This is a genomic window from Mycobacterium sp. WUMAC-067, assembly GCF_020217485.1.
Taxonomy (GTDB): domain Bacteria; phylum Actinomycetota; class Actinomycetes; order Mycobacteriales; family Mycobacteriaceae; genus Mycobacterium.
In genome coordinates this window covers 1-56,664 of the sequence record NZ_JAEKMI010000017.1, presented here as the reverse complement: position 1 = coordinate 56,664, position 56,664 = coordinate 1, and the positions used below count along the sequence as shown (strand labels likewise).

General features: G+C 68.9%; 52 protein-coding genes, 1 pseudogene and 2 riboswitches (1 of these 55 only partly in view). Of the genes and pseudogenes, 29 read left to right on the top strand and 24 right to left on the bottom strand.

Going from position 1 to position 56,664, the window contains the following annotated elements:
- Window positions 1-954, bottom strand: the 5' portion of a protein-coding gene (locus tag JF781_RS14230) for a cupin (protein WP_225329328.1). 66 nt of this gene lie to the left of the window's left edge; the window shows 954 of its 1,020 coding nt (coding positions 1-954); the start codon lies at window positions 952-954; its stop codon lies beyond the left edge, outside the window.
- A gap of 145 nt (window positions 955-1,099) precedes the next feature.
- Between JF781_RS14230 and JF781_RS14225 the strand changes: the two genes are divergently transcribed.
- Together JF781_RS14225 and JF781_RS14220 are read left to right on the top strand one after the other, a co-directional pair.
- The gene (locus JF781_RS14225) at window positions 1,100-1,810 is read left to right on the top strand and encodes a GntR family transcriptional regulator (protein WP_225329327.1); all 711 of its coding nucleotides are present in this window, start codon (window positions 1,100-1,102) and stop codon (window positions 1,808-1,810) included.
- An 84-nt stretch (window positions 1,811-1,894) separates the two neighbouring features.
- Window positions 1,895-2,335, top strand: coding sequence for a hypothetical protein (locus tag JF781_RS14220; protein ID WP_225329326.1), 441 nt, complete (start codon window positions 1,895-1,897; stop codon window positions 2,333-2,335).
- Between the two features lie 18 nt (window positions 2,336-2,353).
- Here JF781_RS14220 and JF781_RS14215 read toward each other — a convergent pair whose 3' ends face one another.
- From JF781_RS14215 to JF781_RS14205, 3 genes are read right to left on the bottom strand one after another with little or no spacing between them, the layout of a single operon-like run.
- Window positions 2,354-3,442 carry an adenosine deaminase gene (locus JF781_RS14215; RefSeq protein WP_225329325.1) on the bottom strand — a complete coding sequence of 363 codons (1,089 nt, stop codon included), beginning with the start codon at window positions 3,440-3,442 and terminating at the stop codon, window positions 2,354-2,356.
- Window positions 3,439-4,722, bottom strand: coding sequence for a thymidine phosphorylase (locus JF781_RS14210; protein ID WP_374109703.1), 1,284 nt, complete (start codon window positions 4,720-4,722; stop codon window positions 3,439-3,441). The genes JF781_RS14215 and JF781_RS14210 overlap by 4 nt, the downstream gene beginning before the upstream one ends.
- On the bottom strand, window positions 4,722-5,123 hold the full coding sequence (locus JF781_RS14205) for a cytidine deaminase (protein ID WP_225329341.1): 402 nt from the start codon (window positions 5,121-5,123) through the stop codon (window positions 4,722-4,724). The genes JF781_RS14210 and JF781_RS14205 overlap by 1 nt, the downstream gene beginning before the upstream one ends.
- A 283-nt stretch (window positions 5,124-5,406) precedes the next feature.
- Here JF781_RS14205 and sdhC point away from each other — a divergent pair, with 283 nt between their 5' ends.
- The 5 genes and pseudogenes from sdhC to JF781_RS14180 form a co-directional block, all read left to right on the top strand.
- Window positions 5,407-5,745, top strand: a complete 339-nt coding sequence (sdhC, locus tag JF781_RS14200; protein ID WP_008260009.1) for a succinate dehydrogenase, cytochrome b556 subunit — start codon at window positions 5,407-5,409, stop codon at window positions 5,743-5,745.
- Window positions 5,742-6,212 (top strand): succinate dehydrogenase hydrophobic membrane anchor subunit, encoded by a 471-nt coding sequence (locus JF781_RS14195; protein WP_225329324.1) that lies wholly within the window; start codon window positions 5,742-5,744, stop codon window positions 6,210-6,212. Before sdhC ends, JF781_RS14195 begins: the two co-directional genes overlap by 4 nt.
- A gap of 3 nt (window positions 6,213-6,215) precedes the next feature.
- On the top strand, window positions 6,216-7,970 hold the full coding sequence (sdhA, locus tag JF781_RS14190) for a succinate dehydrogenase flavoprotein subunit (protein ID WP_225329323.1): 1,755 nt from the start codon (window positions 6,216-6,218) through the stop codon (window positions 7,968-7,970).
- Window positions 7,970-8,767 (top strand): succinate dehydrogenase iron-sulfur subunit, encoded by a 798-nt coding sequence (locus JF781_RS14185; RefSeq protein WP_225329322.1) that lies wholly within the window; start codon window positions 7,970-7,972, stop codon window positions 8,765-8,767. The genes sdhA and JF781_RS14185 overlap by 1 nt, the downstream gene beginning before the upstream one ends.
- A 50-nt stretch (window positions 8,768-8,817) precedes the next feature.
- A pseudogene (locus tag JF781_RS14180) lies at window positions 8,818-9,492 on the top strand (carboxymuconolactone decarboxylase family protein); the annotation flags it as partial.
- 20 nt (window positions 9,493-9,512) lie between these two features.
- On the opposite strand, the gene JF781_RS14175 reads toward JF781_RS14180, so the two are convergent.
- Window positions 9,513-10,007 carry a PPOX class F420-dependent oxidoreductase gene (locus JF781_RS14175; RefSeq protein ID WP_225329321.1) on the bottom strand — a complete coding sequence of 165 codons (495 nt, stop codon included), beginning with the start codon at window positions 10,005-10,007 and terminating at the stop codon, window positions 9,513-9,515.
- Between the two features lie 34 nt (window positions 10,008-10,041).
- Window positions 10,042-10,974, bottom strand: a complete 933-nt coding sequence (locus tag JF781_RS14170) for a sigma-70 family RNA polymerase sigma factor (protein ID WP_225329320.1) — start codon at window positions 10,972-10,974, stop codon at window positions 10,042-10,044.
- A gap of 42 nt (window positions 10,975-11,016) precedes the next feature.
- Between JF781_RS14170 and JF781_RS14165 the strand changes: the two genes are divergently transcribed.
- A complete protein-coding gene (locus JF781_RS14165; RefSeq protein ID WP_225329319.1) occupies window positions 11,017-12,348 on the top strand; it encodes an aspartate aminotransferase family protein in 1,332 nt (443 codons plus the stop codon).
- Between the two features lie 68 nt (window positions 12,349-12,416).
- Here JF781_RS14165 and JF781_RS14160 read toward each other — a convergent pair whose 3' ends face one another.
- Window positions 12,417-12,716 (bottom strand): hypothetical protein, encoded by a 300-nt coding sequence (locus JF781_RS14160; protein ID WP_225329318.1) that lies wholly within the window; start codon window positions 12,714-12,716, stop codon window positions 12,417-12,419.
- A 147-nt stretch (window positions 12,717-12,863) separates the two neighbouring features.
- Here JF781_RS14160 and JF781_RS14155 point away from each other — a divergent pair, with 147 nt between their 5' ends.
- The 4 genes from JF781_RS14155 (at window position 12,864) to JF781_RS14140 (ending at window position 16,969) form a co-directional block, all read left to right on the top strand.
- Window positions 12,864-14,105, top strand: coding sequence for a D-alanyl-D-alanine carboxypeptidase family protein (locus JF781_RS14155; protein ID WP_225329317.1), 1,242 nt, complete (start codon window positions 12,864-12,866; stop codon window positions 14,103-14,105).
- A gap of 6 nt (window positions 14,106-14,111) precedes the next feature.
- The gene (locus JF781_RS14150) at window positions 14,112-15,464 is read left to right on the top strand and encodes a sugar porter family MFS transporter (RefSeq protein WP_225329316.1); all 1,353 of its coding nucleotides are present in this window, start codon (window positions 14,112-14,114) and stop codon (window positions 15,462-15,464) included.
- Window positions 15,455-16,567 carry an N-acetylglucosamine-6-phosphate deacetylase gene (gene nagA, locus JF781_RS14145; protein ID WP_225329315.1) on the top strand — a complete coding sequence of 371 codons (1,113 nt, stop codon included), beginning with the start codon at window positions 15,455-15,457 and terminating at the stop codon, window positions 16,565-16,567. The genes JF781_RS14150 and nagA overlap by 10 nt, the downstream gene beginning before the upstream one ends.
- 12 nt (window positions 16,568-16,579) lie before the next feature.
- A riboswitch (guanidine-III (ykkC-III) riboswitch) is annotated at window positions 16,580-16,643 on the top strand.
- 11 nt (window positions 16,644-16,654) lie between these two features.
- Window positions 16,655-16,969: a multidrug efflux SMR transporter gene (locus JF781_RS14140; protein ID WP_225329314.1), complete on the top strand. Its 315-nt coding sequence runs from the start codon at window positions 16,655-16,657 to the stop codon at window positions 16,967-16,969.
- On the opposite strand, the gene yhjD is transcribed toward JF781_RS14140, so the two are convergent.
- Window positions 16,966-18,003 (bottom strand): inner membrane protein YhjD, encoded by a 1,038-nt coding sequence (gene yhjD / locus JF781_RS14135; RefSeq protein ID WP_225329313.1) that lies wholly within the window; start codon window positions 18,001-18,003, stop codon window positions 16,966-16,968. The genes JF781_RS14140 and yhjD overlap by 4 nt on opposite strands.
- A gap of 11 nt (window positions 18,004-18,014) precedes the next feature.
- Window positions 18,015-19,034 carry a tryptophan--tRNA ligase gene (trpS, locus tag JF781_RS14130; protein ID WP_225329312.1) on the bottom strand — a complete coding sequence of 340 codons (1,020 nt, stop codon included), beginning with the start codon at window positions 19,032-19,034 and terminating at the stop codon, window positions 18,015-18,017.
- 197 nt (window positions 19,035-19,231) lie between these two features.
- Between trpS and JF781_RS14125 the strand changes: the two genes are divergently transcribed.
- Window positions 19,232-20,041 (top strand): alpha/beta fold hydrolase, encoded by an 810-nt coding sequence (locus JF781_RS14125; RefSeq protein WP_225329340.1) that lies wholly within the window; start codon window positions 19,232-19,234, stop codon window positions 20,039-20,041.
- Here the strand turns inward: JF781_RS14125 and JF781_RS14120 are convergent.
- Window positions 20,034-21,275 (bottom strand): NADP-dependent isocitrate dehydrogenase, encoded by a 1,242-nt coding sequence (locus JF781_RS14120; protein WP_225329311.1) that lies wholly within the window; start codon window positions 21,273-21,275, stop codon window positions 20,034-20,036. The two genes, JF781_RS14125 and JF781_RS14120, sit on opposite strands and share 8 nt — an antisense overlap.
- 18 nt (window positions 21,276-21,293) lie before the next feature.
- Window positions 21,294-23,531: an NADP-dependent isocitrate dehydrogenase gene (locus tag JF781_RS14115; protein WP_225329310.1), complete on the bottom strand. Its 2,238-nt coding sequence runs from the start codon at window positions 23,529-23,531 to the stop codon at window positions 21,294-21,296.
- Window positions 23,532-23,690: 159 nt separating this feature from the next.
- A riboswitch (SAM riboswitch) is annotated at window positions 23,691-23,808 on the top strand.
- A 175-nt stretch (window positions 23,809-23,983) separates the two neighbouring features.
- Between JF781_RS14115 and JF781_RS14110 the strand changes: the two genes are divergently transcribed.
- Genes JF781_RS14110 through JF781_RS14095 form a run of 4 tightly spaced genes read left to right on the top strand, consistent with a single transcriptional unit; the run spans window position 23,984 to window position 27,711 of the window.
- Window positions 23,984-25,360, top strand: coding sequence for a bifunctional o-acetylhomoserine/o-acetylserine sulfhydrylase (locus JF781_RS14110; protein WP_225329309.1), 1,377 nt, complete (start codon window positions 23,984-23,986; stop codon window positions 25,358-25,360).
- Between the two features lie 13 nt (window positions 25,361-25,373).
- Window positions 25,374-26,522 carry a homoserine O-acetyltransferase gene (locus JF781_RS14105; protein ID WP_225329308.1) on the top strand — a complete coding sequence of 383 codons (1,149 nt, stop codon included), beginning with the start codon at window positions 25,374-25,376 and terminating at the stop codon, window positions 26,520-26,522.
- Window positions 26,519-27,253: a class I SAM-dependent methyltransferase gene (locus tag JF781_RS14100; RefSeq protein ID WP_225329307.1), complete on the top strand. Its 735-nt coding sequence runs from the start codon at window positions 26,519-26,521 to the stop codon at window positions 27,251-27,253. The genes JF781_RS14105 and JF781_RS14100 overlap by 4 nt, the downstream gene beginning before the upstream one ends.
- A gap of 23 nt (window positions 27,254-27,276) precedes the next feature.
- A complete protein-coding gene (locus JF781_RS14095) occupies window positions 27,277-27,711 on the top strand; it encodes a VOC family protein (RefSeq protein ID WP_225329306.1) in 435 nt (144 codons plus the stop codon).
- A gap of 28 nt (window positions 27,712-27,739) precedes the next feature.
- Here the strand turns inward: JF781_RS14095 and JF781_RS14090 are convergent, their stop codons facing one another.
- Window positions 27,740-29,104: an HNH endonuclease signature motif containing protein gene (locus JF781_RS14090; protein ID WP_225341272.1), complete on the bottom strand. Its 1,365-nt coding sequence runs from the start codon at window positions 29,102-29,104 to the stop codon at window positions 27,740-27,742.
- Window positions 29,105-29,506: 402 nt separating this feature from the next.
- Between JF781_RS14090 and JF781_RS14085 the strand changes: the two genes are divergently transcribed.
- Both JF781_RS14085 and JF781_RS14080 read left to right on the top strand, forming a co-directional pair.
- Window positions 29,507-29,947, top strand: a complete 441-nt coding sequence (locus JF781_RS14085; RefSeq protein WP_225329304.1) for a hypothetical protein — start codon at window positions 29,507-29,509, stop codon at window positions 29,945-29,947.
- Window positions 29,948-30,355: 408 nt separating this feature from the next.
- On the top strand, window positions 30,356-30,934 hold the full coding sequence (locus JF781_RS14080) for a DUF732 domain-containing protein (RefSeq protein WP_225329303.1): 579 nt from the start codon (window positions 30,356-30,358) through the stop codon (window positions 30,932-30,934).
- Here JF781_RS14080 and JF781_RS14075 read toward each other — a convergent pair.
- Window positions 30,931-31,212 (bottom strand): DUF3017 domain-containing protein, encoded by a 282-nt coding sequence (locus tag JF781_RS14075; protein WP_225329302.1) that lies wholly within the window; start codon window positions 31,210-31,212, stop codon window positions 30,931-30,933. The genes JF781_RS14080 and JF781_RS14075 overlap by 4 nt on opposite strands.
- Window positions 31,209-32,054, bottom strand: a complete 846-nt coding sequence (locus tag JF781_RS14070) for a bifunctional methylenetetrahydrofolate dehydrogenase/methenyltetrahydrofolate cyclohydrolase (RefSeq protein WP_225329301.1) — start codon at window positions 32,052-32,054, stop codon at window positions 31,209-31,211. The genes JF781_RS14075 and JF781_RS14070 overlap by 4 nt, the downstream gene beginning before the upstream one ends.
- A gap of 82 nt (window positions 32,055-32,136) precedes the next feature.
- Here JF781_RS14070 and JF781_RS14065 point away from each other — a divergent pair, with 82 nt between their 5' ends.
- From JF781_RS14065 to JF781_RS14055, 3 genes are read left to right on the top strand one after another with little or no spacing between them, the layout of a single operon-like run.
- Window positions 32,137-33,351 (top strand): NADH:flavin oxidoreductase, encoded by a 1,215-nt coding sequence (locus JF781_RS14065; protein WP_225329300.1) that lies wholly within the window; start codon window positions 32,137-32,139, stop codon window positions 33,349-33,351.
- Between the two features lie 30 nt (window positions 33,352-33,381).
- Entirely contained in the window at window positions 33,382-36,048 is a 2,667-nt protein-coding gene (locus JF781_RS14060) for an FHA domain-containing protein (protein ID WP_225341271.1), read from the top strand.
- A gap of 36 nt (window positions 36,049-36,084) precedes the next feature.
- On the top strand, window positions 36,085-38,439 hold the full coding sequence (locus tag JF781_RS14055; protein ID WP_225330585.1) for an ATP-binding cassette domain-containing protein: 2,355 nt from the start codon (window positions 36,085-36,087) through the stop codon (window positions 38,437-38,439).
- Between the two features lie 19 nt (window positions 38,440-38,458).
- Here the strand turns inward: JF781_RS14055 and JF781_RS14050 are convergent, their stop codons facing one another.
- From JF781_RS14050 to JF781_RS14025, 6 genes are all read right to left on the bottom strand, one after another.
- Window positions 38,459-39,010 carry a pentapeptide repeat-containing protein gene (locus JF781_RS14050; RefSeq protein WP_225330586.1) on the bottom strand — a complete coding sequence of 184 codons (552 nt, stop codon included), beginning with the start codon at window positions 39,008-39,010 and terminating at the stop codon, window positions 38,459-38,461.
- The gene (locus JF781_RS14045; protein ID WP_374109702.1) at window positions 39,007-39,594 is read right to left on the bottom strand and encodes an ATP/GTP-binding protein; all 588 of its coding nucleotides are present in this window, start codon (window positions 39,592-39,594) and stop codon (window positions 39,007-39,009) included. The genes JF781_RS14050 and JF781_RS14045 overlap by 4 nt, the downstream gene beginning before the upstream one ends.
- Entirely contained in the window at window positions 39,575-39,958 is a 384-nt protein-coding gene (locus tag JF781_RS14040) for a DUF742 domain-containing protein (RefSeq protein ID WP_225330587.1), read from the bottom strand. Before JF781_RS14040 ends, JF781_RS14045 begins: the two co-directional genes overlap by 20 nt.
- 6 nt (window positions 39,959-39,964) lie before the next feature.
- Complete coding sequence (locus JF781_RS14035; RefSeq protein ID WP_225330588.1) at window positions 39,965-40,366, bottom strand: serine protease inhibitor; 402 nt, start codon at window positions 40,364-40,366, stop codon at window positions 39,965-39,967.
- Window positions 40,363-43,152, bottom strand: a complete 2,790-nt coding sequence (locus JF781_RS14030; RefSeq protein ID WP_225341274.1) for an ATP-binding protein — start codon at window positions 43,150-43,152, stop codon at window positions 40,363-40,365. The genes JF781_RS14035 and JF781_RS14030 overlap by 4 nt, the downstream gene beginning before the upstream one ends.
- Window positions 43,153-43,401: 249 nt before the next feature.
- Window positions 43,402-44,007, bottom strand: a complete 606-nt coding sequence (locus JF781_RS14025) for a bifunctional 2-polyprenyl-6-hydroxyphenol methylase/3-demethylubiquinol 3-O-methyltransferase UbiG (RefSeq protein WP_225330118.1) — start codon at window positions 44,005-44,007, stop codon at window positions 43,402-43,404.
- Window positions 44,008-44,024: 17 nt separating this feature from the next.
- On the opposite strand from JF781_RS14025, the gene JF781_RS14020 reads away from it, so the two are divergent.
- Window positions 44,025-44,486 (top strand): tRNA (cytidine(34)-2'-O)-methyltransferase, encoded by a 462-nt coding sequence (locus JF781_RS14020; protein WP_225330119.1) that lies wholly within the window; start codon window positions 44,025-44,027, stop codon window positions 44,484-44,486.
- Window positions 44,487-44,489: 3 nt separating this feature from the next.
- Here JF781_RS14020 and JF781_RS14015 read toward each other — a convergent pair whose 3' ends face one another.
- Both JF781_RS14015 and JF781_RS14010 read right to left on the bottom strand, forming a co-directional pair.
- Window positions 44,490-45,134, bottom strand: a complete 645-nt coding sequence (locus tag JF781_RS14015; protein WP_225330120.1) for a nitroreductase family protein — start codon at window positions 45,132-45,134, stop codon at window positions 44,490-44,492.
- A gap of 89 nt (window positions 45,135-45,223) precedes the next feature.
- Window positions 45,224-48,511: an error-prone DNA polymerase gene (locus JF781_RS14010; RefSeq protein WP_225330121.1), complete on the bottom strand. Its 3,288-nt coding sequence runs from the start codon at window positions 48,509-48,511 to the stop codon at window positions 45,224-45,226.
- 55 nt (window positions 48,512-48,566) lie between these two features.
- On the opposite strand from JF781_RS14010, the gene otsB reads away from it, so the two are divergent.
- The gene (gene otsB, locus JF781_RS14005; RefSeq protein WP_225341270.1) at window positions 48,567-49,715 is read left to right on the top strand and encodes a trehalose-phosphatase; all 1,149 of its coding nucleotides are present in this window, start codon (window positions 48,567-48,569) and stop codon (window positions 49,713-49,715) included.
- Here otsB and JF781_RS14000 read toward each other — a convergent pair whose 3' ends face one another.
- Entirely contained in the window at window positions 49,716-50,582 is an 867-nt protein-coding gene (locus JF781_RS14000; protein ID WP_225330122.1) for a MaoC family dehydratase, read from the bottom strand.
- A gap of 83 nt (window positions 50,583-50,665) precedes the next feature.
- On the opposite strand from JF781_RS14000, the gene JF781_RS13995 reads away from it, so the two are divergent.
- Both JF781_RS13995 and JF781_RS13990 read left to right on the top strand, forming a co-directional pair.
- Window positions 50,666-51,382, top strand: a complete 717-nt coding sequence (locus JF781_RS13995) for a histidine phosphatase family protein (RefSeq protein WP_225330123.1) — start codon at window positions 50,666-50,668, stop codon at window positions 51,380-51,382.
- A gap of 65 nt (window positions 51,383-51,447) precedes the next feature.
- On the top strand, window positions 51,448-53,466 hold the full coding sequence (locus tag JF781_RS13990; RefSeq protein ID WP_225330124.1) for an SDR family oxidoreductase: 2,019 nt from the start codon (window positions 51,448-51,450) through the stop codon (window positions 53,464-53,466).
- Here JF781_RS13990 and cmaA1 read toward each other — a convergent pair whose 3' ends face one another.
- Complete coding sequence (gene cmaA1 / locus JF781_RS13985; RefSeq protein ID WP_225330125.1) at window positions 53,467-54,354, bottom strand: cyclopropane mycolic acid synthase CmaA1; 888 nt, start codon at window positions 54,352-54,354, stop codon at window positions 53,467-53,469.
- Window positions 54,355-54,393: 39 nt separating this feature from the next.
- Here cmaA1 and JF781_RS13980 point away from each other — a divergent pair, with 39 nt between their 5' ends.
- From JF781_RS13980 to JF781_RS13970, 3 genes are all read left to right on the top strand, one after another.
- Complete coding sequence (locus tag JF781_RS13980) at window positions 54,394-55,419, top strand: nucleoside hydrolase (protein ID WP_225330126.1); 1,026 nt, start codon at window positions 54,394-54,396, stop codon at window positions 55,417-55,419.
- 5 nt (window positions 55,420-55,424) lie between these two features.
- Entirely contained in the window at window positions 55,425-55,892 is a 468-nt protein-coding gene (locus JF781_RS13975; protein WP_225330127.1) for a hypothetical protein, read from the top strand.
- A gap of 103 nt (window positions 55,893-55,995) precedes the next feature.
- A partial coding sequence (locus JF781_RS13970) for a beta-ketoacyl synthase N-terminal-like domain-containing protein (protein WP_304621379.1) occupies window positions 55,996-56,664 on the top strand: 669 nt, incomplete at its 3' end.

The following is a 56,664-nucleotide window of genomic DNA, read 5'->3' as shown; positions in this document are numbered from 1 at the left end:
CCCGGCGTCCTGGACGGGGATCAGGTGGGCGGGCTCGTCGGTCTCGTTGTAGTGGGCGTGCCACATGCCGGGCGGGGTGGTGAAGGCGCAGCCGGCCTGCCAGTCCACCCGGATGGGATCGACGATGTCGCCGCGCTCGTCGAGACGCGTGCCCAGCATCGTGTAGCAGCCGGCCGGGGGCGCATCCAGGATGAGGTCCAGCGCGACCGACTGGTGCCGGTGCGGGCGCTGCACCTGGTGGGGCGGAAGCACGCCGAACATGGCCCACAACACGTGCGTGATGGTCAGGGTCTGCTCCTGCTCGGCGTTGGCCAGTAGGACGCTGACGCGGCTCTTCTCGTTGGCGCCGGGGCGCGACGCGATCTCGGTCAGCTTGGCCACGGCGTCGGCGCGGCGGAACTTGGTCGCGCGGAACCGGGGCCGGGTCGCGTCGGCGCCGAGGTAGCGCATCAGGGGCTCGTCGTGCACCCAGTAGATGGCCGTGTCGGTGCCGGCGTAGAACACCGAGCGCGCGCCGGCGGGCAGCGTCACGAAGTCGCCCTTCTCCCACTCGATCAGGCGGCCGTTGACCGCCGCGAAGCCCCGCCCGTAGAGCACGTAATACAGCTGCGAGGTGGCGTTGGGGTGGGTGTCGATCTGTTCGTTCGCGCGGATGCGCACGAAGTTGGCCAGCAGCGCGGGGCTGGTCGCCGCGCCGGCCGGGCCGCCCAGCTCGGCGGACAGGTCCAGCGGGATCACGCCGGTCGGCGCGTCGAGGTAGAGCTCGGGACCGAAGCGCCTGATCGGCACCCGCGGGGTCAACCCCGAGCCGATCGGGTTGGCGGCCCGGGAGTACTCGAAGTATTCGGCCTGCTCGGCCCACTTTTCGAACCGGCCTTCGAACCCGTACTCGGCGACGTTGACCATCGGCGCGGGCACCGTCGGGTCCAGGTTGGGCGTCGCCAGCTGTTGCATGTCCGTCTCCCTTGGTGCTCAACTACGTCTGGTATCGGAATAGTATTTATCTTGTATCTAAGCGTCAAACACAGCAGGTAGACGCCTTGGGTGTACGGTCATGCGGACGGTTGAGACACGACTTAGCTACCAAAGGGGCGACGGCGTGGCAGCAAGGAACAAGCGGACGGGGACGGCCAAGGACCGCGCGCTGGACTACGTCAAGACGCGGGTGCTCACCGGCGAGTACCCCGGCGGCGAGCTGATCAGCGAGGGCGACGTGGCCACCGCGCTGGGAATGTCGCGCACCCCCGTGCGCGAGGCCTTTTTGCGGCTGGAGGCCGAGGGGTTGCTGCGCCTGTATCCCCAGCGGGGGGCCCTGGTGGTTCCGGTGTCGCCCGACGAGGTGCGCGCCGTGATGGAGGCGCGGCTGGTGCTGGAGCGGTTCGCCGCCGCCAAGGTGATCGGGCGCGGCGCCGCCGCGTGCGCCTCCATGTTCGGGCGCCTGTCCGGCGAGCTCGCCCGGCAACGCGACGCGGCCGCCGCCGCGGACTGGCGGGAGTTTGTGGAGGCCGACCGCGCCTTCCACGCCATCACGCTGCAGGAGTCGGGCAACGCCATCGTCTCCGGCTTCTACGCGTCCCTGCGCGACCGCCAGATGCGGATGATCGGCGAATCGACGCTGCGCGACCCCGATCGGGTGGCCACGATCCTGCAAGAACACCGGGGTATCGCCGAAGCCCTGCGCGACGGCGATCTGGCCCGAGCGGCGCGGGCGGTCCAGACCCACCTGGCCGGCACCGTGCGTGCCATCGGCCTGTCCGTCGAGCCGGATCCCTTATGGGCTACCGGATTTGGCCGCGGTGGAGCAGACTGATCGAACAACTCGGGGACCGTCCCGGGTCCGCAAATATCGGGGGGAACGATGACCTGGTTGACGGCTTCGAGGTTTCGCGGCGCAATGACGAAAACGCTTGTGGCCGTGGCGGTTATGGGAACGGCCGCGACGGGCGCGACCATCCCGGCGAACGCGGCGCCCGGCTTCGCGCGCACGCCCGCCGCGCCGCTCGACGATCCCGATCCCGGCTTTCCCACCAATCCGTCGGACCCCCGGTGTGCGGGGATGCCGGGGCTGGCGCAGTGCCAGGGCGGCCCCTACGCCATGGGCGGCGCTCCCACCGGCCCCGCGGACTTGAGCTGCATCAGCATGCCCAGCGACCCGGTGTGCGCGGGCGGCCCGTACGCCCCGCCGCCCCCGGCGCCGCCCATCGCCCCGCCGCCCCCGGAGCCCATGGCCGCGGCGCCGATAGAACCGCCGCCCATGGCCCCGCCGCCGATGGTGGAGCCACCGCCGATGGCGCCGGCGGCCGACCCGTCGATGGGGATGCCCGGGCACATCTGAGAACGCCGCGCCGGCGGCTCAGCCGATCAACACCGCGTACCGCGGCTTGATCACCTCGTCGATGATCGCCAGCCGCTCGTCGAACGGGATGAACGCGGACTTCATCGCGTTGATGGTGAACCGCTCGAGGTCGCTCCAGCCGTAGCCGAACGCCTCCACGAGGCGCAGCATCTCCCGACTCATGAAGGTGTCGCTCATCAACCGGTTGTCGGTGTTGACGGTCACCCGGAACCGGGCGCGGGCCAGCAGATCGAACGGATGCTCGGCGATGCTCTTGACGGCGCCAGTCTGCACGTTCGAGCTCGGACACAGTTCCAGCGGAATTCGCTTGTCCCGCAGGATCGCCGCCTGCTGACCCAACCGGACCTGCCCGTCGGGCAGCACGTCGATGTCGTCGACGATCCGCACCCCGTGGCCCAGCCGGTCGGCGCCGCAGAACGCGATCGCCTCGTGGATGGACGGCAGTCCGAAGGCCTCGCCGGCGTGAATGGTGAAGCGCGCGTTGTGGTCTCGCATGTACTCGAAGGCATCCAGGTGGCGCGTCGGCGGGTTGCCGGCCTCGGCGCCGGCGATGTCGAAGCCGACAACGCCCTTGTCCCGGAACCGGATTGCCAGCTCGGCGATCTCGCGGGACACCGCCGCGTGCCGCATGGCGGTGACCAGCAGGCGCACCACGATCGGACGGCCGGCGCCGGCACAGGCCTTCTCGCCGTCGGCGAATCCGGCCAGCACGGCGTCGACGATCGCGTCGAAGGACATCCCGCGGTCGATGTGCAGCTCGGGCGCGAACCGGACCTCGGCGTAGACCACCGAGTCGGCGGCCAGGTCTTCGACGCATTCGTAGGCGACGCGATGCAGCGCCTCGGGTGTCTGCATCACCGCGACGGTGTGTGAGAACGGCTCCAGATAGCGCTCCAGCGAGCCGCTGTGCGAACGCGTGCGAAACCACGTCGCCAGCTCGTCGACATCGGTGGCGGGCAGCTCGTCGTAGCCGATCTGCCCGGCGATCTCGAGCACGGTCGACGGGCGCAGCCCGCCGTCGAGGTGATCGTGCAGCAGGGCCTTGGGTGCCTTGCGGATCTGCTCCAGGCCCAGCGGCGCGGTCATGCGACAACCCGATCGATGATCAGCGGCCGGGGAGCCGGGGCCGTGTCGCCGACGCTGAAGCCGCCGTCCAGCTCGGCGAGCGCCGCGCCGAAGCGCTCCGGGGTGTCGGTGTAGAGGGTGAACAGCGGCTCGCCGGCCGTGACCGGTTCGCCGGGGCGGCGGTGCACCCGGATCCCGGCGCCCAACTGCACGTGCTCGCCCGGACGGGATCTGCCCGCACCGAGCCGCCAAGCCGCCAGCCCCACTGCCATCGCGTCGATATCACCCATTGTGCCGCCCCGGGCGGCGGTCACGGTCTCGGCATGCCGACCGACCGGCAGCGGCACCGACAAATCACCGCCCTGGGCGGCGATGAGCCGGCGAAACCGGTCCATCGCGGTGCCGTCGCGCAGCGTCTCGGCGGGATCGCGGCCGTCGATCCCGGCCAGCTCGAGCATCTCGCAGGCCAGCCGCACCGTCAGCTCGACCACGTCGGGCGGGCCGCCCCCGGCCAGCACCTCGAGCGCCTCGGCGACCTCGAGGGCGTTGCCGACGGTCGCGCCCAGCGGGCGGTTCATGTCCGTCAGCAGCGCGCGGGTGGGCACCCCGTGCGCGGCGCCCAGCTCGACCATGGTGCGCGCCAGCTCGCGGGACTGCGCCTCCGAGTCGGTGAACGCCCCCGAACCGACCTTCACGTCGAGCACCAGCGCGCCGGCGCCCTCGGCCAGCTTCTTGCTCATCACCGAGCTGGCGATCAGCGGCAGCGACTCGACGGTGGCGGTGATGTCGCGCAGCGCGTACAGCTTGGCGTCGGCCGGGGCGAGGTCACCGGCGGCGAAGATGGCCGCGCCGACGACGCGCAGTTGGTCGCGCACCTGCCGGTTGGACAGCGCGGCGGTGAACCCGGCGATGGATTCCAGCTTGTCCAGGGTGCCGCCGGTGTGGCCGAGGCCGCGGCCCGACGCCTGCGGCACCGCCGCGCCGCACGCGGCGACGACGGGCACCAGGGGCAGGGTGATCTTGTCCCCCACCCCGCCGGTCGAGTGCTTGTCGACAGTGGGCACGCCGAGGTCGCTGAAGTCGAGCCGCTCACCCGAGGCCAGCATCGCCGACGTCCACCGGGCCGTCTCGCCGCGATCCATGCCCCGCAACAGGATCGCCATCAGCAGGGCCGCCATCTGTTCCTCGGCCACCCGGCCGGCGGTGTAGGCGTCGACGACCCAGTCGATGGCGGTGTCGGACAACCGGCCGCCGTCGCGCTTGGTCCTGATCACCGTGGGCGCGTCGAAGGCGGGCGGCATCAGCCGCGCCCCGCGGCCAGGTCGTCAGGGCCGAAGGCGTCGGGCAGCAGGTCGCCTAGGCGGCGCGGTCCGCCCGGATGGTCGATCAGCAACTCGGGGCCCCCGTGTTCCAGCAGCACCTGGCGGCATCTCCCACACGGCATGAGCGCCGATCCCCGCTGATCCACGCACGCCAGCGCGACCAGCCGGCCGCCGCCGGTCGAATGCAGGGCGCACACCACGGCGCACTCGGCACAGAGACCAAGGCCATATGAGATGTTCTCCACATTGCACCCGGTGACCACCCGGTGATCGTCGACCAGCGCGGCCGCACCGACCCGGAACCGCGAGTACGGTGCGTAGGCCCCCGCGGATACCTGGATCGCCTTGTCCCGCAGCGTATTCCAGTCGATCTCCGGCATCGCGCAACCCCGCTCATCCATGGCCGTTTCCGACAGTCACCCTAGCCGCAAAACGGCATTTCGCTTGACGGACATTGGCGCAACCCACACCGTGTGCGAGCTAAGCTCAAGTGCCCGGCGTGACTGTCGCGCTATGCCGCAAGAGGGTCGCATGAAAGTCGCAAGAAGGCTGGTGAGGACTGGGGTGACTACACAACCGACAACCGCGGATCCGGCGGCGCCCGTACCGGCTACCTCGCGCAAACGCAGGCCGCCGCGGACCCTGTACCGGGGCGATCCCGGCATGTGGTCGTGGGTTTTGCATCGCATCAGCGGCGCGACGATCTTCTTTTTCCTGTTCGTGCACGTCCTGGACGCCGCGATGCTGCGGGTGAGCCCGCAGACCTACAACGCGGTGATCCACGACTATCAGATGCCGATCGTCGGCCTGATGGAATACGGCCTGATCGCCGCCGTGCTCTTCCACGGCCTGAACGGCATCCGGGTGATCCTGATCGACTTCTGGTCCGAGGGGCCGCGTTACCAGCGGCTGATGTTCTGGATCGTCGGCGTCGTGTTCCTGCTGCTGATGGTCCCGGCCGGCGTCGTGACCGTCATCCACATGATGGAGCACTTCCGATGAGCAGCCCCGACCTTCAGCTGACGCGCGGCCAGACCGCGCCCGTCAAACAGCGCTTCTACGACCGACCCGCCAGCTTGGACAATCCCCGCTCGCCGCGGCGCCGGGCCGGCATCCCCAACTTCGAGAAGTTCGCCTGGCTGTTCATGCGGTTCTCGGGCATCGCGCTGTTCGTGCTGGCGATCGGCCACCTGTTCATCATGCTGATGTGGGACAACGGCGTGTACCGCATCGACTTCAACTACGTGGCGCAGCGCTGGGCGTCGCCGTTCTGGCAGTTCTGGGACCTGGCGCTGCTGTGGCTGGCGCAGCTGCACGGCGGCAACGGCCTGCGCACCATCATCGACGACTACAGCCGCAAGGACAGCACCCGGTTCTGGCTCAACAGCCTGCTGTTGCTGTCGATGGGGTTCACGCTGGTGCTGGGCACCTACGTGCTGCTGACATTCGACCCGAATATCGGAGGCTGACCGATGATCCAGCAACACCGATACGACGTGGTGATCGTCGGTGCGGGGGGTGCGGGCATGCGCGCCGCGGTCGAGGCGGGTCCGCGGGTGCGCACCGCGGTGCTGACCAAGCTCTACCCGACCCGCAGCCACACCGGCGCCGCCCAGGGCGGCATGTGCGCGGCGCTGGCCAACGTCGAAGAGGACAACTGGGAATGGCACACCTTCGACACCGTCAAGGGCGGCGACTACCTGGCCGACCAGGACGCGGTGGAGATCATGTGCAAGGAAGCCATCGACGCGGTGCTCGACCTGGAAAAGATGGGGATGCCGTTCAACCGCACCCCCGAGGGCCGCATCGACCAGCGGCGCTTCGGCGGGCACACCCGCGACCACGGCAAGGCCCCGGTGCGCCGGTCCTGTTACGCCGCCGACCGCACCGGCCACATGATCCTGCAGACGCTGTATCAGAACTGCGTCCGCCACGACGTGCAGTTCTTCAACGAGTTCTACGCGCTGGACCTGGTGCTCACCCAAACGCCGAGCGGGCCGGTGGCCACCGGTGTGGTCGCCTACGAGCTTGCCACCGGCGAGATCCACGTCTTCCACGCCAAGGCGATCGTCCTCGCGACCGGCGGGTCGGGCCGGATGTACAAGACCACCTCCAACGCGCACACCCTGACCGGTGACGGCATCGGCATCGTCTTCCGCAAGGGGCTTCCGTTGGAGGACATGGAGTTTCACCAGTTCCATCCGACCGGATTGGCCGGTTTGGGCATCCTGATCTCCGAGGCCGTGCGCGGCGAGGGTGGCCGGCTGCTCAACGGCGAGGGTGAGCGGTTCATGGAACGCTACGCCCCGACGATCGTCGACCTGGCACCGCGCGACATCGTCGCCCGCTCAATGGTTTTGGAGGTCCTGGAGGGCCGCGGCGCCGGCCCGCACAAGGACTACGTCTACATCGACGTCCGCCACCTCGGTGAGGATGTGCTCGCGGCGAAGCTGCCCGACATCACCGAGTTCGCCCGCACCTATCTGGGTGTGGACCCGGTGCACGAGCTGGTCCCGGTGTACCCGACGTGTCACTACGTGATGGGCGGCATCCCCACCACCGTCACCGGACAGGTGTTGCGGGACAACACCTCCACAGTCCCGGGGCTGTACGCGGCGGGCGAGTGCGCGTGCGTGTCGGTACACGGCGCCAACCGGCTGGGCACCAACTCGCTGCTGGACATCAACGTGTTTGGCCGCCGGGCCGGCATCGCCGCCGCCAATTACGCACGGGGGCACGACTTCGTCGACATGCCGCCGGAGCCGGCGGCCATGGTCGTCAGCTGGGTGGGCGACATCCTGAGCGAGCACGGCAACGAGCGCGTCGCCGACATCCGCAACGCGTTGCAGCAGTCGATGGACAACAACGCCGCGGTGTTCCGCACCGAGGAAACGCTCAAGCAGGCGCTGACCGACATCCACGCGTTGAAGGAGCGGTATTCCCGAATCACCGTGCACGACAAGGGGAAACGATTCAACAGCGATCTACTGGAGGCCATCGAGCTGGGCTTTTTGCTGGAGCTGGCCGAGGTCACCGTGGTCGGCGCGCTGAACCGCAAGGAGTCTCGCGGCGGGCACGCCCGCGAGGACTACCCCAATCGTGACGACGTCAACTACATGCGCCACACCATGGCCTACAAGCAGGGCAGCGATCTGCTGAGCGACATCGCGCTGGACTTCAAACCCGTGGTGCAGACGCGCTACGAACCCAAGGAGCGGAAGTACTGATGACGGACGTTGCAGAGCCGCAGGTGGAGAGCCTGGAACCGCCCCTGCCGCCGGTTCCCGACGAGGCGGTGATGGTGACCGTCAAGATCGCCCGGTTCAACCCCGATCAGCCCGATGCCTACGCGGAAACCGGTGGCTGGCAAAGCTTTCGGGTGCCCTGCCTGCCCAGCGACCGGATGCTGAACCTGCTGATCTACATCAAGAGCTACCTGGACGGGACGCTGACCTTCCGCCGGTCCTGCGCGCACGGTGTGTGCGGCTCGGACGCCATGCGGATCAACGGCGTCAACCGGCTGGCGTGCAAGGTGCTGATGCGCGACCTGCTTCCGAAGAAGGCGGGCAAGTCGCTGACCATCACGGTCGAGCCGATCCGCGGGCTGCCGGTCGAAAAGGACCTGGTGGTCGACATGGAGCCGTTCTTCGACGCCTACCGCGCGGTCAAGCCGTACCTGATCACCACCGGCAACCCGCCGACGCGCGAACGCATTCAGAGCCCGGCCGACCGCGCCCGCTACGACGACACCACCAAGTGCATCCTGTGCGCGGCGTGCACCACCAGCTGCCCGATCTTCTGGCACGAGGGCAGCTACTACGGCCCGGCGGCGATCGTCAACGCGCACCGTTTCATCTTCGACAGCCGCGACGAGGCCGCCGCCGAGCGCCTGGACATTCTCAACGAGGTCGACGGCGTGTGGCGGTGCCGCACCACGTTCAACTGCACCGAGGCCTGCCCGCGCGGCATCCAGATCACCAAGGCGATCCAAGAGGTCAAGCGCGCGATCATGTTCTCGCGCTGATCGGCCACCAGACGCAGAATCGCACGGTTCGGCCCCCGAACATGCGATTCCGCGTCTGCTCGTCACACATCGCCGGGCTGTCTCGTCTGACGGGTATGACACAGAAAACCCGCATCGAGCCCCTGCCCCCCAAGCGCGCCGGATTGCTGATCCGGGCGATGTACCGCGTCGCCAGGCGGCGCTACGGCCAAGTTCCCGAACCGTTCGCCGTGGCCGCCCACCACCGCAAGCTGATGATCGCCAGCGCCATACACGAGACGATGGTCGAGCGGGCGTCGAAAACGCTGCCGGCCAGCGTGCGTGAGCTGGCGGTGCTGTGGACCGCGCGGCAGATCGGCTGCTCGTGGTGCGTCGACTTCGGATCGATGCTGCAGCGTCTGGACGGCCTGGACGTGGAGCGGCTCAAGGAGATCGACGACTACGCCACCTCGCCGGCCTTCAACGACGACGAGCGCGCCGCCATCGCGTATGCCGACGCGATGACCAGCGACCCGCACACCGTCACCGACGAGCAGGTCGACGATCTGCGGGCCCGCTTCGGCGACGCCGGGGTGTTCGAACTGACCTACCAGATCGGGTTGGAGAACAAGCGGGCGCGGGTGAATTCCGCGCTGGGCATCACCGAGCAGGGTTTCAATTCCGGTGACGCGTGCCGGATCCCGTGGGCTAGCGACGATCGCAAGCGCGGCGTAGCCGGGCGCAGCGGGTCGTCGCCCGTGGGCTAGCAAACCAGGGCGTGGCCTGATTAACCCTCTTGGGCGGGTTCGATCTCGATGTAGGTGGTCGGGATACCGAACGCCGCGCTGCCCTTGTCCAGACTGCGCTCGAACAATTTCATCGGCAGGCTCCAGTTTGCCGCAATGACCTTGTACGCGTGGGCATGTTCGGACTCGGGCAAAATCCTGGCTATCCCGGCCACCGCTTGCCCCTTGGGCTTGCCGCGGAGACCGCTCGGCACCACAACGACACGCGGATTGTTGTTGATCCGCTTCACCTTTCCGGTGGAGGCATCCGTTCGCACGTAGATCTTTCCGTCGGCGACACCGTGATTGATGGGGCTCGGCATCGCCTCGCCGGAACGCTTGAACGTCACCAGCAAGATTTGCCGCGTTTGGTCGAAACCGGTGAAGTCCTTGCCTCGTGGAGTCGCAGCGCCGACGTCGAAGGCGCTGCGGTGGCGGATCTTGTCCATACCGCGGAACATCAATTTGCCCATCGTCTCGGCGACACTGCCGGCCATGTGCTCTCTCCAATCTGCGCCTGACTCGACGGACTTAAGGCCGCTCTCGCCGCAGCGGAGACCCGGTGAACTTGTCCGGGTTGGCGACATCCCAGAGGGCGCAGACCTTTCCGTCGCGCACCGTCATCGCCATGATCCGCGGGCACATCTCGCGGTAGCCCTCGGCGGCGGGGAAGCCGGCGGTGTAGATGCCCAGCTCGCCGTTGACCAGTCCCGGTTGATAGGACGTGTAGAAGGCGGGCCCATAGCGGTTTGCCAGGCCGAGCATGAACCGGACCACCTTGTCCGGGCCGTGGATGACCTGAACCGCCGTGGGCGCCTTGCCATTCGAATCGCCGGTGAAGACGACGTCCGGGTGCAGCAAGGAGACCACGGCCTCCAGATCGCCGGTGGCCATGGCGGCCAACAACTTTCCCACCACCTCGTTGTGCGACGGGTCGGGTTCGGGCGGCGGCTCGGCCGCGACGGCCTTACGCGCCCGGGAGGCCAGCTGCCGGGCGGCGGCCTCGCTGGTGCCCAGGGCCACGGCCACGTCCGCGAACGGCACGTCGAACCCGTCGTGCAAGACGAACGCGACCCGCTGATCCGGTGAGAGCCGCTCCAGCACCACCATCGCCACGAACCGGGCGTCTTCTCCGGCCACCACCGCGGACAGCGGATCGGCTTCGGAAGCAGGGGGGCCGAAACCGGTGACGACCGGCTCGGGCAGCCAGTTCCCGGTGTAGGTCTCGCGACGGTGCGCGGCCGAGCGCAGCCTGTCCAGGCCCAGCCTGCTCACCACCGTCGTCAACCACGCCCGCAGGTCGGTGATCTCTGTTCCCTTTTCGGGGTTCTGCCGGTTCCAGCGCAGCCAGGCATCCTGGACGATGTCCTCGGCGTCGGCGACGGTACCGGTCAGCCGGTAGGCGACCGACATGAGATGCGGTCGCAACGACTCGAATTCGCTGACCTGTTGCGCTGAGGCCATATCGCAGAGCCTAGCCCGAAGCGCGCGCTACGCTCACCAGCAATGACCGACAACCTGTGGCTGCACTTCTCCCGGCACGGCCCGGGAGTCACGCCGCCGATCATCACCCGCGGCGAGGGCGTCACCATCTTCGACGACCGCGGCAAGAGCTACCTCGACGGCCTGTCCGGGCTGTTCACCGTGCAGGTCGGCCACGGCCGCACCGAGCTCGCCGAGGTCGCGGCGCGGCAGGCCGAGACTCTGGCGTTCTTCCCGCTGTGGGGGTATGCCACCCCCACGGCGATCGAGCTCGCCGAGCGTCTCGCGGGCTACACGCCGGGCGATCTGAACCGGGTGTTCTTCACCACCGGCGGCACCGAGGCCGTCGAGACCGCGTGGAAACTGGCCAAGCAGTACTTCAAGCTCACCGGCAAACCCGGTAAGCACAAGGTGATTTCGCGATCGGTCGCCTACCACGGCACCACCCAGGGCGCCCTGGCGATCACCGGACTGCCCCGCTACAAGGCGCCGTTCGAGCCGGTAACGCCGGGCGGCTTCCGGGTGCCCAACACCAACTTCTATCGGGCGCCGGAACCTTTCGACACCGACCCGAAGACCTTCGGGCGGTGGGCCGCGGACCGCATCGCCGAGGCGATCGACTTCGAGGGCCCCGACACCGTGGCGGCGGTTTTTCTGGAGCCAGTGCAGAACGCCGGCGGCAGCATCCCGCCTCCCCCAGGCTATTTCGAGCGGGTGCGCGAGATCTGCGACGAATACGACGTGCTGCTGGTTTCCGACGAGGTGATCTGCGCGTTCGGCCGCATCGGGTCGATGTTCGCCTGTGACGACTTCGGCTACGTGCCGGACATGATCACCTGCGCCAAGGGAATGACGTCGGGCTACTCACCGATCGGCGCCATGATCGCCAGCGAGCGCTTGTTCGAGCCGTTCAACGACGGCGCGACGATGTTCCCGCACGGCTATACCTTTGGCGGCCACCCGGTTTCGGCGGCCGTCGGGCTGGCCAACCTCGATATCTTCGAGCGCGAGGGGCTCAACGATCACGTCAGGGCCAACGCGCCGGCCTTCCGCGCCACCCTGGAAAAGCTCCTCGACCTGCCGATCGTCGGCGACGTGCGCGGCGAGGGTTTCTTCTACGGCGTGGAGCTGGTCAAGGACAAGGCGACCAAGCAGACGTTCAGCGACGCCGAGCGCCGGCCGCTGCTGGCCCGGGTCGGCTCGTCCCTGTTCGAGGCCGGGTTGTATTGCCGCACCGACGACCGCGGCGATTCCGTCATTCAGCTGGCGCCGCCGCTGATCAGCGGCCAGGCCGAATTCGACACCATCGAATCGATCCTTCGCGGGGTGCTCACGGAGATCCAACCGCGACTCTGACGTCCTGGGCATGGCGCGCGAACCGCGTATCAACCCGGTCCGGTGGCAGCCACCACGCTGTGATCGAGCTAGCCGGTGGCTGTAGCGAGGACCCGCTTGACCTCGTACGCGGCCAGCAATACGTCTCGGGAATGCGCCGGCGTCGGGTTGCTCGCGATCCGCGTTTGCGCGTTGCACAGCCACGCGAGCGCGGACCGCAGGTCGGGATCGGTCGTGGTGTCGCGATGCGCTTGCAGTTCCGCCAACACCTGATCAAGCCCCGACCGCCGAACCTGCGTTGCTTTCTCGACCTGCGCGAGCAGATCCTTCAGCGGCCGGGGACCCGACGCGCCAGCGCCATCGCGGGCCCCCCGGAACTGGGACCGCAACTGAGACCACAACCCATCGTTTGGAATAGCCGTCAGTCTAGGGGTTCGACGCGAGCCCCGCGCGCCGGGGAATTCGTAACTTCCGTCTCATCAGTCACAGCGCGGCTCCCCGGATTCGGGCGTCCGATCGCTTAATGTGCACAGACGATGACCCTGTTACGTTCCGCATCATGCCTGGCAGCGGCGCTTTTCCTGATGGCCGCCCCGGCCACGATTGCCTTGCCGCTCGCCAGGGCCGAACCCGGCGCCGAGCCCAACGCCGCACCCACGAACTGCCCGTACAAGGTGAACACCCCGGCCGCGGTGGATTCGTCGGAGGTCCCCACCGCCGGCGACCCCCCGATCCCGCTGGCGGTGCCCGCCAAGCCCGTCGGCGGTGACGCCCTGGGCGGTTGCGGCATCGTCGCCGCGCCGAATACGCCGCCGCTCCCGGGCGACGTGTCCGCCGAGGCCTGGCTGGTGGCGGACCTGGACAGCGGCGCGGTCATCGCCGCCAAAGACCCGCACGGGCGCCACCGCCCGGCCAGCATCATCAAGGTGCTGGTGGCGATGGCCGCCATCAACACGCTCAACCTGAACAAGTCGGTTTCCGGAACCGCCGACGACGCGGCCGCCGAGGGCACCAAGGTCGGCGTCCAGGAAGGCGGCGTGTTCACCGTCAACCAGCTGCTGCACGGCCTGCTGATGCACTCCGGCAACGACGCCGCCCACGCGCTGGCCATGCAGCTCGGCGGCATGCAGCAAGCGCTGGAGAAGATCAACGTGCTCGCCGCCAAGCTGGGCGGCCAGGACACCCGGGTGGCGACGCCGTCGGGGCTGGACGCGCCCGGCATGAGCACCTCGGCCTACGACATCGGGCTGTTCTATCGCTACGCGTGGCAGAACCCCACGTTCGCCAACATCGTCGCGACCCGGACCTTCGACTTCCCCGGCCACGGCGACCACCCCGGCTACGAGCTGGAGAACGACAACCAGCTGCTCTACAAGTATCCCGGCGCCCTGGGCGGCAAGACCGGCTACACCGACGACGCGGGCCAGACGTTCGTGGGCGCGGCCAACCACGACGGGCGGCGGTTGGTGGCGGTGCTGCTGCACGGGACGCGGCAGCCGATCGCGCCGTGGGAGCAGGCCGCGCACCTGCTGGACTACGGATTCGCCACCCCGCAGGGCACTCAGGTCGGCTCGCTGGTCGCGCCCGACCCCTCGCTGGCGCCGGCCAAGAGCGACACCGCCGCCGACCGGCTCGCCACCAACGCTGCCGCGGGGGCGATCATCGGTTCGGCGGATGCCATGCCGGTCCGGGTGGGCGTCGCTGTCATCGGCGCCATCATCGTGTTTAGCTTGATCATGGCCGCGCGCTCGATGAACCGTCGACCCCAGCACCGCTGACCGCCGGTGGCCACCGGATCGCGGAGCGGCCTGCTGGTCGGGCTGACCGCCGCCAGCGTGGGCCTCATCTACGGCTACGACCTGTCCATCATCGCGGGCGCGCAGTTGTTCGTCACCGAGGACTTCGGGCTGTCCACCCGGCAGCAGGAACTGCTGACGACGATGGTGGTGTTCGGCCAGATCATCGGGGCGCTCGGCGCCGGCGTGCTGGCCAACGTGATCGGCAGGAAAAGGTCGGTGGTGCTGATCCTGTTCGCCTACGCGGCTTTCGCGCTGCTGGCCGCGTTCTCGGTGTCGCTGCCGATGCTGCTGGCGGCGCGGCTGCTCGTCGGCCTGACCATCGGTGTGACGGTGGTGGTCGTCCCGGTGTACGTGGCCGAATCGGCGCCGACCGCGGTGCGGGGCTCGCTGCTCACGGCCTACCAGCTGGCGATCGTCAGCGGGCTCATCGTCGGTTATTTGACCGGCTACCTGCTGGCCGGCACGCACAGCTGGCGGTGGATGCTGGGGCTGGCCTGCGTGCCCGCACTCCTGTTGGCGCCGTTGGTGATTCGGATGCCGGACACGGCCCGGTGGTACCTGCTCAAAGGCCGGGTTGACGACGCCCGGCGGGCGCTGCTGCGGGTGGAGCCCGACGCGCGGGTCGAGGACGAGCTGGCCGATATCGGCCGCGCGGTCAGTGAGGGCAGCGGCCGCCTCTCCGAGATGCTGCCGGAAATGGTTCGCAGGCCCTACCTTCGGGCCACCATCTTCGTCGTCGTTCTCGGCTTCCTGATCCAGATCACCGGCATCAACGCGATCATCTATTACAGCCCCCGGATATTTCAGGCCATGGGCTTCACCGGCAATTTCGCGCTGCTGGGGTTGCCGGCGCTGGTGCAGGTGGCCGGGTTGGCCGCCGTCGGGACCGCGCTGCTGCTGGTCGACCGGGTGGGCCGACGGCCAATCCTGTTGTGCGGCACCGCCATGATGATCGCCGCCGACGTCGTGCTGATGGCCGTGTTCGGCCGTGGGATCGGCGGCGCGGTCGCCGGGTTCGCGGGCGTACTGCTGTTCATCTTCGGCTACACCATGGGTTTCGGCTCCCTGGGCTGGGTGTACGCCAGCGAAAGCTTCCCGTCCCGGCTGCGGTCCATCGGGTCGAGCACCATGCTGACCTCCAACCTGGTGGCCAACGCCATCATCGCCGCCGTCTTCCTGACCATGCTGCATTCATTCGGCGGCGCAGGGACTTTCGCGGCGTTCGCCGCGCTCGCGTTGATCGCCTTCGCCTTCGTCTATCGGTATGCGCCGGAGACCAAGGGCCGCCAGCTCGAGGACATCCGCCACTTCTGGGAGAACGGCGGCCGGTGGGGCTGATCGCCGCGGGAACCATGGTCCTGGACGGGCGGATCTGCCGGCCGGGCTGGCTCGAGACCTCCGCCGGGCAAATCGCGGCCTGCGCGCCCGGGCCGCCGCCCCGCCCGCCCGACCGGGACTTCCCGGATTGCGCTGTGGCGCCGGGGTTTATCGACATGCACGTGCACGGCGGCGGTGGGGCCTCCTACACCGACGCCGACGGCATCGGCGACGCCGCTGCCTTCCACCGGCGCCACGGCACCACCACCACGTTGGCCAGCCTGGTGACCGCCGCCCCCCCGGAATTGCTCAGCGGGGTGCGCGCGCTCACCGACGCCACCAGGCGGGGCACCGTCGCGGGCATTCATATCGAAGGCCCCTGGCTGAGCCGGGCGCGCTGCGGGGCCCATGACCCCGCTCAGATGCGCGACCCGGACCCAACGGAGATCGACGCGGTGCTGGCCGCCGGCGGCGATGCGATCAAGATGGTCACCCTGGCGCCGGAGCTGCCCGGGGCCGACGCCGCGATCCGGCGCTTCGTGGACGCGGGAGTCGTTGTGGCGGTGGGACATACCGACGCGAGCTACGAGCAGACCCGGCACGCCATCGCGTTGGGCGCCACGGTCGGCACGCATCTGTTCAATGCGATGCCGCCGCTGCATCACCGCGAGCCCGGCGCGGCGCTCGCGTTGCTGCGGGATTCACGGGTGACCGTCGAGCTCATCGCCGACGGCGTGCACCTGCACCGGGACGTGGCGCGCGCGGTCATCGAGGCGGCCGGCGTGGACCGGGTCGCGGTGATCACCGACGCGATCGCCGCAGCGGGCGGCGCCGACGGCGCGTATCGACTCGGCGCGGTGCGCATCGATGTGGTTTCCGGCGTCGCGCGGGTGCAGGGGACGTCGACGATCGCGGGCAGCACGGCCACCCTGGATCAGTTGTTCGCCAGGGTGGCCGCCGACGCCGGGCTGGCCGCGGCGGTTCAGGTGACGTCGGCGACGCCGGCGCGCGCGCTGGGGCTCGATCGCGTGGGCAGCCTGCGGCCCGGCTATAACGCCAATCTTGTGGTGCTCGACCGTGATTTGCGGGTGACCGCCGTCATGGTGCGCGGCGACTGGCTCTGAGCGTTATCATCAGAGACGTCAGCACCTGACACCGGACGAGGGGCCCCGTACCCGGCCAGCGACAAGACGGCGCCGTGGAGGTGCGCAATGGCATGGCTCGTCTTGATCGCGTCGGGGGTCTTGGAGGCGGTGTGGGCGACCGCCCTGAACAAGTCCGACGGCTTCTCCCGGCTCGGCCCCTCGCTGGTCTTCGTTGTCGCGCTGGCGCTTTCGATGGCCGGACTGGCGACCGCGATGCGCACCCTGCCGGTCGGAACCAGCTATGCGGTATGGGTCGGCATCGGGGCCGTGCTCACGGTGGGCTACGCGGCGGTCATCGGCGACGAACCGGCGTCGTTGACCAAGCTGTTGCTGATTGCCGGGATCGTGGCCTGCATCGCGGGTTTGAAGGTGATCAGCTAGCGGCCACGGCGGGCAAGCCCGGCGATTCGGGAAAGGGCCAGCGCCCCAACGGCTCCCAGGGTCATCGCGGTCAGCGTCTGGCGAGTGCCCAGGCCCTCGTCCATGTGCACCCGCGGCGCGATGATCGCCGGAGCGGGGGGCTCGACGTGGCGGTCGCGCGGATCGGTGGACGCCGTCGCCCCCCACGCGGTGCAGAACAGGACGAGATAGGCGGTGATGTAAGCGAACACCATCAACCCCAGCACCGGGCCGAAGGCCGCGCCCGCGGGGCTGCGCAACACCGTCTTCAGATAGATCGACCCCACCTGTTTGAACACTTCGAAGCCGACGGCCGCGATCAGCCCGGCCCGCATCGAATCGACGAAACTGACCTTTTCCCGGGGCAGGCGCGCGATCATCCACGTGAACAGCAGCCACGACACGAACGTCGCGATCAGGATCGAGAAAACCCAGAAGAGCCAGTCGAACACCGCAAACTGCGGTACGCCAAGCCATTTCAGCAGTGTGGCCATGGGTGCGGCGTGGCCGATGGTGGTCAGCGCGACGGTGGCCACGATCACCGCGAACGTCCCCACCATCGCCAGCAGATCGGAGAACTTGCTGCGCACGAAGCCCGTCGACTCGGCCTGCGAGTCCCACCACATCTCGGTCAGCGCTTGGCGCAGGTGTGAAATCCAGCCCAGGCCCGCCCACACCGCGGTGACCAGACCGATGACACCGACCGAAGTCCGGGCGTCGATCGCCGAGTTCATCAACTCCTGCAGCTGATTTCCCAGCGTGCCCGACACCTGGGACCGAATGTGATCGTCGATCGTGCTCAGCAGGTGGGGCCGGCGGGCCAGCACGAATCCGAACACCGCGAAACCGACCATGAGCAACGGAAACAACGCGAAAATCGTGTAATAGGTGAGGCCGGCGGCAAAGAACCCGCCGTTGCGTTCGTCGAAACGCTGGTAGGCGCGGATGACATGGTCGAGCCACCCGTACCGGGCCCGCAGCCGATCAAGAACGCCTTCCTTGGCCGGCTCGCTCATGGTGGAACTTCTTACCTCCGTTGCGGAAGGAACCCAAGCCGATCGTAAACCCGTTGGACCGTTTTCCCGGCGACATCCTGGGCCCGTTCGGCTCCGGCCGCCAAGATGGCCTCCAATTCGGCCAAGTCGGCCGTCAGTTCGTCGACGCGGGCCTTGATCGGGGTGACGAACTCGACCACCGCCTCCGCGGTGTCCTTCTTTAAATCGCCGTAACCCCTTCCGGCATAGCCCTCGACGAGCTTGTCGACGCCGATGCCGCTGACCGCGGACTGGATGGTCAGCAGGTTGGAGACGCCGGGCTTGGCGTCGGTGTCGAAGCGGATCTCGCGCTCGCTGTCGGTCACCGCCGAACGAATCTTCTTGGCCGACAACGCCGGATCGTCGAGCAGGTTGATCAGCCCGGCGTCGGTGGCCGCGGATTTGCTCATCTTCGACGTCGGGTCGGACAGGTCGTAGATCTTCGCGGTCGCCTTGGGGATCAGCATGTCCGGCACCACGAACGTGTCCGGGAATCGGGCGTTGAACCGCTGCGCCACGTCGCGGGCCAGCTCGAGATGCTGGCGCTGGTCTTCGCCCACCGGCACCAGGCCGGTGTCGTAGGCCAGCACGTCGGCGGCCTGCAGCACCGGGTAGGTGAATAAACCCACGGTGGTGGAGTCGGCGCCCTGGCGCAGCGACTTGTCCTTGAACTGCGTCATCCGCGACGCCTGCCCGAAGCCGGTGAAGCAGCCCAGCACCCAGGCCAGCTGGGTGTGGCCGGGCACATGGCTCTGCACGAAGACGGTGCTGCGGGCCGGGTCGATGCCCAGGGCCAGGTATTGGGCGGCGGTGACCAGGGTCCGCCGCCGCAGCGCCTCGGGATCCTGGGCGACGGTGATGGCATGCAGGTCGACCACGCAGAAGTACGCGTCATGGTCGTCCTGCAGGTCGACCCACTGGGTGATGGCGCCCAACGCGTTACCCAGGTGTAGCGAATCGGACGTGGGCTGCACGCCGGAGAAAATGCGGCTGGATCCGGTAGCGGTGCTCATGATGCACCGATCTTTTCACGCGCGGCGGCGGGCGCTCAGTGTGCGGCCACCCGCACGTTCGGCGCCGAGTGTGCGGTCAGCCGCGCGCCCGCGATCAGGCCGTGTTGCGGTACCGGCGGTACCGCCTTTAATGTCGGGATATGACGACTCGTACGCCGACCCACCTTGGCCCCGAGGATGGTTCCGGAGAGCCGGTCGTGCTGCTGCACGGGTTCCTGATGTCGCAGACGGTGTGGGATCCGGTGGCGCCGCGGCTCGCCGACACCGGCCGTTACGAGGTCTTCGCCCCGACCATGGCCGGGCACAACGGCGGACCCTATGCGGGTACCTGGCTGCTGAGCTCGTCGGTGCTGGCCGACCATGTCGAGCGCCAGCTCGACGAACTCGGCTGGGAGACCGCGCACCTGGTGGGCAACTCGCTGGGCGGCTGGGTGGCCTTCGAGCTCGAGCGCCGCGGGCGGGCGCGCAGCGTCACCGGCGTCGGCGCCGCGGGCGGCTGGACGCGCTGGAGCCCGGTCAAATTCGAGGTCATCAGCAAGTTCATCGCCGGGATGCCGATCCTGGGACTGGCCCGGCTGCTGGGCCCGCGCGCGCTGCGGCTGCCGCTGAGCCGCCGGTTGGCGACCCTGCCGCTGAGCGCCACCCCGGAGGGGGTCAGCGAGGAGCAACTGCGTGGCGTGGTCGACGACGCCGCGCACTGCCCGGCCTATTTCCAGCTGCTGATCAAGTCGCTGCTGCAGCCCGGGCTGCTGGAGCTGGCGCAGACCGCGGTGCCCGTGCAGCTGGTGCTGTGCGAGAAGGACCGGGTGGTGCCGCCGAGCAGGTTCAGCCGCCATTTCACCAACTTCTTGCCCGAGGGAACGAAGATCACCAAGCTCGACGGCGTCGGGCACGTGCCGATGTTCGAGGCGCCCGAACGCATCACCGCGGCCATCGCCGACTTCATCGACGAGTGCGCCGCGGGCCCGGACCGGCTCTCCGAGCGGCACCGGCCGCCGGCTAGTTAGCCAGCTCCTTTTTTAGGTTCTCGGCGATCGAGTCGAGGAATTCCTCGCTCTGCTGCCACTGTTGATCGGGGCCGATCAGGATGGCGAGGTCCTTGGTCATCTTCCCGCTCTCGACGGTGGACACGATGACGTTTTCCAGCGTCTGCGCGAACTCGATCACCTCGGGGGTGTCGTCCAGCTTGCCGCGGTGCGCCAGCCCGCGCGCCCAGGCGAAGATCGAGGCGATCGGGTTGGTGGAGGTCGGTTTGCCGGCCTGATACTGCCGGAAGTGCCGGGTGACCGTGCCGTGCGCGGCCTCGGCCTCGACCGTCTTGCCGTCGGCGGTCATCAGCACCGAGGTCATCAACCCCAGCGAGCCGTAGCCCTGGGCGATGGCGTCGGACTGCACGTCGCCGTCGTAGTTCTTGCACGCCCACACGTAGCCGCCCTCCCACTTGAGGCAGGCGGCCACCATGTCGTCGATCAGCCGGTGCTCGTAGGTCAGGCCCTCGGCCTCGAACTCCTCCTTGAATTCCTCGTCGTAGATGCGCTGGAACTCGTCCTTGAACATGCCGTCGTAGGCCTTGAGGATGGTGTTCTTGGTCGACAGGTAGACCGGCCATTTCGCGTTCAGGCCGTACTTGAACGACGCGCGCGCGAAGTCGCGCACGGAGTCCTTGAAGTTGTACATCCCCATCACCACGCCGCCGTCCTCGGGGATGGACACCATCTCGTGCACCATCGGCTCGCTGCCATCGGCGGGGGTGAACGTGATGGCGACGGTGCCGGGCTTGTCGACCTTGAAGTTGGTCGCCCGATACTGGTCGCCGAACGCGTGGCGGCCGATGACGATCGGCTTGGTCCAGCCCGGAACCAGGCGCGGCACGTTGGAAATGACGATCGGTTCGCGGAAGATGGTGCCGCCCAAGATGTTCCGGATCGTCCCGTTCGGCGAAAGCCACATCTTCTTGAGGTTGAACTCGGAGACGCGGGCCTCGTCGGGGGTGATCGTCGCGCACTTGACGCCCACGCCGTGCTTCTTGATGGCGTAGGCCGCGTCGATCGTCACCTGGTCGTCGGTGCGGTCGCGGTGCTCGATGCCCAGGTCGTAGTAATCCAGATCGATGTCGAGGTGCGGAAGGATCAACATCTCCTTGATCAGCTTCCAGATGACGCGGGTCATCTCGTCGCCGTCGAGCTCGACCACGCGGCCCTTGACCTTGATCTTGGCTTCTTTGGAACCCGGGCTCGACATCGGTGCCTTCCTGCGGCGTCAGCCTTGTGCGGCGGCGAGCACCTCGTTGAACGTCTTGCTCGGCCGCATCACCGCCGTCGTCTTCTCGCTGTCGGGGTAGTAGTACCCGCCGATGTCGACCGTGTCACCCTGCACCTCGGCGAGCTCGGCCACGATGGTGTCCTCGTTCTCACCCAACGACTCGGCCAGCTTGGCGAAGCGCTCGCGCAACTCCTCGTCGTCGTTTTGCGCGGCGAGTTCCTGAGCCCAGTACAGCGCCAGATAGAACTGGCTGCCCCGGTTGTCGAGTTCACCAGTCTTGCGCGACGGACTCTTGTTGTTGTCCAACAGCTTTCCGATCGCGGAATCCAGCGTCTTGCCCAGCAGCTTGGCGCGCTCGTTGTCGGTCTTGATGCCGATGTCCTCGAAACACGCTCCCAGAGCGAGGAATTCACCGAGGGAATCCCAGCGCAGGTGGTTCTCCTCGACGAGTTGGTGGACGTGCTTGGGCGCCGAGCCGCCCGCGCCGGTTTCGTACATTCCGCCGCCGGCCATCAACGGCACGATGGACAGCATCTTGGCGCTGGTGCCCAGTTCCAGGATCGGGAACAGGTCGGTGAGGTAGTCGCGCAGGATGTTTCCGGTCGCGGCGATGGTGTCCTGGCCGCGCATCGCGCGCTCGAGCGTGTACCGCATGGCCCACACCTGCGGCATGATCTGGATCTGCAGGCCCTCGGTGTCGTGCTCCTTCAGGTATTCCTTGACCTTCTTGCGGAGCTCGACCTCGTGCGGGCGTTCGGTGTCCAGCCAGAAGACCACGGTCATGCCCGAGTTGCGTGCCCGGTTGACGGCCAGCTTGACCCAGTCGCGGATCGGTTCGTCGCGGACGATGGGCATGCGCCAGATGTCGCCGGTTTCCACGTTCTGGGTCAGCAGGACTTCCCCGGTGTCGAGGTCGACGATGTTGGCGACGCCGCTCTCGGGGATCTCGAATGTCTTGTCGTGCGAGCCGTATTCCTCGGCCTGCTGCGCCATCAGCCCGACGTTGGGGACCGTGCCCATGGTCGCGGGATCGAACGCGCCGTGCGTCTTGCAGAAGTTGATGATCTCTTGGTAGATCCGGGAGAACGTGGACTCCGGGTTGACGGCCTTGGTGTCCTTCTGCCGCCCGTCGGCGCCCCACATCTTGCCGCCCGCACGGATCATCGCCGGCATCGACGCGTCGACGATCACGTCGCTGGGCGAGTGAAAGTTGGTGATGCCCTTGGCCGAATCGACCATGGCCAGCTCGGGGCGGTGCTCGTGGCACGCGTGCAGGTCGCGGATGATCTCGTCGTGCAGCGACGCGGGCAGCGCCTCGATCTTGCTGTACAGGTCGACCAATCCGTTGTTGACGTCGACGCCGAGTTCGTCGAAGAGCTCCTGGTGCTTGGCGAAGGCCTCCTTGTAGAAGATCTTCACGGCGTGCCCGAAGACGATGGGGTGCGAGACCTTCATCATCGTCGCCTTGACGTGCAGCGAGAACATCACGCCCGTCTCGTAGGCGTCCTGCATCTGCTCCTCGTAGAACTCGATGAGGGCCTTCTTGCTCATGTACATGGAGTCGATGACGTCGCCCGTGCGCAGCGAGACCATGGGCTTGAGCACGATCGTCTTGCCGCTTTCGGTCTCGAGCTCCATCTTCACGTTGCGCGCGCGGTCCAGCGTCATCGACTTCTCGCCGTGGTAGAAGTCGCCGCCCTTCATGGTCGCGACGTGCGTGCGTGACGCCGGCGACCATTCCGCCATGCTGTGCGGGTGCTTGCGCGCGTACTCCTTGACGGCCTTGGGTGCGCGCCGGTCCGAGTTGCCTTGTCGCAGTACCGGGTTCACCGCGCTGCCGAGGCACTTGGCGTAGCGGTCGCGAATCTCCCTGTCCTCGTCGGTCTTCGGGCTCTGCGGAAAGTCCGGAATCTTGAATCCCTTGCCTTGCAGCTCCTTGACGGCGGCGATCAGCTGGGGCACCGAGGCGCTGATGTTCGGCAGCTTGATGATGTTGGTGTCGGCCAGCTTCGTCAGCCGGCCCAGCTCCGCGAGGTTGTCCGGGACCCGCTGCTCTTCGGTCAGGTGTTCGGGGAACTCGGCGAGGATCCGGGCCGCCACCGAGATGTCGCTGGTCTTGATCTTGATCCCCGCGGGTTCGGCGAAGGCACGCACGATCGGCAGGAACGCGTAGGTCGCCAGCAGCGGCGCCTCGTCGGTCAGCGTGTAGATGACGGTCGGCTGTTCGGCGCTCACGGTCTCTCTCCCGGCGGCAAGATCTTCGATATCGGACAATTCTGTGGGGGGCTCAGCAATCTAACTGCCACGTTATCAAGGGTGTTTGGACAGGTGTCGACCTGCATGTGCACCGCCACGGTTGGCGGCGGGTCGGCACAGTACGATAATCTTCGTATTGGTCATGAGCGCCAGCATCAAGCCCCGGCTTGCTGGCCGGCAACCCTCCAACCGCGGTGGGGTGCCCCGGGTGATGACCAGGTCTATGTAGCCACAGGCTGCACGGCAAGCGCGGGTCCGCCATAACGGACCCCTGACTAGAGGGGACACGTGATGTGCTTCTGTCCAGCTCCTTCGGCTCCGCTCACCCTTACGGATCGGCCGATGTGCGCAATCGTCCGCCGCTGCTAGTCGGCCGGCCACCGAGAGACCGCTGAGACCCGAGCCCATATCCCAGGAGAAAGCCAACCCACGTGAGTTCCGAGAACGGTACTACCAGCGACAACACGGATCCGACCGCGCATTGGTCGTTCGAGACCAAGCAGGTGCACGCCGGCCAGCAGCCCGACCCGGCCACCAACGCCCGCGCCCTGCCGATCTACCAGACCACCTCCTACGTCTTCGACGACACCGCGCACGCCGCCGCCCTGTTCGGGTTGGAGGTTCCGGGCAACATCTACACCCGGATCGGCAACCCGACCACCGACGTCGTCGAGCAGCGCATCGCCGCGCTCGAGGGCGGTGTGGCGGCGCTGTTCCTGAGCTCCGGCCAGGCGGCGGCGACGTTCGCGATCTTGAACCTGGCGTGTGCCGGAGATCACATCGTCTCGAGCCCCAGGCTCTACGGCGGCACCTACAACCTGTTCCACTACTCGCTGGCCAAGCTCGGAATCGAGGTCAGCTTCGTGGAAGACCCCGACGATCTGGATTCGTGGCGGGCCGCGGCGCGGCCGAACACCAAAGCCTTCTTCGCCGAGACCATTTCCAACCCGCAGATCGACATCCTGGACATCCCCGGCGTCGCCGGGGTCGCCCACGACAACGGCGTCCCGCTGATCGTCGACAACACGGTCGCCACGCCCTACCTGATCCAGCCGTTCCGGCACGGCGCGGACATCGTCGTGCACTCGGCCACCAAGTACCTCGGCGGCCACGGCTCGGCGATCGCCGGGGTCGTCGTCGACGGCGGCACCTTCGACTGGACGCAGGGCCGGTTCCCGGGATTCACCACACCCGACCCGAGCTACCACGGCGTGGTGTTCGCCGAGCTCGGCCCGCCGGCCTACGCGCTCAAGGCGCGCGTGCAGCTGCTGCGCGACCTCGGTTCGGCCGCCGCACCGTTCAACGCGTTCCTGGTCGCCCAGGGCATCGAGACGCTGAGCCTGCGCATGGAACGTCACGTCGCCAACGCGCAACGCGTGGCCGAGTTCTTGGCGGGCCACGAAGGCGTGCTGTCGGTGAACTACGCGGGACTGCCCGGCTCGCCCTGGCATGAACGGGCAAAGAAGCTGGCGCCCAAGGGAACCGGGGCGGTGCTGTCGTTCGAACTGGCCGGCGGTGTCGATGCGGGCAAGGCCTTCGTGAACGCGCTGAAGTTGCACAGCCACGTCGCCAACATCGGCGACGTGCGTTCGCTGGTGATTCATCCGGCGTCCACGACGCACGCCCAGCTGTCCCCGCAGGAGCAGCTGAGCACCGGGGTCAGCCCGGGGCTGGTGCGGCTGGCCGTCGGCATCGAGGGGATCGACGACATCCTCGCCGACCTGGAGCTCGGCTTCGCCGCGGCAGCCAGATTCGGTGCGGCCGCGGGGGCGTCCGGCACCGATCCGAAGGCCGTGGCGGCGTTCTAAAGGAATCCTGCCCATGACGATCTCCGACGTGCCCACCCAAACGCTGCCCGACGAAGGCGAAATCGGCTTCGTCCATATCGGCGCGCTGACCACCGAGAGCGGCGCGGTCATCGACGACGTGCATATCGCCATCCAGCGCTGGGGCGAGTTGTCGCCGACACGCGACAACGTGGTGGTGGTGCTGCACGCCCTGACCGGTGACTCGCACATCACCGGGCCGGCCGGGCCCGGACATCCCACCGGCGGCTGGTGGGACGGCATGGTCGGCCCGGGCGCGCCGATCGACACCGACCGCTGGTGCGCGGTGGCCACCAACGTGCTCGGCGGTTGCCGCGGCTCCACCGGGCCCAGCTCGCGGCGGCGGGACGGAAAGCCCTGGGGCTCAAGGTTCCCGCGGATTTCGATCCGCGACCAGGTGCAGGCCGACATCGCCGCGCTGGCCGCGCTGGGGATCGACGAGGTCGCCGCGGTGGTCGGTGGATCCATGGGCGGCGCAAGGGCTTTGGAGTGGATGGTCGGCCACCCGAACCGGGTCCGGGCCGGGCTGCTGCTGGCCGTGGGCGCGCGCGCCACCGCCGACCAGATCGGCACCCAGTCCACGCAGATCGCTGCCATCAAGGCCGACCCCAACTGGCAGGGCGGCGACTATCACGACACCGGGCTGGCGCCCGACACCGGGCTGGCGATCGCGCGGCGCTTCGCGCATCTGACTTACCGCGGTGAGGTGGACCTCGACACCCGGTTCGCCAATGACGGGCAGGGCGACGAGGATCCGGCCGACGGCGGCCGCTACGCGGTGCAGAGCTACCTGGAGTACCAGGGCGACAAGCTGCTGGAGCGTTTCGACGCGGGCAGCTACGTGGTGTTGACCGAGGCGCTGAACAGTCACGACGTCGGCCGGGGGCGCGGCGGGGTGGCCCAGGCGCTGGGTGGGTGCCCGGTCCCGGTGGTGGTGGGCGGCATCGCGTCCGACCGGCTGTACCCGCTGCGCCTGCAGGAGGAGCTGGCCGAGCACCTGCCGGGCTGCACCGGCCTGCAGGTGGTCGACTCCGATTGCGGGCACGACGGCTTCCTGGTGGAAGTCGATGCGGTCGGCGAATTGATCCGCAAGACACTGGTGTTGGCCGACGCGGACAGCAGGGAAGGCACGTCGCAACGGTGACCCGCTCGCGGCAGGACCGCTCTTTGTCATTCGGCTCGGCAGCCGCGGCCTATGAGCGTGGCCGCCCCTCCTATCCCCCGGAGGCGATCGACTGGCTGTTGCCGGTCGGCGCGCGCCAGGTGCTCGATCTGGGTGCGGGCACCGGCAAGCTGACGACCCGGCTGGTGGAGCGCGGCCTGGACGTGGTGGCCGTCGACCCGATCCCGGACATGCTGGAAGTGTTGCGGACCTCGCTGCCCGAGACCCGCGCCCTGCTGGGCACGGCGGAAGAGATTCCGTTGGAAGACAACAGCGTTGACGTGGTGCTGGTGGCCCAGGCCTGGCATTGGGTGGACCCCGAGCGCGCGATACCCGAGGTGGCCCGCGTGCTGCGGCCGGGCGGGCGGCTGGGCCTGGTGTGGAACACCCGCGACGAACGGCTGGGCTGGGTGCGCGAGCTGGGCCGGATCATCGGCAGTGACGGCGACGGCGGCCGCACGCAGGTGCAGTTGCCCGAGCCGTTCACCGACCTCGCGCAGCATCAGGTTGAGTGGACGAGTTACCTTACGCCGCAAGCGTTGATCGACCTCGTCGCGTCGCGCAGTTACTGCATCACGTCGCCGACCGAGGTTCGCTCCAGGACGCTCGACGAGGTGCGCGAGTTGCTGGCCACGCATCCGGCGCTGGCGAATGCGACCGGCCTGGCGCTGCCCTATGTCACCATGTGCACCCGGGCGACGCTGGCCGGCTGAGCGCTTGCGTAGTGTCTCGTCGCATGGAGCAGCGACTGAGTCTCATCACCCTGGGCGTCGCCGACCTGCGTCGCGCCCGCCGCTTCTATGCGCGCCTCGGCTGGCACGGTCAAGTGGTGCAGGAAACGGTCTTCTTTCAGGCCGGCGGCCTCGCCGTGAGTCTGTGGGCGCGAGAGAAGCTTTCGGCCGATCTCGGCATCGCCGACCAAGGCGATGACGGCTTCGGCGGCATCGCCATGGCTCACAACGTGCGGTCGCGCGCCGAGGTGGACGAGATCCTGGCCGCGGCAACAGATGCCGGAGCCACCATCACGCGCGCCGCTGCCGAGACGTTCTACGGCGGGTACGCGGGCGCGTTCCGCGATCCCGATGGTCACGCGTGGGAAATCGCCCACAACCCTGGGTTCGCGCTAGCCGAGGACGGCGCGATCACAGTGCCCGACTTCTCGGAAGCCTGATCACCGTCGTTGAAGTACCCCAGCCCGGTTACCACCCGTCATCGTCCTCGTCACGCAGTAGTTTCTCCGGATGGTGAAAGGTGTTGGTGCGTGGTCGATTGCGCTCGAGGTGCGGGGGTGGTTTCCATTCGGTCTCGCCTTTGGCGTTCTTGCGGGTGGTCCAGCCGCGGGGTTGGAGCAGGCGGTGATGCGGGCCGCAGGCGAAGGTGAGGTCGTTGATGTCGGTGCTGTGACACTTGCTGTAGTCGGTGGTGTGGTGGACTTCGCAGTAGTAGCCCTTAACCCCGCAGCCTGGGGCGGTGCAGCCGCGGTCCTTGGCGTACAACACAATCCGCTGCCCCGGGGAAGCCAGCCGCTTGGTGTGATACAACGCCAGGGCCTTGCCCTTGTCGAAGATCGCCAAGTAGTGATGCGCGTGGCGGCCCAGGCGGATCACCTCACTCATGGGCAGGATGGTGCCGCCACCGGTGAGGCCGCGTCCGGCGGCGGCCTCCAACTCTTGCAGGGTGGTGGTGACGATGATGGAGGCCGGTAACCCGTTGTGCTGACCCAACTCCCCGGAGGCCAGCAGCGCGCGCAGTGCGGCCAGCAGGGCGTCGTGACCGCGTTGAGCCTTCGAGCGCGTATCCCGGTCGATGGCGGCTTGGCTGGGGGTCCCGTCGACACACGGGGTGTCGTCGAGAGGGTTGCACATCCCCGGGGCGCCGAGTTTGGCTTCCACGGCTTCGACGGTGGCGCGCAGCTCGGGGGTGATCAGGCCACGCAGCTGCGACATGCCGTCGGCTTGCTGGGGGCCCAGGGTCACGCCACGGCTACGGGCCCGGTCCTCATCGGTGAAGATGCCATCAGGATTGAGGACATTGGACATTCCGCGGGCCAGCTCGGTGAGGTGTTCGGGGCCGAACTGGGTTCCGAACCCGGCCAGTTGGGCTTCGGCAAACTCGCGGGCCGCGGCGTCGACCCAGCCGGGCAGCTGGCGGCAGAACTTGCGGATCACGGCCACCTGACCGGCGCCCAGGTCTCCGACGCGCTGGGCCGCGGCGGTGGCGGGCAGGGCCGGCGGCAGGGGTTCACCGGTCAGTCCGTGGCGGGGTCCCAGGTCGCGGGCTTCCTTGATGCGCCGAGATGCTTCGTGACGGCTGATCAGGGTGTGTTCGGTCAAAGCGTGGGGTAGCCCGCCGCCGAGTTCCTGGGCTGGGGCTTGGCGGGCAAGGGAATTGAGCAGTGGATGCTCGATGACCGGGATGCGCCGGCGCAGCCTCTCACAGCGCTCCAACACCGCCAGCTGCTGCTGGACGTTCAACGCGTCGAGCACCAACGCGCAGGCGCGGTCCAGGTCGGCATCGAGCGCGTCGAACACCGCGTCGACATCGGGCAGACCAGTGGAACTCACACCGCCAAACTATCGACACACACCGACAAAAAACGGCGCAATGTGACCACAGAAACCGCAGTGACACAAGGGATTTCGGTATGCGTTTTCCGTATTCGAAAACGCGTCCGCGGGGGTTGCGTCCAGCAAGGTGGTGTAAATCGCAGCGGCGTGTCGGTCCCGAATGTGGAGGGGCCATCGCGTGAGTCTCTGTGGTGAATCGACCAAGTATCACTCCCGAGAGGAACATCGCGTTTCCGAAACCACACTGGCGCTTCTCAAACCCGCCCAAGACTCCAACGACGAGTCCGTTGCCGTCCCCGCCGCGATCACGGCATAGTGGAAACTCGCAGAGCCTCAGGCGAAACGCCCGCTCGAATTGCACCACTCCACGGGGGCGCGACCCGGGTTAGGACTGTCAATATGAGAATCGAGGAGGTAGACGAGCGCCTCGTCGGCGGCGAATACGACCGTCCGACGTACTTCGTTCTCGACTGGTATGGGCTCGACGACGACACGAGTCTCGCCTCGGCCGCCTGCATAGTCACCGACGTAGAAATACCGGAACTCATCGACTGGATCGAGTCGCGCATCACCGATCCGGACTGGAAGCCAGCATGGGACGCTCCGCTGCACAGCTCGGAAGTCAGCGTGCTCTACAGCGGTCGCGAGGTTAAGTCGCCGCGCGCGATCTTGTTGTGGACCTACTTCAGCCGGCCAGAAAATACCTATCACGAGGGTTTACACCGAGTGGATCAGCCGGATTATCGGCGGCCTTCAGCAAACACCGAGCGATGGCACCGCCGACGGCGCTACGACAAGCCCCACGACGGGAGTCACACTACTTCGGAGAAGAGACTTTAGGCGCAGCTCACGGTGGCGGCTGGGGCCCGATGACAGCAGGCGGTGGAAACCGCAGAGGCTCAAGCGAATCGCCGGCGCTACTTACACCACTCCACGGGACGTGGCCTCCGCGGAATGGCGAGAAGGCCGACGGTGCGCCCGCCGATACTTGACCCAGTCGCCCATCGAGAACCTTTGCACCGCTTGGCATGCGGCAGCCCGGCGCACTGTCGGCGGGGCCGCGACAGCCACCGATCCGCCTGCCCGAACCGCCTGCTCAATAAGCCACATCGCGAACGCACCGACCTCACGAAACGCTTATTGTGCGAACCTTTACCGCACCGTTTCGTAAACGTGACAGTGATAGATCAGAGTTCGTAGCGTGATTCGAGTGCCGTCGGTGCACTCCATGCGGACGGGGAGGCTGGCGTGAAGGCACTTGCACGAACTCATCGGGGGATCTGGGTTTTGCGTCATCAGCCCCTCCCGATTCGCCTGCTCGCCGCGGTGGCCGGCCTGCTCACGGTGGCCTCGGCCTTCGCGGCGCCGGCCGAAGCGGAGGGCAACGGCGACGACTTCATCGACGCGCTCAATCACGCGGGCATCGACTTCGGCGAACCCGGAAACGCGATGGCCGTCGGCGAATCGATCTGCCCGATGCTTTCGCAACCGGGCGGCAGCTTCGCCGCGGCCGCGTCCAGCATCTCCGGCCGGGGCATGTCCCCACAGATGGCCAGCATGTTCACCACGATCGCGATCCAGACGTATTGCCCCCAGGAGATGGCGAACATCGCCAGCGGCAACCTGTCCGGCGCCATGCCGCAGGTTCCGGGAATGCCCGGACAGATCCCGGGGATGGCAGGTCAGATCCCGGGGATGGCAGGTCAGATCCCGGGGATGACGGGCCAAATTCCGGGCATGGCGGGCCAGGTCCCCGGAATGACGGGCCAGATCCCGGGCATGGCCGGGCAGCTGCCCGGACAGGTTCCGGCGCTGCCGAGTTTTTAGACGGTGCCCAGCGGGTCGATCGTCCACGCGATGTAGACCATCGCCGCGCCGACCACCGCGGTGGTGATGAAGTCGATTCCCTTGCCGCGCACCACCAGTAGACCGGCCCGCTCCTCGGACAGCACCAGTCGCAGCAGCGCGGCCACGCCCACGCCGATGCCGATCAACAGCGAACCGCGGCGCCAGAAGTTGGCCCCCACCAAGGCCAGCGCCGTGGCAAAGATCAGGCCCACCAACAGAATCGGCCATTGGGCCCGCAGCACGGTCCGCGCGGTCATTCCCGCTCGGCCAGCTCGACGACGTTGGTCAGCAGGAAGGCGCGGGTCAACGGGCCCACACCGCCGGGGTTGGGTGACACGTGGCCGGCGACGTCCCACACATCGGGGTGCACATCGCCGACGAGTCCGTCGTCGGTCCGGCTGACCCCCACGTCGAGCACCGCGGCGCCGGGACGCACCATGTCGGCGGTCAGCAGGTGCGGAACCCCGACGGCCGCCACGATGATGTCGGCCTGCCGGGTCAACGCCGGCAGATCGCGAGTCCCGGTGTGGCACAACGTCACCGTGGCGTTCTCGGAACGGCGGGTCAGCAGCAGCCCCAGCGGGCGACCGACCGTCACACCGCGGCCGATGACGACCACGTGCGCCCCGGCGATCTCGACGTCGTAGCGGCGCAGCAGATGCACGATGCCGCGCGGCGTGCACGGCAGCGGGGCCGGATTGTTGAGCACCAGCCGGCCCAGGTTGGTCGGGTGCAGCCCGTCGGCGTCCTTGTTCGGGTCGACCCGCTCCAGCGCCGCGTTCTCGTCCAGGTGCTTGGGCAACGGCAACTGCACGATATAACCGGTGCAGTCGGGGTTCGCGTTCAGCTCGTCGATGGTGTCGTTGAGCGCGGCGGTGCTGATGTCGGCGGGCAGGTCGCGGCGAATCGAGGTGATCCCGACCTTGGCGCAGTCGGCGTGCTTGCCCCGCACGTAAGCCTGCGAGCCCGGGTCCTCGCCCACCAGGATGGTGCCCAATCCGGGGGTGCGTCCCGATGCGGTGAGTGCGGCCACGCGCTGTTTGAGGTCGACGAAGATCTCGTCGCGGGTGGCCTTGCCGTCCAGCGTGATTGCTCCCACGCTGACAGTCTGGCAGATATCGATGATGGCGACCCGCCGCGCCCGGCTTCGCCGCGCTTGCGATCGCCATTAGGCTCCCGGTATGTCTACCCCTCCGGACGTCTTCAGCCCCGCGAAGCTCGGTCCGATCACGCTGCGTAACCGCACTATCAAGTCCGCCACGTTCGAGGCGCGCACGCCGGACGCGCTGGTGACCGACGACCTCATCGAATACCACCGGCTGCCGGCCGCCGGCGGGGTCGGCATGACGACCGTCGCCTACTGCGCCGTCTCCCCCGGCGGGCGCACCGAGGGCAACGGGATCTGGATGCGGCCGGAGGCGGTGCCGGGGTTCCGCCGGCTCACCGACGCGATCCACGCCGAGGGCGCGGCGGTCAGCGCGCAGATCGGCCACGCCGGCCCGGTGGCCAACGCTAAGTCGAACAAAGCCAAGGCGCTGGCGCCGGTGCGGTTCTTCAACCCGATCGGGATGCGGTTCGCCAAGAAGGCAACCCGCGAGGACATCGACGAGGTCATCGCCGGGCACGCCAACGCCGCGCGGCTGGCCATCGAAGCCGGCTTCGACGCCGTCGAAATCCATTTGGGCCACAACTACTTGGCGAGTTCGTTTTTGTCCCCGCTGATCAATCGCCGCGACGACGAGTTCGGCGGATCGCTGCAGAACCGGGCGAAGGTCGCCCGCGGCATGGTGATGGCCGTCCGGCGCGCGGTCGAAAAGGAAGGCACACCGATCGCGGTGACCGCCAAGCTGAACATGGCCGACGGCGTTCGCGGTGGCATCAGCACGGAGGAATCGCTGAGGACCGCCAAGTGGCTGGAGGAAGACGGCGGGCTGGACGCGATCGAACTGACCGCGGGCAGCTCGCTGGTCAACCCGATGTACCTGTTCCGCGGGGACGCGCCGCTCAAGCAGTTCGCGGGCGCGTTCAAGCCGCCGCTGCGCTGGGGCATGCGCATGACGGGCAAGAAGTTCCTGCGCGAATACCCCTACCGCGAGGCCTATCTATTGCGCGACGCCAAGCTGTTCCGCGCCGAGTTGAAGATGCCGTTGATCCTGCTCGGCGGCATCACCAACCGGGAGACGATGGACCTGGCGATGGCGGAGGGATTCGAATTCGTCGCGATGGCCCGCGCGCTGCTGGCAGAACCGGATCTGATCAACCGGATCGCCGCCGAGGACGCCCAGCACCGGGTGCACTCCGCGTGCACGCACTGCAATCAGTGCATGCCGACGATCTACAGCCGGACCCACTGCGTCGTCACCGGCGCGCCGGACGCCGTAGGCGCTCCAGGCTGATCCACAGGGCCGCAAGCTACAGTTGTGGCGATGTCCGCACCAGCCCCGCCAGCGCTAACCGTCCATCACGAAGGATCTGAACGTACCTTCGCAGCGGGCCACGACGTGGTCGTCGGGCGCGATCTGCGGGCCGACATGCGCATCACGCACCCCCTGATCTCGCGCGCCCACCTGTTGCTGCGTTTCGACCAGGGCAAGTGGCTGGCCATCGACAACGGTTCGCTCAACGGAACTTTCGTCAACGGCCGGCGGGTGCCGGTCGTCGAGATCCACGACGGGCAAACGCTCAACATCGGAAACCCGGACGGGCCGCTGCTGACGTTCGACGTCGGCCGGCACCAGGGCATGGCCGGGCGGCCCCCCAAGACCGAATCGATGAACATCCCGGTGGCGGCCCCGCCGCAGGCGGCGGCCTGGTCGGCGCAACCGGGTCCGCCCGTCGCCGCCCCACCCGGCCCGCCGCCGCCCCCGGCCGGGCGCACGCCCAACTGGGCGGCGCCGCCGCGGCGACCGCAGCCCGCGCCCGCGCACCGGCCCGGCCCGGCGGGGCACACCATGTACGGCGGCGGTGGTGGGCGACCGCCCGCATACCCGCCCGCCGCACCACCCCCGCCGCACAATGCGGCGGTGCACAGCCCCCCGCCGGTGCAGCACATACCCGCGGCGGCCCCGCACACCCGGGCGGCGCCCACCAGCGCCAAGCCGCCCGAGGTGGCGAACCTGGCGACCAAGATGTTCCAGGCGCTGATGCCGTCGCGGTCCGGCGCGATCCAGCAGCCGGCCGGGTCGCAAACCATCGGCCGGGCCACCGACAACGACATCGTCATCCAGGACGTGCTCGCCTCGCGCCATCACGCGTTCTTGCTCCAGACGCCGCTGGGCACCGAGATCCGCGACGCGCACAGCGTGAACGGCACCTTCGTCAACGGCGTCCGCGTCGGCTCGGCGGTGCTGACCGAGGGCGACGTGGTCACCATCGGCAACGTCGACCTGGTGTTCACCGGCGACAGCCTGGTCCGGCGCACCGAGGCGGCGACGCGGACCGGCGGCCTGGAGGTCAACTCCGTCTGCTACACCGTCGACCACGGCAAGCAGCTGCTCGACCACATCTCGGTGACGGCCCGGCCCGGGACGCTCACGGCCATCATCGGTGGTTCGGGCGCCGGGAAGACCACGCTCTCGCGGCTGATCGTCGGCTACACCAGCCCCACGTCGGGCACGGTGACCTTCGAGGGCCACAACATCCACACCGAGTACGCGTCCATGCGCAGCAGGATCGGGATGGTCCCGCAGGACGACGTGGTGCACCGCCAGCTCACGGTCAACCAGGCCCTCAACTACGCCGCCGAGCTGCGCCTGCCCCCCGACACCAGCAAAGAGGAACGGGCCCGCGTCGTCGCGCAGGTGCTCGAGGAACTCGACATGACCCAGCACGCCGAGACGCGGGTCGACAAGCTCTCGGGTGGCCAGCGCAAGCGCGCCTCGGTCGCGCTCGAGCTGCTCACCCAGCCGTCGCTGCTGCTTCTCGACGAGCCGACGTCCGGCCTGGACCCGGCGCTGGACCGTCAGGTCATGCTGATGCTGCGCCAGCTCGCCGACGCGGGCCGCGTGGTGCTGGTGGTGACCCACTCGGTGTCCTACCTGGACGTGTGCGATCAGATCCTGCTGGTCGCACCCGGCGGTAAGACCGCGTTCTGCGGGCCGCCCGACCAGGTCGAGGCCGCCATGGGCACCCGCAACTGGGCCGACATCTTCGCCAAGGTGGGCGCCGACCCGGACGAGGCCAACCGCCGCTTCAAGGAACGCAACCAGCGCTCCGAGCAGCCACCGAGTCCGGAGAGCCCGGCGGATCTGGGCGAACCGCCCCAAACCAACCTGTGGCGGCAACTGTCCACGATCGCCCGCCGCCAAGTCCGCCTCGTCGTGTCCGACCGCGGCTACACGATCTTCCTGGCGATCCTGCCGTTCCTCATCGGCGCGCTGTCGCTGACGGTGAAGGGCCCGCACCCCGGCCTCGGGCCCGCCGATCCGATGGGCCCCGCGCCCACGCAGCCGCAGTACATCATGGTGCTGCTGAACATCGGTGCGGTCTTCATGGGCACCGCGCTGACCATCCGAGATCTCATCGGCGAGCGCGCGATCTTCCGGCGGGAGCAGGCCGTCGGCCTGTCCACCACCGCCTATCTGCTGGCCAAGATCGCCGTGTTCTGCGTCTTCGCGACCGGCCAGGCCGCGATCGCGACCATCATCGTGCGGCTGGGCAAGGGCGCGCCGACGGCACACCCCCAGTTCTTCGGCAACTCCACCTTCTCGCTGTTCGTCACCGTGGCGGGCACCTGTGTGGCGTCGGCGATGCTCGGCCTGCTGTTGTCGGCGCTGGCGCAGTCCAACGAACAGATCATGCCGCTGCTGGTGGTGTCGATCATGTCGCAGCTGGTGTTCTCCAGCGGGATGATCCCGGTCTACCAGCGCATCGGTCTCGAACAGATGGCGTGGCTGACGCCCGCGCGCTGGGGGTATGCCGCGGGCGCGTCCTCGATCGACTTCCCGTCGCTGGTGAAGGTCAAGCAGATCCCGACCAACGACCCGATCTGGCAGCACTCGAAACACATTTTCGTCTTCGACATGGCCATGCTCACCCTGCTCTCGATCGGTTATACCGGCATCGTGCGCTGGCACATCCGGCTGAAACGCTGAGGCCGCTCTCAGGCGGGGACCTCTAATCTGGATGCGATGACCCGATCTGCCCAGCCCGTGCTGACGGCTCGATCCGAGCGCTCCGAAGGCAGCTTCGCGGCCGGCCGCGACGTGGTCGTCGGGAGCGATCTGCGCGCCGATTTGCGGGTGGCGCACCCGCTGGTCGCCCGCGCGCACGTGCTGCTGCGCTTCGATCACGGCCGGTGGCTGGCGGTCGACAACAACACGCTCAACGGGTTTTATCTCGACGGCCACCGGGTGCCGGTCGTCGACATCCACGACGGCCAGACCATCAACATCGGCAAGCCCGACGGCCCGCGGATCACGTTCGAGGTGGGCCGGCCGCCGGCGCGCTCGTTCCGCCTGCGAGACCCCCAGCGCGCCGTGCCGCGGCCGCAGCCCGGCACGGGCGGCGGCGACGTCGGGGAATCTCCCACCACGCGGTTTACGGCCCCCGGGCCCCAATCCGCCGGCCGGCCGGTGACCGGACGGACCGCCTCGATCGGGCGCGCGCTCAGCAACGACGTCGTCGTCCACGACGTGCTGGCCTCGCGCCACCACGCCTTCTTGACCCCGACGCCGGCCGGCCCCGAGATCCGCGACGCGAACAGCAGCAACGGGACCTTCGTCAACGGTGTCAGGGTCGGCTCGGCGGTGCTGTCCGACGGCGACGTCGTCACGATCGGCAACGTCGACCTGGTGTTGCGCGGCGGCATGCTGGTCCGCCGCCAGGAGGCGGCGACCCGCGCCGGCGGCCTCGAGGTGCGCGAGGTCAACTTCGGCATCGGCGGGAAGAAGCTGCTGGACCGGATCTCGCTGACCGCCCGCCCCGGTACCTTGACCGCCCTCATCGGCGGGTCCGGCGCGGGCAAGACCACCCTGTCGCGGCTGATCGCCGGGTACGCCACCCCGACGTCGGGCTCGGTCACCTTCGAGGGCCACGACATCCACACCGAGTACGCCTCGTTGCGCACCCGGATCGGGATGGTCCCACAGGACGACGTCGTGCACCGCCAGCTCACGGTCAGCCAGGCGCTCGGGTACGCCGCCGAGCTGCGCCTGCCGCCGGACACCAGCAAGGCCGACCGCGCCCAGGTGGTCGCGCAGGTTCTCGACGAGCTCGGCCTGACCGGGCACGCGAACACCCGGGTCGACCAGCTGTCCGGCGGGCAGCGCAAACGCGCGTCGGTGGCGCTGGAGTTGCTCACCGGGCCGTCGCTGCTGATCCTCGACGAACCGACGTCGGGCCTGGACCCCGCGCTGGACTTGCAGGTCATGACGATGCTGCGGCAACTCGCCGACGCCGGCCGCGTGGTGCTGGTCGTGACGCACTCGCTGACCTACCTCGACGTCTGCGACCAGGTGCTGCTGATGGCGCCCGGCGGCAAGACGGCGTTTCTGGGCCCGCCCGGCCAGATCGGCGCGGCCATGGGCACCACCAACTGGGCGCACATCTTCGCCAAGGTGGGCGCCGATCCGGACGAGGCCAATCGCCGCTTTCTGGCCCAGAACAAGCCCCCGCCGCCGAGGCTGACCGAGGCGCCGGCCGAGCTGGGCGCGCCGCCGCATACCAGCAAACGCCACCAGTTCTCCACGATCGCCCGCCGTCAGGTACGGCTGGTCGTGTCCGACCGCGCCTATTTCGTGTTCCTGGCGGTGCTGCCGTTCGTCATGGGTGCGCTGTCGCTGACCGTTCCCGGCAGCGCCGGCTTCGGCTATGCCGATCCGGCCGGCGAGTCGGCGGGCGAGGCCGGGATGATCCTCACCTTGCTCACCATGGCCGCCGCGTTCATGGGAACCGCGCTGACCATCCGCGACCTCATCGGGGAACGGCCGATCTTCCGGCGGGAACAGGCGGTCGGCCTGTCGAGCACGGCCTACCTGCTGGCCAAGGTCGCGGTGTTCAGCGCGTTCGCCGTCGTCCAGGCGGCCATCGCCACCGCCATCGTGGTGCTGGGCAAGGGCCCGCCGACGCGGCCGGCGGTGCTGCTCGGGGACGCCACCGTCGAGCTGTTCGTCGCGGTGGCGGCGACGTGCGTGGCCGCGGCGATGCTCGGTCTACTGCTCTCGGCGCTGGCGCGGTCCAACGAGCAGATCATGCCGCTGCTGGTGGTGTCCCTGATGATGCAGATGGTGCTCTCCGGCGGGATGGTGCCCGTCACCCACCGGATCTTTCTCGACCAGGTGTCCTGGCTGGTGCCCTCGCGGTGGGGGTACGCGGCGCAGGCGTCGACGGTCGACCTGTGGACGGTCTCGCCCGGTCCGCAGAGTCCGCGGGACAGCCACTTCGAGCACACGCCGGCGGCCTGGCTGTTCGATATGGGCATGCTCGCGGTGCTCACGGTCGGCTACGCCGCGCTGGTGCGGTGGCGCATCCGGCTCACCCGCTGAACGATCAGCCGCTGAGAGTTCAGCCGTCCAGCCGCAGCCCGTGCGCCAGCGCGAAGGCCATCGCCTGATCGACGTCGACGCGGGCGCCGGCCAGCGACGCCGTCGTCCACAACCCCGGGTCGATGCCTGCGCCACGCAGGTCGGCGCCGTCCAGCCGGGCGCCGGCGGTCCGCGCGCCGCGCAGGTCCGCGCCGCGCAGCACGGCCTTGCGCAGGTCGGCCTCCACCAGGCTGGTCTCCCGCAGCCGGCAGCCGCTGAAGTCGACGCTGCGAAGGTCGATGCCGGCGAGCACGGCGAGCGTGAAGTCCACCTCGTCGAACGTGATCGGCCGCAGCCGGCACTGCACGAACACCGACCCCAGCATCGAGCATTGGGCAAAAGTGCTGTGCCACAACGCCGTCCGGTGGAACGTGCAGTTGCGGAAGGCCGAACCGCGGTGTTGTGACTCGGCCAGGTTGGCGCCGCTGAAATTGCATTCGGTGAACACGGCCCGCTCGGTCCGCAGGCGGCTCAGGTCTTCGTCGGTGAAGTCGTGGCCGTCAAACTCGCGGTCGACCCACTCGGTGGTCAATTGGGCGTCAGGCTGGCCAGGGCGTATTCGCTGACCGCGATCAGGGCGTCGGTCGCCGACCGGCGATCGCGGGCGTCGACCGTGATCACCGGAATGTGCGGGGGCAGGGTCAGCGCTTCGCGCACCTCGTCGACCGGGTAGCGCGGCGCCCCGTCGAACTCGTTGACCGCGACCAAAAACGGCAGGTTGCGGTGCTCGAAGAAGTCGACGGCGGCGAAGCTGTCCTGCAGGCGCCGGCAGTCGACCAGCACCACCGCACCGATCGCGCCGCGGACCAGGTCGTCCCACATGAACCAGAAGCGGCGCTGCCCCGGCGTGCCGAAAAGGTAGAGCACCAGGTCTTCGGCCAGGGTGATCCGGCCGAAGTCCATCGCGACCGTGGTGGTCCGCTTGTCCGGGGTGGCCTCGAGCGCGTCGACGCCGGTCGAGGCGTCGGTGAGCATCGCCTCGGTGCGCAGCGGCATGATCTCGGAAACCGCCCCGACGAACGTCGTCTTGCCGGCCCCGAACCCGCCGGCGATCACGATCTTCGTCGACGCGTGAGCGCCGGAATCGGGCTGCACCTCAGAGTGCGCGTAAGCCACGCAGAGTCCTTCCTATGAGTTCGTGGCGCTCATCACGGGTCGAACGCTCGGACAACGTCCTGTGCACCCGAAGGTAGCCGGACAGCACCAGATCCCCGACCAGGACGCGCGCGACGCCGAGCGGTAGGTCCAGCCGGGCCGAGATTTCGGCGACCGACGGGCTCGGCGGGCCCTGGCCGCACAGCTGGATGATTCTGCCCCGCGCATCGTTGGGCGGCCACCGGTGGGGCGGGCCGGCCTGCAGCGTCTGAAGCGGCGCTTCCAGGGGCAGCTCGACGTTCGTGTCGGTCCGTCCGGACGTCAGGGTGTACGGGCGGACCAGGTTCCCCTTACGGTGTGCGGGCCAGGTCTCGGGGGTGTCCATCGCAGCTCACGAGTGGGCGGCGGACCGGCGGGTCGACTGCACCACGCCCCCGACCCGTTCGACGAGCACGGCCATCTCGTAGCCGATCTGACCGATGTCGCACGACGTCGCCGCGAGCGTCGCCAGGTGCGAGCCGTCCCCGACGCGCATCAACAACAGGTAGCCGTTCTGCATCTCGACCACCGATTGCAGCACCTGCCCACCCTCGAAGAGCTGCGCGGCGCCCGTCGCCAGGCTGGCCAGCCCGGAGGCGACGGCGGCCAGCTGGTCGGCGCGTTCCCTGGGCAGGTGCTCGCTGGCGGCGATGGGCAGCCCGTCGACGGACACCAGCAGCGCGTGCGCGACGCCGGGGACCTCGCGGGCGAACCTGGTCACCAGCCAGTCCAGTGAGGTGTCGGGTGAGGTCATTGTTGGTCGGGTCCTTGTTCCGTGTCGCGGGCGTGCGAGCGTCCGGTGCGCACGCCGCCGAAATGGTTACTGAACGAGGCGCGCACCGCCTCGGGATCCCGGGTGACGGCCGCGTGCTGCGGCTCCCGGTGCGACGGCGATCTGCCGTTGAGTCCGTGCTCGGGCTCGTCCCGTTCGGTCAGCCCGGTTCCGTTGGCACCGCCGGGCACCAGCCGGGCGCCGGGGGTGCGGACCGGCAGTCCGTGGTCGGTGGTGTGCGACTCGACGGGCTTGTCCTCGGCGGCCGCCGCCAGCGTCCAGCCGCGGTCCCAGACCGACTGCCAGTCCAGGTCGGGGCTGTTCACCAGGTCATGGGGGTCGCCCAGCATCTCCGAGAGCATCCGCCGGTAGATGACGTCATCGTCGGTGGGCGGGCTGGCGGGCTTGTCCTCGCGGGGTTCGCGGGGCCGGGCGGCGAAGAAGGCCGAGGTGTCCGATGCCGCCCGCACCGGTGGGGCCGGCGCCGGTGTGGGCTCCGGTGTGGGGGTGGGCGCGGGCTGCGGCGTGGCCCTCGGCTCCGCGGGCCGGGCGGCCGGCGCGGACTTGGGCGCGTTTTCCCACCAGGGGGTCGCGAGTTCGCGCCGCCGCTGCGGGGGCGGTTGTTCGGCGGGTGGGGCCGGGACCTCGGTGATGCCGCTGGAACCCGGGTTGCGCCGCGGCAGCAGGGTGACCGAGGGCCCGGGCGCGGGCCCGGCGTTGCGGGCCGCCGGCTCGCGGGTACCGTCGCGGCGCCCGGCGTCCTCGGCGGCCGGGGGCGCGGCGATCGCGCTGGCGAGTTTGGCGCTCGGAGACGACACCGCCCGAATGTGCCGGGGCGCAGCCGTTTCCGCGGGGGCCAGGCCGGTGAGCACCGTGCGCGGCAGGTAGACCTCGGCGGTGGTGCCCGAGCCCGCCTCGTTGGCCGCGGGGCCGCGCAGCCCCACCCGGATGCCGTGCCGGTCCGCGATCCGGCCGACCACGAAAAGCCCCATGTGGCGCGCGTTGTCTGGGCTGACGTCGCCGCCGGCCTGCAGCCGCATGTTGGCGATGCGCCGGTCGGCGTCGTTCATCCCCAGGCCGGAGTCCGCGATCCGCACCACGACTCCCCCGTCGCCACCGCGGGACGCCGAGACCCTTACGGACGTCGTCGGCGGCGAGTAGCGCAGCGCGTTGTCGATCAGCTCGGCGAACAGATGGATGGCGCCGCCCGCGGCCGCGCCGGCCAGTGCGCACTCGGGCAGCCCGGCGATCTCGACGCGGCGATAGTCCTCGACCTCGGACACCGCGGCGCTGACCACCGTCTCCAGCGGCACCGGGTCGCGCTGGTCGCGCGCGAGCTGCGCGCCGGCCAGCACCAGCAGGTTGGCGCTGTTGCGGCGCAGCCGCGCCGCCAGGTGGTCCAGCCGGAACAGGCTGTCGAGGCGCTCGGGATTCTCCTCGTTGCGCTCGAGCCGGTCGATGAGCGCCAGCTGCTGGTCGACCAGCGAGCGGCTGCGCCGCGACATGGTCTCGAACATGTCGTTGACCAGCAGCCGCAGCCGCGCCTCGTCGCCGGCCAGCAGCAGGGCCTGGGCGTGCAGTTCGTCGACGGCGTGGGCGACCTGGCCGATCTCCTCGGTGGTGTACACCGGCAGTGGCGTCGGAATCGGTTCGGCCCCACCGGCTTTCACGTGGGCGATCTCCTCCTCGAGATCGGTGTGGGCGACCTTGAGCGCGCCGTCGCGCAGGATGCGCAGCGGCCGCACCAGCGCGCGCGCCACCAGCAGCACCACGAGCAGCGCGACGACGATCGCGGCCAGCACCAACACGGTGTCGACGATGGCCGCGTGGCGCCGGTCGGCGGCCTGGGCGTGCACCGCCTTGGTCACCGAGGCGGTGACGTTCTTGATGACCTGTTCGGCGATGTCGTCGGTGGCTTGGATGGACCGCAACAGATCGGGGTTGTCGACGAGCACGCTGGCGGGATCGGACATCATCGCCATCCGGGTCACCATCTGCTGTTGCAGCGTCTTGGCCTCGGGCGACCCGGCCCCGAGCACTTCGCTCATGCCGAACAGCGTCGACGGTTCGGTGCCCGCCAGGGTGGTCATCGAGGTGCGCAGCTGCGGCTCGGGCAGGTCCGCCCCGCGGGTGATGAGGATCTTTTGCATCGTCATCTGCCCGCGCGCGCCGACCGCCCGGCTCAATCCCTGCGCCTGGGCGCGGATGTGCTCGTCGTCGACGCGCACCGATGCATTGATGACGTCTTCGGCCGTCAACAGGATCGGCGCGTAGAGGGTCACCCGTTCCCGCAGGCCGAGGCCGTTGTCAGACGCCTTGTTCACCAGCATCTGGCCGCCGTCGAGCAGGGTGTTGAGGCCCGATCGGACGTCGTCGGTGACGTCGGTGTCGGCCAGCCTGCCCTGCAGTTCGCCTTTGCGGGCCTCGTAGTTCTTCTTGGCGCCCTCGACGTCGCGCCCGGTGGAACCGGCCTGCAGCGCGACGTCCAGCGCCGACATGTATTTGGTGATCGTCGGAACCACGTCGGCGCGGGTGGCGGCCAGTTTCAGGCCCGCCGCGCTGTCCATCGCGGCGTGGATGCGAAGCACACCGAACACCGTCGCCAAGATCAGCGGCACCAGCACGATCGCCAGCACCTTCCAGCCGACCGGCCAGTTGCCCAGCGACCAGGCGGGCGGGCGTTTGACCGCCGCGTCGGCGGCGCGAACCGGTGCGGGCGGGGAGGCGTCCGCCTCGGCCGCAGCGGCCGGGCGGCTGAACATGGTCACGTCATCGCGGCCGCGCGACCGGCCGCTGCGCTGACCCTGAGCGCTGAACAAAACGAGAGGCTCATAAAACTTCCTGCTTTATTTCCACCCGCCCCGTGCCAGATAGGCGCGCGCGTGTAAGTGTGGCAATCCGACGAGTATGACAGCCCGCGGCCCAGCCCACCAGAATCGTTACTGAGCAGACAGGTCCCTCCAAGGTGGCGGCGCGCGCCCGCGGTCACCCCTGGCAAACACGGATCCGCGAAAACTCTAGGCGGGCCGAAGGATTGCCACCAGGAAGTCGGAGTCGTCGGTGAACGGCCGCAGGTCCCAGGTGGACAGCAGCACATCGATCGCGAATCCCGCGTCGACCGCGTCGCCCAGAAACACCTCGAAGTCATAGTCGCGGCCGGCGCCGAAGCCGATCGCCGCGCGGCCGTCGTCGGCGACGTGGGCGCGCAGCCGGCTCAGCACCTGGACCCGGGTGCTGGGGGCCAAAAACGTCATGACGTTACCGGCGGAGACGATGACGTCGAACGGTTCGGCGATGCCGCGTGCGGGCAGGTCAAGCTCGGCGAGGTCGCCGACGAGCCACCGGGGTCCGGGATGGTCCTGCTCGGCCGCGGCGATGAGCGCGGGGTCGACGTCCACGCCGACCACCCGGTGGCCGGCGTCGGCGAGGTAGCCGCCCAACCGGCCGGGCCCGCAGCCGGCGTCGAGGATGCGGGCGCCGCGGGGCGCCATGGCGTCCACGAAGCGGGCCTCACCGGCCAGGTCGTCGCCCGCGCGGGCCATGGCGCGGAATCGCTCGATATACCAATGGGAATGCCCGGGATCGGCAGCGACCTTCTGCATCCAAATGCTCTGCTCGACCATGCGACCATTATCGCGTTGTGTTCAAGCTGATGTTCTACTCCCCGCGCATCGCCCCCAACACGGGCAACGCCATCCGGACGGCGGCGGCGACGGGCTGCGAATTGCATCTGGTCGAACCGATGGGTTTCGACCTGTCCGAACCCAAGCTGCGACGGGCGGGGCTGGACTACCACGACCTGGCCTCGGTCACCGTGCATGCCTCGCTGGCGGCGGCCTGGGACGCGTTGTCACCCGAGCGGGTGTTCGCGTTCACCTCGCACGCGCCCACCTCGTTCGCCGACGTGCGCTACCGCGCCGGCGACGTGCTGATGTTCGGCCCCGAGCCCACCGGGCTGGACGCGGCGACGCTGGCCGACCCGCTCATCACCGCGCAGGTCCGCATCCCGATGCTGGCGGGCCGGCGCTCGCTGAACCTTTCCAACGCCGCGGCGATCGCCGTCTACGAGGCGTGGCGGCAGCACGAGTACGCCGGCAGCTAGGGGTCACCAGCTGTCCCAGTGCGTGAGCTGCTCGGCGGGCAGCCGCTTGGCCGGGCGGAAGTCGGTGCCCTTGGTGTAGGCGATCGGGAACAGGCCGCCCTGGCTGTAGCGGTCGTGCGGAATGCCGAGGACCTCGGCGACCTGTTGCTCGCCGTCGCGCAGCAGGTGCAGCGTCGTCCAGCACGACCCCAGTCCCCGCGAGCGCAGCGCCAGGCAGAAGCTCCAGACCGCCGGGAACAGCGACGCCCAGAACGACACCCCACCCAACGGCGACTTGTCCGGGCGGCCCTCGAGGCAGGGGATCAACAGCACCGGCGCGGAGTGCATGTGCTCGGCGAGGTAGGTGGCGGAGTCCTTGACCTTGGGCATCCGCTCACCACGGGTGTCCCCCTCGGGGTACTCGGCCCCCGGAGCGCTGAGGTAGTCGCGGGCGTTGGCCAGGTAGACGTCGGCGATCGCCTTCTTCTTCTCGGCGTCCTCGACGAACACCCACTGCCAGCCCTGCGAATTGGAGCCGGTGGGCGCCTGCAGCGCCAGTTCGAGGCATTCCATCAGCACGTCGCGGCCCACCGGCTTGTCGAAGTCGAGGCGCTTGCGGACCGAACGGGTGGTGGTGAGCAGTTCGTCGACAGACAAGTTGAGGGTCATGGGTGGAGATTACCTTCGGCCGCGAAACTGTATTCCACGACGCGTTTCTCGAGTAACACCGTCGCTAGTTGCAGTTTCGCGGAGGGTTCTCACCGGAAGTCGCGCGATTTCGAGCCGACCGCCAGGGTGATGCGGCCCAACCGCTCGGCGACGACGGTGATCGCGCCGCTGGCGTTTTGGACCTGCCCGCGCACCAGCAGCGCCGGCGCCGAGTTCGCCAGCTTGCGGTGCCGCGCCCACACCCCCGGCGCGCAGAGCACGTTGACCATCCCGGTTTCGTCCTCCAGGTTGAGGAACGTCACCCCCTGGGCCGTCCCGGGGCGCTGCCGGTGGGTCACCGCACCGGCGATCAGCACGCGGTCGCCGTCGGGCACCGATCCCAGCTTCTCGGCGGGCACCACCCCCATCGCGTCCAGGTCTTCCCGCAGGAACTGCGTCGGGTAACTGTCCGGGGAGATGCCGGTGGCCCACACGTCGGCGGCGGCCAGTTCCAGCTCGCTCATCCCCGGCAACGCCGGGACGTGCGAGGACGAGCCCACCCCGGGCAAGCGGCCCGGCCGCTGGGTGGCCGCCGCCCCGGCCGCCCACAGCCCCTCGCGCCGGGACATGCCGAAGCAGGCAAAAGCCCCGGCGGTGGCCAGCGCCTCGGTCTGCGGCACGCTCAATTGCAGTCGCGACGTCACATCCAGCAGAGAGGTGAACGGGCCGTTGGCTTTTCGTTCCTCGACCAGCCGCTCGGCCAGGTCGTCTCCGATATGGCGGACCGCACCCAGACCCAGCCGGACCTCGGTTCCGGCGTTCTCGCACGTGGCGTGCGCCAGGCTGGCGTTGACGTCCGGGCCGTGCACCGTCACGCCGTGCCGGCGGGCATCGGCCACCAGCGACTGCGGCGAGTAGAAGCCCATCGGCTGGGCGCGCAGCAGCGCGGCGCAAAACGCCGCCGGGTGGTGCAGCTTGAACCACGACGAGTAGAACACCAGCGACGCGAAGCTCAGCGCGTGGCTTTCCGGGAAACCGAAATTGGCGAAGGCCTCCAGCTTTTCGTAGGTGCGGTCGATCACCTCGTCGGGCGCGCCGTGCAGCGCACGCATGCCGTCGTAGAACCGGCCGCGCAGCCGTCGCATGCGTTCGGTGGAGCGCTTGGATCCCATGGCGCGGCGCAGCTGGTCGGCCTCGGCGGCGGAAAACCCGGCGCAGTCGACCGCGAGCTGCATCAGCTGCTCCTGAAAGAGTGGTACCCCCAACGTCTTTCGCAGCGCCGGCTCCATGGAGGGGTGGTCGTAGACCACCGGGTCCAGGCCGTTGCGCCGCCGGATGTAGGGGTGCACCGACCCGCCCTGGATGGGGCCGGGGCGGATCAGCGCGACCTCGACCACCAGGTCGTAGAACACCCGCGGCTTCAGCCGCGGCAGGGTGGCCATCTGCGCGCGCGACTCCACCTGGAACACGCCGACGGAATCGGCGCGGGCCAGCATCTCGTACACCGCCGGCTCGGAGAGGTCGAGGCGGGCCAGGTCCACCTCGATCCCCTTGTGCTCGGCCACCAGGTCGATCGCGTAGTGCAGCGCCGAGAGCATGCCCAGCCCGAGCAGGTCGAACTTCACCAAACCGATTGCCGCACAGTCGTCTTTGTCCCATTGCAGGACGCTGCGGTTCTCCATCCGCGCCCACTCCACCGGGCACACGTCGGCGATGGGGCGGTCACAGATCACCATGCCGCCGGAGTGAATTCCCATGTGCCGCGGCAGGTTCCGGATCTGGTTCGCCAGGTCGACCACCGGCTCGGGGATGCCCTCGACGTCCGGCGAGTCCGCCAGCCCGCTCCAGTGGCCGATCTGCTTGCTCCACGCGTCCTGCTGGCCCTGCGAGAAGCCCAGCGCGCGGGCCATGTCGCGCACCGCGATCTTCCCCCGGTAGGTGATGACGTTGGCGACCTGGGCGGCGTAGTCCCGGCCGTATTTGTCGTAGACGTACTGGATGACCTTTTCGCGCTGGTCGGACTCGATGTCCATGTCGATGTCGGGTGGCCCGTCGCGGGCCGGCGACAGAAAGCGCTCGAACAGCAGCTCGTTGGCCACCGGGTCGACGGCGGTGACGCCGAGGGCGTAGCAGACCGCGGAGTTGGCCGCCGATCCCCTGCCCTGGCACAGGATGTTGTTGTCCCGGCAGAACCGGGCGATGTCGTGCACCACCAGGAAGTAGCCCGGAAACCGCAGCTGAGCAATGACTTTCAGCTCATGCTCGATCTGGGCGTAGGCGCGCGGTGCGCTCGGCCCGTAGCGGTCGCGCGCCCCGGCCATGGTCAGCTGCCGCAGCCAGCTGTCCTCGGTGTGCCCGTCGGGCACGTCGAACGGCGGCAGCTGCGGCGCGATGAGCGCCAGCCCGAACGCGCACTGCTCGCCCAGCTCGGCGGCCGCGGTCACCACCTCGGGGCCCCCGGCGAACAGCCGGGCCATCTCCGCACCGGAACGCAGGTGCGAACCGCCCAGCGGGGCCAGCCACCCGGCGGCCGAATCCAGGGACTCGCGGGCCCGGATGGCGCCCATCGCCATGGCCAGCCGGCGCCGCGACGGCCCCGCGAAATGCGCGCCGGTGGTGGCGACGACGCCGACGCCGAAGCGCGGCGCGAGGGCGGCCAGCGCCGCGTTGCGTTCGTCGTCGAGCGGTTGACCGTGATGGGTCAGCTCGACGCTGACCCGCCCGGCACCGAACCGGTCCACCAGGTCGGCCAGCGCCTGCTCCGCCGCGGCGGGCCCGCCGTCGGAAAGCGCTTGGCGCACATGGCCTTTGCGGCATCCGGTCAGGATGTGCCAGTGCCCGCCGGCGGCCTCGGTCAGCGCGTCGAAATCGTAACGGGGCTTGCCCTTCTCGCCGCCGGCCAGATGCGCCGCGGCCAGTTGCCGCGACAGCCGCCGGTAACCCTCGGGCCCGCGGGCCAGCACCAGCAGGTGCGGGCCGGCGGGATCGGGCCGCTCGGTGCGGGCCTCGCAGCCCAGCGATAGTTCGGCGCCGAACACGGTACGCATGTCGAGCTCGGCGGCCGCCTCGGCGAACCGCACCGCCCCGTACAGGCCGTCGTGGTCGGTAAGCGCCAGGGCGCGCAGGCCCAGCCGCGCCGCCTCCTCGACCAGCTCCTCGGGCGTGCTCGCCCCGTCTAAGAAGCTGAACGCCGAATGCGCGTGCAGTTCGGCATACGACACGGAATGAGCGACGGACGCGTGGGGCGCCCGGCCGTCACCCGGCGGCCGATACGTCGCGCGCTTGCGCGACAGCGGGGCGTCCTCGGGAAGCCCCGCCGGCTCCCCGGCACGGCGCGGCTTGCTGTCGAGCACCCGCTCCATTTCCGCCCAACTCGGCGGCCCGTTGAACCAGCCCACCCTGGCAGTCTATCGAAAGTATGTTCGATAGGAGCTATCGTGAGAGGGTTGGCTCATGCCGGTCATCGACCCGCGCCGCCACGACGCCGTGCTGTTCGACCTGGAAACCGACGACAGCGCGCTCGACTCGCCATTGGCCGCGCAGCTGCGCGAGATCGGGGTGGGCGCCGCCGCCGTTTCCGCCGACGGGCCGGTGCGGACGGCCGCGGGCCTGAAGGTGCGCCCGGGCCGCGCCGTCGTGGTCGCCGGGGACGCGGCCGGCGTCGAGGCCGCCCGCGCCGCGGGATTCGCGTTGGTGATCGGTGTCGGCCCGGCCGGGCGCGCCGGCGCGCTGCGTGACGCCGGGGCCGACGCCGTGGTCGGCGACCCGGGCGAGGTCGTCGTGCGCACCGGGGACCGCCGGATGTCGCAGCTGCCCGACGCGATGCAGGCCCTGACCGACACCGCCGGCGGCCTGGCCGACCGGCGCCCGGCCGTGTTCTTCGACTTCGACGGCACGCTGTCCGACATCGTCGACGACCCGGACGCCGCCCGGCCCGTCGCCGGGGCCACCGAGGCGCTGGGGAAGCTGGCCGCCCGCTGCCCGGTCGCGGTGCTGTCCGGTCGCGATCTCGCCGACGTGACGAATCGCGTTGGCGTACCGGGTATTTGGTATGCCGGCAGCCACGGTTTCGAGCTGACCGCACCCGACGGGACACACCACCAAAACGACGCGGCGGCCGCGGCCATCCCGGTGCTGGAGCGGGCGGCGACCCAGCTGCGCGACCAGCTCGGCGCGATCCCCGGAGTGGTGGTGGAGCACAAGCGATTCGGCGTCGCCGCGCACTACCGCAACGCCGAACGCGACCGCGTCGGTGAGGTGCTCGCGGCGGTGCGCGCGGCGGGTCGCCGCGACGCGCTCCGGGTGACCACCGGCCGCGAGGTCATCGAGCTGCGCCCGGACCTGGACTGGGACAAGGGAAAAACGCTGCGCTGGGTGATCGACCACCTGCACCAGGCCGGGGCGGGCGCGCTGACGCCGGTCTACCTCGGCGACGACATCACCGACGAGGACGCGTTCGACGCGGTCCACGATGATGGTGTGCCGATCCTGGTGCGGCACAACGACGATGGCGACCGCGCCACCGCCGCGCTGTTCGCGCTGGACAGCCCCGCGCGGGCCGCCGAATTCACCGACCGGCTGGCCGATCAGCTCGAAGCCTAGTCAGGCGTATTCCACCGCGCCGTCGTCGAGCACCACGCGGACGCCGGAACCCTCGGCACCCGACGCCTCGGTGCGGAACACGGCCTTGCCCTCCCCGGTGCGCCAGATCAGCGTGGTCAAAGTCTCGCCGGGGAACACCGGTGAGGTGAATCGCGAGGCGATCGAGGTGATGTTGGCCGCGACGCCGCCGCCGAGCTCGGACACCAGCGCGCGACCCGACACCCCGTAGGTGCACAGCCCGTGCAGGATCGGCTTGGGGAACCCCGCCAGCTCGCGAGCGAACCACGGGTCGCTGTGCAGCGGGTTGCGGTCACCGGAGAGCCGGTAGATCAGCGCCTGGTCCTCGCGGGTGGGCAGCGCGATCCGCGCGTCGGGCTCGCGGTCCGGGAATTCCGGGGCGACAGGCCGCTGGCCCGGCATTCCCCCGAACCCGCCCTCGCCGCGGATGACCAGCGTGGTGAGCGTCTCGGCGATCAGCTGCTTCGAGTCCGGGTCGGTGCCCCGGCCGCGCAGCACGAGGATCGCGTTCTTGCCCTCACCCTTGTCCTGGATGTCGGCGACCTCGGACACCACCGAGAGCTTGCCCGCGGGCGGCAGCGGCGCGTGCAGCCGGATGCTCTGCGATCCGTGTAACAGCATGGCCCAGTTGAACTTTCCGACCAGGCCGGCCGCGCCGAAGGCCGGGCAGCAGATCACCGCGTAGGTGGGCAGCACCTGCTGGTCGATGTCGTGGCTGTTCTCGGTGGTGAAGGCCAGGTCGTCGATCCCGGCGCCGACGCCGAGCGCGTAGAGCAGCGTGTCCCGGTCGGTCCATTCGAAGAGCATGGGTTCGGTCACCGCGCCGACGGCACTCGGGTCAATCGCCATGGGGGTCTCCTTTCGAGGATTTTCTGCACGTAACCATCGCAAACCCTTCCCACCGAAGCCGTCGGCAGGGCAGGCTGTCTTCCATGCCCAAGCGCAGCTGGTTCCGCAAGGCCTCAGTAGCAGTCGCCGCGCTCACCGCAACGGTAATCGTCGCCGGCTGCGGCGGCGGCTCGCCGCAGGCGCGCTCCATCACGGTGACGTTCGTCCGGCACGCCCAGTCGGAGGCCAACGCCGCCGGCACCATCGACACCGACGTGCCGGGCCCCGGCCTCACCGCGGAGGGCAAGGGGCAGGCAGAACAGCTCGCGCACCTACTCGGCCGCAAGGACTACGACAGCGTCTACGCCTCCACCATGACCCGGACGCAGCAAACCGCCGCGCCGCTGGCCGCCGAGCTCGGCAAGCAGGTCGAGGTTCTGCCCGGCATCCAGGAGATCGACGCCGGCTGGTACAACGGCAAACCCGAGTCGATGGCGAAGTCGACCTACCTGGTGGCGCCGGTGAACTGGATCAAGGGCGACGTGTCGTACAGCATCCCGGGCTCGATCAGCGGAAAAGAGTTCAACGACCAGTTCACCGCGGCCGTCAACAAGGTCTACAACAGCGGCCACCACAACCCGGTGGTGTTCTCGCACGCGAACTCGATCATGGTGTGGACGCTGATGAACACCCGCAACGGCAAGGAAAGCCTGATGACCACCCACCCGTTGCCCAACACCGGCCGCGTGGTGATCAACGGTAACCCGATGACCGGCTGGACGCTGGTCGACTGGGACGGGATCCGCGACTTCCACAGCTAGGCGCACCAACCCTCGTGTGAAGATCGGCAGTTGACGTCCGCGGCTGCCGAAGCCACGATGTCTTCATGCGGTATGTCGTTACCGGCGGTACCGGGTTTATTGGCCGCCGCGTCGTGTCTCGTCTTTTGGAATCCCGCCTCGACGCGCGGGTGTGGGTGCTGGTGCGACGGCAGTCGCTGGGCCGCTTCGAACGGCTCGCGGCCCAGTGGGCTGAGCAGTGGGGTGAGCGGGTCAAACCGCTGGTCGCCGAGCTGCCGGAGCTGGACCTGAGCGACGACGTCCTCGCCGAGCTGGGCGAGATCGACCACGTGGTGCACTGCGCGGCGATCTACGACATCACCGCCGGCGAGCCCGAGCAGCGCGCCGCCAACGTCGAGGGCACCCGCGCGGTGATCGGCCTAGCGCAGCGCCTGGACGCGACGTTGCACCACGTCTCGTCGATCGCCGTGGCGGGCGACTTCCGCGGCGAATACACCGAGGACGACTTCGACGTCGGGCAGCAACTGCCGACGCCCTATCACCAGACCAAGTTCGAAGCCGAACTGCTGGTGCGCTCGACGCCCGGGCTGCGCTATCGCATCTACCGCCCGGCGGTGGTGGTGGGCGATTCACGCACCGGCGAGATGGACAAGGTGGACGGGCCGTACTACTTCTTCGGCGTGCTGGCCAAGTTGGCGGTGCTGCCGTCGCTGACCCCGATCCTGCTGCCCGACACGGGCCGCACCAACATCGTCCCCGTCGACTACGTCGTCGACGCGCTGGTCGCGTTGCTGCACGCCGACGGCCGGGACGGGCAGACCTTCCACCTGACCGCCGAGAAGACCATCGGTCTGCGGGGCATCTACCGCGGTGTGGCCAAGGCCGCCGGGCTGCCGCCGCTGCGCGGGTCGCTGCCCCGCTCGGTGGCCGCCCCCGTCCTCAATGTGCGCGGCCGCGCCCGGGTGGTGCGCAACATGGCGGCCACCCAACTGGGCATCCCCGCCGAGGTGTTCGACCTGGTCGACCTGCCCCCCACCTTCGTCAGCGAGCGGACCCGAAACGCCTTGCAGGAACTCGGGATCCGGGTGCCCGAGTTTTCCTCCTATGCGCCCAAACTGTGGCGGTACTGGGCGGAGCATCTCGATCCGGACCGCGCCCGCCGCGACGATCCACGAGAACCGTTGCGGGGCCGGCACGTCATCGTCACGGGCGCCTCCAGCGGGATCGGCCGGGCGTCGGCGATCGCGATCGCCGAGCGGGGCGCCACCGTGTTCGCGCTGGCCCGCAACGGCGCGGCGCTGGATGCGCTGGTCGCCGAGATCCGCGCCAATGGCGGTGCCGCCCATGCCTTTACCTGCGATGTCACCGATTCCGCGTCGGTGGAACACACCGTCAAAGACATCCTGGGGCGCTTCGACCACGTCGATTACCTGGTGAACAATGCCGGCCGCTCGATCCGCCGCTCGGTGGTCAACGCCTACGACCGGATGCACGATTACGAACGGGTGATGGCGGTCAACTACTTCGGCGCGGTGCGGATGGTGCTGGCGCTGCTGCCCCATTGGCGCGAGCGGCGATTCGGTCACGTCGTCAACGTGTCGAGCGCCGGCGTGCAGGCGCGCAACCCCAAGTACAGCTCTTACCTACCGACCAAGGCGGCGCTGGACGCGTTCTCCGACGTGGTCGGATCGGAGGTGCTGTCCGACCACATCACGTTCACCAACATCCACATGCCGCTGGTGCGCACCCCGATGATCGTGCCGTCGCACCGGCTCAACCCGGTCCCGGCGATCAGCCCCGAACGCGCGGCGGCGATGGTGGTGCGCGGGCTGGTGGACAAGCCGGCGCGCATCGACACCCCGCTGGGTACGCTCGCCGAGGCCGGAAATTACTTCGCCCCCAGGACTTCTCGGCGAATCCTGCATCAGCTCTATCTCGGCTATCCCGACTCGGCCGCGGCACGGGGGGTGGCACCCGTTGCAGAGGCGCGGCCGACGACCGCGCGCCGCAGACCCAGCCGGCCCGTCCGCGCCGTCACCGGCGGCATCCGCACACCCCGGACGGTCAAGCGGCTGGTGCGCCTGGTGCCCGGCGTGCACTGGTGATCATTTCTCCAACGTGAACTGGTTGACGTCGACGTATCCGACCCGGAAGGCGTCGGCGCAGCCGGTCAGGTATTTCATGTACCGCTCGTAGACTTCCTCGGACTGCACCGCGATGGCCTGCTCCTTGTGGGCTTGCAGCGCGGCGGCCCAGATGTCGAGGGTCTTCGCGTAGTGCGGCTGCAGCGACTGGATGCGGCTCACCGTGAAGCCGTTCGCGGTGGCGCGCTCCTGCACCATCGGTATCGACGGTAACCGCCCGCCCGGGAAGATCTCGGTGACAATGAATTTGATGAATCGGGCGAACGTGAACGAGATGGGCATGCCGCGCTCCACCATCTCCGTCGGGTGCAGACCGGTGATGGTGTGCAGCAGCATGACCCCGTCGTCGGGCAGCAGGCGATGCGCCATGGTGAAGAACGCGTCGTAGCGCTCGTGCCCGAAGTGCTCGAAGGCGCCGATGCTGACGATCCGGTCGACGGGCTCGTCGAACTCCTCCCAGCCCTGCAGCAGGATCCGGGCGGAACGGGGGCTGCCGGACTGCGCGATCAGCCGCTCGACGTGCTCGGCCTGGTTGCGGCTCAGGGTGAGGCCGACGACGTTGACGTCGTATTTCTCCACGGCGCGCATCATGGTGGCGCCCCAGCCGCAGCCGACGTCGAGCAACGTCATGCCCGGCTGCAGCCCGAGTTTGCCCAGGGCGAGGTCGATCTTGGCGATCTGCGCTTCTTCCAGCGTCATATCCTCGCGCTCGAAGTAGGCACAGCTGTACGTCTGGGTCGGGTCGAGGAATAGCCGGAAGAAGTCGTCCGACAAGTCGTAGTGGGCCTGCACGTCGTCGAAGTGCGGCGTTAACTCAGTGCCCTCCGGGGGCTCCGACGTTGTGGGCATCAGCTCAGCCTAATAGCCGAGATGGCTATGTTGTAAACAATGAACGCTCCCGTTTTTGTCGACGTCGACACCGGCGTGGATGACGCGCTGGCGCTGATGTACCTGCTCGCCAGCCCGGACGCCGAGGTGATCGGCATCGCGTCGACCGGCGGAAACGTCGGCGTGGAGCAGGTTTGCGAAAACAATCTGGGCCTGTTGCGGCTGTGCGACGTCACCGGCATACCGGTTTCCCGGGGCTCCGATCAGACCCTGACCGGACCGATGCGACTGCCGTCAAAAGTCCACGGCCCCAAGGGATTAGGCTATGCCGAGCTGCCGCCCGGCGGGGGCTCGCTCACCGACTACGACTCGGCGGACGCCTGGGTGCGCGCGGCGCGCGCCCACCCCGGCGAGCTCATCGGCGTGGCGACGGGCCCGCTGACCAATCTGGCGCTGGCGGTGCGCGCCGAGCCCGCGCTGCCGACGCTGCTGCACCGGCTGGTGATCATGGGCGGCTCCTACGACCACCGGGGCAACACCACCGCGGTGGCGGAATGGAACATCAGCGTGGACCCCGAGGCCGCGGCCGAGGTGCTGGCGGCCTGGGGCCATGAAGGCGTTGAGCAGCAGCGCCTTCCGATCCTGTGCGGCCTGGACTTGACCCGCAAGGTCGCGATGACACCGGAGCACCTGGCCCGGCTGGCTGCCGCCGCCGGGTCGACGACGACGCCGCTGAGCGAGCACGACGAACGCGGAACCCGGTCGACCGCGTCCAATCCGCTGATCCGGGTGATCGAGGACGCCACGCGGTTCTACCTGGAGGCCTATCACGATCTCGGCCACGGATATCAGGCGCACATGCACGATCCGTTGGCCGCCGCCGTCGCGCTGGATCCGGGGCTCGTCACGACCCGTCCGGCGACCGTGGACATCGAGTTGACGGGGACCCTGACCCGGGCCATGACGGTGACCGACTGGTCGGGCCATCGAGAACCCAACGCGCTCATCGGGATTGACGTGGATGCGGCCGCTTTCTTCGATCTGTTCATCGAGCGGGTGGGTCCCTTCGCGCGCCGGTTAGCCTAGACCGCATGAAGATTCGTGCCATCGAGCTGATCCGCGCGGGATGGGGCGGTGTGCTGCTGGCCGCCCCCGCCGAGGTGTTGAGCCGCATCCACGGCGTGCGGGTCGATCGCCGGGCGATCGTCGTCACCCGCATCCTGGGCGCTCGCCATCTGGTCCAGGCGGCGTTGTCGGGGGTCAACCCGGGCCCGGAGGTGCTGGCGGCCGGGGTCTGGGTCGACACGGTGCACTCGGCGACCGCGCTCGGCCTCGCCCTGATCGACCGGCGCCGGGCCCGCGGCGGGGTGATCGACGCCGTCGTCGCGGGGTCGTGGGCGGGCCTGGGCTGGCGCCACCTGCGCACCGGCCAGGCCAGGACCGACGGCGTCCGCGGCCGCGACCGGCTGGCCCGCACCGCCCTGCGGGCGTTGCCCGGCGGCCGCGCGCTGATGGCCCAAGCGCAGGCGGTAGGCGCCAATCGGCGGCACGCCTCGTGACGTTTGGGATAATGGTGGCTTGTGTTTGGCATGATTTGGTGGGGTGAGTGGGGCTCGACGTCAATCGTTAGCAGCTCTCATCAAGTGAAAGGTTTCGGGAGTCATGGCGGAGCTGGTTACCGGGAAGACGCTGCCGAACGTGGTCGTCACGGGCATCGCGATGACGACGGCGCTGGCGACTGACGCCGAGGCCACGTGGAAGCTGCTGCTGGACAGGCAAAGTGGTATCCGCAAGCTCGAGGATTCGTTCGTCGAGGAGTTTGACCTGCCGGTGCGCATCGGCGGTCATCTGCTGGAGGATTTCGACGGCGGGCTCACCCGCGCCGAGCTGCACCGCATGGGCTACCTGCAAACGATGTCGACCGTCCTGGGTCGTCGGGTGTGGGAGAACGCCGGCTCGCCCGAGGTCGACAGCGACCGGCTGATGGTGTCCATCGGCACCGGCCTGGGCTCGGCGGAGCAGATCGTGTTCAGCTACGACGACCTGCGCGCGCGAGGCGCAAAGGGGGTCTCCCCGCTGGCGGTGCAGAAGTACATGCCCAACGGGGCCGCCGCGGCGGTCGGCCTGGAGCGCCACGCCAGGGCCGGGGTGATCACCCCGGTGTCGGCGTGCGCGTCGGGATCGGAGGGCATCGCCCAGGCGTGGCGCAACATCGTGTTCGGGGAGGCCGACATCGCGATCTGCGGTGGCGTCGAGGTCAGGATCGAAGCGGTCGCGATCGCGGCGTTCGCGCAGATGCGGATCGTGATGTCGACCAAGAACGACGACCCG

What these genes read in the sequence shown, in the direction of transcription:
- JF781_RS13995 (WP_225330123.1), top strand. Translation starts at nt 50,666, where the DNA reads ATGCCCAAGCGCAGCTGGTTCCGCAAGGCCTCAGTAGCAGTCGCCGCG.
- JF781_RS14210 (WP_374109703.1), bottom strand. Translation starts at nt 4,722, where the DNA reads ATGCCGCCCGCCTTCGACGCGCCCACGGTGATCAGGACCAAGCGCGAC.
- JF781_RS13980 (WP_225330126.1), top strand. Translation starts at nt 54,394, where the DNA reads ATGAACGCTCCCGTTTTTGTCGACGTCGACACCGGCGTGGATGACGCG.
- cmaA1 (WP_225330125.1), bottom strand. Translation starts at nt 54,354, where the DNA reads ATGCCCACAACGTCGGAGCCCCCGGAGGGCACTGAGTTAACGCCGCAC.
- JF781_RS13990 (WP_225330124.1), top strand. Translation starts at nt 51,448, where the DNA reads ATGCGGTATGTCGTTACCGGCGGTACCGGGTTTATTGGCCGCCGCGTC.
- JF781_RS14075 (WP_225329302.1), bottom strand. Translation starts at nt 31,212, where the DNA reads ATGACCGCGCGGACCGTGCTGCGGGCCCAATGGCCGATTCTGTTGGTG.
- sdhC (WP_008260009.1), top strand. Translation starts at nt 5,407, where the DNA reads ATGTGGTCGTGGGTTTTGCATCGCATCAGCGGCGCGACGATCTTCTTT.
- JF781_RS14000 (WP_225330122.1), bottom strand. Translation starts at nt 50,582, where the DNA reads ATGGCGATTGACCCGAGTGCCGTCGGCGCGGTGACCGAACCCATGCTC.
- JF781_RS14170 (WP_225329320.1), bottom strand. Translation starts at nt 10,974, where the DNA reads ATGGCCTCAGCGCAACAGGTCAGCGAATTCGAGTCGTTGCGACCGCAT.
- JF781_RS14060 (WP_225341271.1), top strand. Translation starts at nt 33,382, where the DNA reads ATGTCCGCACCAGCCCCGCCAGCGCTAACCGTCCATCACGAAGGATCT.
- JF781_RS14095 (WP_225329306.1), top strand. Translation starts at nt 27,277, where the DNA reads ATGGAGCAGCGACTGAGTCTCATCACCCTGGGCGTCGCCGACCTGCGT.
- JF781_RS14055 (WP_225330585.1), top strand. Translation starts at nt 36,085, where the DNA reads ATGACCCGATCTGCCCAGCCCGTGCTGACGGCTCGATCCGAGCGCTCC.
- JF781_RS14185 (WP_225329322.1), top strand. Translation starts at nt 7,970, where the DNA reads ATGACGGACGTTGCAGAGCCGCAGGTGGAGAGCCTGGAACCGCCCCTG.
- trpS (WP_225329312.1), bottom strand. Translation starts at nt 19,034, where the DNA reads ATGAGCACCGCTACCGGATCCAGCCGCATTTTCTCCGGCGTGCAGCCC.
- JF781_RS14205 (WP_225329341.1), bottom strand. Translation starts at nt 5,123, where the DNA reads ATGCCGGAGATCGACTGGAATACGCTGCGGGACAAGGCGATCCAGGTA.
- JF781_RS14085 (WP_225329304.1), top strand. Translation starts at nt 29,507, where the DNA reads ATGAGAATCGAGGAGGTAGACGAGCGCCTCGTCGGCGGCGAATACGAC.
- JF781_RS14065 (WP_225329300.1), top strand. Translation starts at nt 32,137, where the DNA reads ATGTCTACCCCTCCGGACGTCTTCAGCCCCGCGAAGCTCGGTCCGATC.
- yhjD (WP_225329313.1), bottom strand. Translation starts at nt 18,003, where the DNA reads ATGAGCGAGCCGGCCAAGGAAGGCGTTCTTGATCGGCTGCGGGCCCGG.
- JF781_RS14155 (WP_225329317.1), top strand. Translation starts at nt 12,864, where the DNA reads ATGACCCTGTTACGTTCCGCATCATGCCTGGCAGCGGCGCTTTTCCTG.
- JF781_RS14025 (WP_225330118.1), bottom strand. Translation starts at nt 44,007, where the DNA reads ATGGTCGAGCAGAGCATTTGGATGCAGAAGGTCGCTGCCGATCCCGGG.
- JF781_RS14175 (WP_225329321.1), bottom strand. Translation starts at nt 10,007, where the DNA reads ATGGCCGGCAGTGTCGCCGAGACGATGGGCAAATTGATGTTCCGCGGT.
- JF781_RS14105 (WP_225329308.1), top strand. Translation starts at nt 25,374, where the DNA reads ATGACGATCTCCGACGTGCCCACCCAAACGCTGCCCGACGAAGGCGAA.
- JF781_RS14120 (WP_225329311.1), bottom strand. Translation starts at nt 21,275, where the DNA reads ATGTCGAGCCCGGGTTCCAAAGAAGCCAAGATCAAGGTCAAGGGCCGC.
- JF781_RS14035 (WP_225330588.1), bottom strand. Translation starts at nt 40,366, where the DNA reads ATGACCTCACCCGACACCTCACTGGACTGGCTGGTGACCAGGTTCGCC.
- sdhA (WP_225329323.1), top strand. Translation starts at nt 6,216, where the DNA reads ATGATCCAGCAACACCGATACGACGTGGTGATCGTCGGTGCGGGGGGT.
- JF781_RS14040 (WP_225330587.1), bottom strand. Translation starts at nt 39,958, where the DNA reads ATGGACACCCCCGAGACCTGGCCCGCACACCGTAAGGGGAACCTGGTC.
- JF781_RS14140 (WP_225329314.1), top strand. Translation starts at nt 16,655, where the DNA reads ATGGCATGGCTCGTCTTGATCGCGTCGGGGGTCTTGGAGGCGGTGTGG.
- JF781_RS14220 (WP_225329326.1), top strand. Translation starts at nt 1,895, where the DNA reads ATGACGAAAACGCTTGTGGCCGTGGCGGTTATGGGAACGGCCGCGACG.
- JF781_RS14015 (WP_225330120.1), bottom strand. Translation starts at nt 45,134, where the DNA reads ATGACCCTCAACTTGTCTGTCGACGAACTGCTCACCACCACCCGTTCG.
- JF781_RS14165 (WP_225329319.1), top strand. Translation starts at nt 11,017, where the DNA reads ATGACCGACAACCTGTGGCTGCACTTCTCCCGGCACGGCCCGGGAGTC.
- JF781_RS13975 (WP_225330127.1), top strand. Translation starts at nt 55,425, where the DNA reads ATGAAGATTCGTGCCATCGAGCTGATCCGCGCGGGATGGGGCGGTGTG.
- otsB (WP_225341270.1), top strand. Translation starts at nt 48,567, where the DNA reads ATGCCGGTCATCGACCCGCGCCGCCACGACGCCGTGCTGTTCGACCTG.
- JF781_RS14195 (WP_225329324.1), top strand. Translation starts at nt 5,742, where the DNA reads ATGAGCAGCCCCGACCTTCAGCTGACGCGCGGCCAGACCGCGCCCGTC.
- JF781_RS14215 (WP_225329325.1), bottom strand. Translation starts at nt 3,442, where the DNA reads ATGACCGCGCCGCTGGGCCTGGAGCAGATCCGCAAGGCACCCAAGGCC.